At 73.1% G+C, this 57,671-nt stretch carries 50 protein-coding genes, 1 pseudogene and 1 riboswitch (1 of these 52 running past the window's edge); of the genes and pseudogenes, 31 read left to right on the top strand and 20 right to left on the bottom strand.

Features of this window, described 5'->3' with window-relative positions; all coding sequences use genetic code 11:
• Both ACZ4SF_RS36435 and ACZ4SF_RS36430 read left to right on the top strand, forming a co-directional pair.
• Positions 1–417: the end of a S8 family peptidase gene (locus ACZ4SF_RS36435; protein ID WP_468393057.1), read on the top strand. Its footprint begins 1,110 nt before the window's first position; only the last 417 of its 1,527 coding nucleotides appear in the window; its start codon lies beyond the left edge, outside the window; it ends in the stop codon at positions 415–417.
• A gap of 55 nt (positions 418–472) precedes the next feature.
• The gene (locus ACZ4SF_RS36430; RefSeq protein ID WP_468393055.1) at positions 473–1,942 is read left to right on the top strand and encodes a CoA transferase; all 1,470 of its coding nucleotides are present in this window, start codon (positions 473–475) and stop codon (positions 1,940–1,942) included.
• A 207-nt stretch (positions 1,943–2,149) separates the two neighbouring features.
• Here ACZ4SF_RS36430 and ACZ4SF_RS36425 read toward each other — a convergent pair whose 3' ends face one another.
• The 6 genes from ACZ4SF_RS36425 to ACZ4SF_RS36400 all read right to left on the bottom strand — a co-directional run bounded on the left by ACZ4SF_RS36425 (position 2,150) and on the right by ACZ4SF_RS36400 (position 8,435).
• Complete coding sequence (locus ACZ4SF_RS36425) at positions 2,150–3,205, bottom strand: zinc-dependent alcohol dehydrogenase family protein (protein WP_468393053.1); 1,056 nt, start codon at positions 3,203–3,205, stop codon at positions 2,150–2,152.
• 134 nt (positions 3,206–3,339) lie between these two features.
• Positions 3,340–4,047 (bottom strand): VIT1/CCC1 transporter family protein, encoded by a 708-nt coding sequence (locus ACZ4SF_RS36420; protein ID WP_468393051.1) that lies wholly within the window; start codon positions 4,045–4,047, stop codon positions 3,340–3,342.
• Positions 4,048–4,123: 76 nt separating this feature from the next.
• Positions 4,124–5,350: an amidohydrolase family protein gene (locus tag ACZ4SF_RS36415; RefSeq protein ID WP_468393049.1), complete on the bottom strand. Its 1,227-nt coding sequence runs from the start codon at positions 5,348–5,350 to the stop codon at positions 4,124–4,126.
• Positions 5,347–6,657, bottom strand: coding sequence for an amidohydrolase family protein (locus tag ACZ4SF_RS36410; RefSeq protein WP_468393047.1), 1,311 nt, complete (start codon positions 6,655–6,657; stop codon positions 5,347–5,349). The genes ACZ4SF_RS36415 and ACZ4SF_RS36410 overlap by 4 nt, the downstream gene beginning before the upstream one ends.
• Before the next feature lie 13 nt (positions 6,658–6,670).
• A complete protein-coding gene (locus ACZ4SF_RS36405) occupies positions 6,671–7,555 on the bottom strand; it encodes an SDR family NAD(P)-dependent oxidoreductase (protein ID WP_468393126.1) in 885 nt (294 codons plus the stop codon).
• Between the two features lie 82 nt (positions 7,556–7,637).
• Complete coding sequence (locus ACZ4SF_RS36400; RefSeq protein WP_468393124.1) at positions 7,638–8,435, bottom strand: acetoacetate decarboxylase family protein; 798 nt, start codon at positions 8,433–8,435, stop codon at positions 7,638–7,640.
• A 101-nt stretch (positions 8,436–8,536) separates the two neighbouring features.
• Between ACZ4SF_RS36400 and ACZ4SF_RS36395 the strand changes: the two genes are divergently transcribed.
• From ACZ4SF_RS36395 to ACZ4SF_RS36365, 7 genes are all read left to right on the top strand, one after another.
• Entirely contained in the window at positions 8,537–9,181 is a 645-nt protein-coding gene (locus ACZ4SF_RS36395; protein ID WP_468393122.1) for a TetR/AcrR family transcriptional regulator, read from the top strand.
• A gap of 195 nt (positions 9,182–9,376) precedes the next feature.
• Positions 9,377–11,983 carry an MXAN_6230/SCO0854 family RING domain-containing protein gene (locus ACZ4SF_RS36390; protein ID WP_468393045.1) on the top strand — a complete coding sequence of 869 codons (2,607 nt, stop codon included), beginning with the start codon at positions 9,377–9,379 and terminating at the stop codon, positions 11,981–11,983.
• Between the two features lie 164 nt (positions 11,984–12,147).
• A complete protein-coding gene (locus ACZ4SF_RS36385; protein ID WP_468393043.1) occupies positions 12,148–13,131 on the top strand; it encodes a DEDDh family exonuclease in 984 nt (327 codons plus the stop codon).
• A gap of 227 nt (positions 13,132–13,358) precedes the next feature.
• Positions 13,359–13,592, top strand: coding sequence for a hypothetical protein (locus ACZ4SF_RS36380; protein ID WP_468393041.1), 234 nt, complete (start codon positions 13,359–13,361; stop codon positions 13,590–13,592).
• Between the two features lie 49 nt (positions 13,593–13,641).
• Positions 13,642–14,436 (top strand): SURF1 family cytochrome oxidase biogenesis protein, encoded by a 795-nt coding sequence (locus ACZ4SF_RS36375; protein ID WP_468393039.1) that lies wholly within the window; start codon positions 13,642–13,644, stop codon positions 14,434–14,436.
• Between the two features lie 260 nt (positions 14,437–14,696).
• Entirely contained in the window at positions 14,697–16,481 is a 1,785-nt protein-coding gene (locus ACZ4SF_RS36370; RefSeq protein WP_468393037.1) for a glycoside hydrolase family 15 protein, read from the top strand.
• Positions 16,482–16,486: 5 nt separating this feature from the next.
• Positions 16,487–17,242, top strand: coding sequence for an SDR family oxidoreductase (locus tag ACZ4SF_RS36365; protein ID WP_468393035.1), 756 nt, complete (start codon positions 16,487–16,489; stop codon positions 17,240–17,242).
• 238 nt (positions 17,243–17,480) lie between these two features.
• Here ACZ4SF_RS36365 and ACZ4SF_RS36360 read toward each other — a convergent pair whose 3' ends face one another.
• The 4 genes from ACZ4SF_RS36360 to ACZ4SF_RS36345 form a co-directional block, all read right to left on the bottom strand.
• Positions 17,481–18,284: an enoyl-CoA hydratase/isomerase family protein gene (locus tag ACZ4SF_RS36360; RefSeq protein ID WP_468393033.1), complete on the bottom strand. Its 804-nt coding sequence runs from the start codon at positions 18,282–18,284 to the stop codon at positions 17,481–17,483.
• Positions 18,285–18,401: 117 nt separating this feature from the next.
• Complete coding sequence (locus tag ACZ4SF_RS36355; RefSeq protein WP_004002281.1) at positions 18,402–18,623, bottom strand: helix-turn-helix domain-containing protein; 222 nt, start codon at positions 18,621–18,623, stop codon at positions 18,402–18,404.
• Between the two features lie 335 nt (positions 18,624–18,958).
• Positions 18,959–20,557, bottom strand: coding sequence for a ribosomal protection-like ABC-F family protein (gene abc-f / locus ACZ4SF_RS36350; protein ID WP_468393031.1), 1,599 nt, complete (start codon positions 20,555–20,557; stop codon positions 18,959–18,961).
• A 116-nt stretch (positions 20,558–20,673) separates the two neighbouring features.
• A complete protein-coding gene (locus ACZ4SF_RS36345; RefSeq protein WP_468393029.1) occupies positions 20,674–21,432 on the bottom strand; it encodes a PQQ-binding-like beta-propeller repeat protein in 759 nt (252 codons plus the stop codon).
• A gap of 370 nt (positions 21,433–21,802) precedes the next feature.
• Between ACZ4SF_RS36345 and ACZ4SF_RS36340 the strand changes: the two genes are divergently transcribed.
• The gene (locus ACZ4SF_RS36340; RefSeq protein WP_468393028.1) at positions 21,803–22,216 is read left to right on the top strand and encodes a VOC family protein; all 414 of its coding nucleotides are present in this window, start codon (positions 21,803–21,805) and stop codon (positions 22,214–22,216) included.
• A 58-nt stretch (positions 22,217–22,274) separates the two neighbouring features.
• On the opposite strand, the gene ACZ4SF_RS36335 is transcribed toward ACZ4SF_RS36340, so the two are convergent.
• The 3 genes from ACZ4SF_RS36335 to ACZ4SF_RS36325 all read right to left on the bottom strand — a co-directional run bounded on the left by ACZ4SF_RS36335 (position 22,275) and on the right by ACZ4SF_RS36325 (position 26,148).
• On the bottom strand, positions 22,275–23,693 hold the full coding sequence (locus ACZ4SF_RS36335) for a hypothetical protein (RefSeq protein WP_468393026.1): 1,419 nt from the start codon (positions 23,691–23,693) through the stop codon (positions 22,275–22,277).
• Between the two features lie 171 nt (positions 23,694–23,864).
• Entirely contained in the window at positions 23,865–24,992 is a 1,128-nt protein-coding gene (locus ACZ4SF_RS36330; protein ID WP_468393024.1) for an alpha/beta hydrolase, read from the bottom strand.
• Positions 24,993–25,470: 478 nt separating this feature from the next.
• On the bottom strand, positions 25,471–26,148 hold the full coding sequence (locus tag ACZ4SF_RS36325; protein ID WP_468393022.1) for a class II aldolase/adducin family protein: 678 nt from the start codon (positions 26,146–26,148) through the stop codon (positions 25,471–25,473).
• Positions 26,149–26,733: 585 nt separating this feature from the next.
• Between ACZ4SF_RS36325 and ACZ4SF_RS36320 the strand changes: the two are divergent.
• The 3 genes and pseudogenes from ACZ4SF_RS36320 to ACZ4SF_RS36310 all read left to right on the top strand — a co-directional run bounded on the left by ACZ4SF_RS36320 (position 26,734) and on the right by ACZ4SF_RS36310 (position 29,029).
• Positions 26,734–27,403, top strand: a pseudogene (locus ACZ4SF_RS36320) (lysozyme).
• 128 nt (positions 27,404–27,531) lie between these two features.
• Positions 27,532–28,776 (top strand): inorganic phosphate transporter, encoded by a 1,245-nt coding sequence (locus ACZ4SF_RS36315; RefSeq protein ID WP_468393020.1) that lies wholly within the window; start codon positions 27,532–27,534, stop codon positions 28,774–28,776.
• Between the two features lie 25 nt (positions 28,777–28,801).
• A complete protein-coding gene (locus ACZ4SF_RS36310; RefSeq protein WP_468393018.1) occupies positions 28,802–29,029 on the top strand; it encodes a hypothetical protein in 228 nt (75 codons plus the stop codon).
• A 261-nt stretch (positions 29,030–29,290) separates the two neighbouring features.
• On the opposite strand, the gene ACZ4SF_RS36305 is transcribed toward ACZ4SF_RS36310, so the two are convergent.
• On the bottom strand, positions 29,291–29,656 hold the full coding sequence (locus tag ACZ4SF_RS36305) for a CU044_2847 family protein (protein WP_468393016.1): 366 nt from the start codon (positions 29,654–29,656) through the stop codon (positions 29,291–29,293).
• Between the two features lie 229 nt (positions 29,657–29,885).
• Positions 29,886–30,004, top strand: a riboswitch (cobalamin riboswitch).
• Between the two features lie 101 nt (positions 30,005–30,105).
• Between ACZ4SF_RS36305 and ACZ4SF_RS36300 the strand changes: the two genes are divergently transcribed.
• From ACZ4SF_RS36300 to cobI, 7 genes are read left to right on the top strand one after another with little or no spacing between them, the layout of a single operon-like run.
• On the top strand, positions 30,106–31,050 hold the full coding sequence (locus ACZ4SF_RS36300) for a cobalamin biosynthesis protein (RefSeq protein WP_468393014.1): 945 nt from the start codon (positions 30,106–30,108) through the stop codon (positions 31,048–31,050).
• On the top strand, positions 31,047–32,579 hold the full coding sequence (locus ACZ4SF_RS36295; protein ID WP_468393012.1) for a cobyric acid synthase: 1,533 nt from the start codon (positions 31,047–31,049) through the stop codon (positions 32,577–32,579). The genes ACZ4SF_RS36300 and ACZ4SF_RS36295 overlap by 4 nt, the downstream gene beginning before the upstream one ends.
• Complete coding sequence (gene cobN / locus ACZ4SF_RS36290) at positions 32,576–36,226, top strand: cobaltochelatase subunit CobN (RefSeq protein ID WP_468393011.1); 3,651 nt, start codon at positions 32,576–32,578, stop codon at positions 36,224–36,226. The genes ACZ4SF_RS36295 and cobN overlap by 4 nt, the downstream gene beginning before the upstream one ends.
• A complete protein-coding gene (locus ACZ4SF_RS36285; protein WP_468393009.1) occupies positions 36,223–38,235 on the top strand; it encodes a putative cobaltochelatase in 2,013 nt (670 codons plus the stop codon). The genes cobN and ACZ4SF_RS36285 overlap by 4 nt, the downstream gene beginning before the upstream one ends.
• Positions 38,235–38,834, top strand: coding sequence for a cob(I)yrinic acid a,c-diamide adenosyltransferase (gene cobO / locus ACZ4SF_RS36280; RefSeq protein ID WP_468393007.1), 600 nt, complete (start codon positions 38,235–38,237; stop codon positions 38,832–38,834). The genes ACZ4SF_RS36285 and cobO overlap by 1 nt, the downstream gene beginning before the upstream one ends.
• Complete coding sequence (locus ACZ4SF_RS36275; protein ID WP_468393005.1) at positions 38,828–40,249, top strand: cobyrinate a,c-diamide synthase; 1,422 nt, start codon at positions 38,828–38,830, stop codon at positions 40,247–40,249. The genes cobO and ACZ4SF_RS36275 overlap by 7 nt, the downstream gene beginning before the upstream one ends.
• The gene (gene cobI / locus ACZ4SF_RS36270; protein ID WP_468393003.1) at positions 40,246–40,977 is read left to right on the top strand and encodes a precorrin-2 C(20)-methyltransferase; all 732 of its coding nucleotides are present in this window, start codon (positions 40,246–40,248) and stop codon (positions 40,975–40,977) included. The genes ACZ4SF_RS36275 and cobI overlap by 4 nt, the downstream gene beginning before the upstream one ends.
• Positions 40,978–40,991: 14 nt before the next feature.
• Here the strand turns inward: cobI and ACZ4SF_RS36265 are convergent, their stop codons facing one another.
• Positions 40,992–41,723: a ZIP family metal transporter gene (locus tag ACZ4SF_RS36265; RefSeq protein WP_468393001.1), complete on the bottom strand. Its 732-nt coding sequence runs from the start codon at positions 41,721–41,723 to the stop codon at positions 40,992–40,994.
• 83 nt (positions 41,724–41,806) lie between these two features.
• Here ACZ4SF_RS36265 and cobM point away from each other — a divergent pair, with 83 nt between their 5' ends.
• The 6 genes from cobM to cobC are packed head-to-tail and all read left to right on the top strand — an operon-like array spanning position 41,807 to position 47,755.
• The gene (cobM, locus tag ACZ4SF_RS36260; RefSeq protein WP_468392999.1) at positions 41,807–42,625 is read left to right on the top strand and encodes a precorrin-4 C(11)-methyltransferase; all 819 of its coding nucleotides are present in this window, start codon (positions 41,807–41,809) and stop codon (positions 42,623–42,625) included.
• Positions 42,622–43,857: a precorrin-6y C5,15-methyltransferase (decarboxylating) subunit CbiE gene (cbiE, locus tag ACZ4SF_RS36255; RefSeq protein WP_468392997.1), complete on the top strand. Its 1,236-nt coding sequence runs from the start codon at positions 42,622–42,624 to the stop codon at positions 43,855–43,857. The genes cobM and cbiE overlap by 4 nt, the downstream gene beginning before the upstream one ends.
• Positions 43,854–45,563, top strand: coding sequence for a precorrin-3B C(17)-methyltransferase (gene cobJ / locus ACZ4SF_RS36250; protein WP_468392995.1), 1,710 nt, complete (start codon positions 43,854–43,856; stop codon positions 45,561–45,563). Before cbiE ends, cobJ begins: the two co-directional genes overlap by 4 nt.
• Complete coding sequence (locus tag ACZ4SF_RS36245; RefSeq protein WP_468392993.1) at positions 45,560–45,730, top strand: hypothetical protein; 171 nt, start codon at positions 45,560–45,562, stop codon at positions 45,728–45,730. The genes cobJ and ACZ4SF_RS36245 overlap by 4 nt, the downstream gene beginning before the upstream one ends.
• Positions 45,727–46,671 carry a sirohydrochlorin chelatase gene (locus tag ACZ4SF_RS36240; RefSeq protein WP_468392991.1) on the top strand — a complete coding sequence of 315 codons (945 nt, stop codon included), beginning with the start codon at positions 45,727–45,729 and terminating at the stop codon, positions 46,669–46,671. The genes ACZ4SF_RS36245 and ACZ4SF_RS36240 overlap by 4 nt, the downstream gene beginning before the upstream one ends.
• Positions 46,661–47,755: an Rv2231c family pyridoxal phosphate-dependent protein CobC gene (gene cobC, locus ACZ4SF_RS36235; RefSeq protein ID WP_468392989.1), complete on the top strand. Its 1,095-nt coding sequence runs from the start codon at positions 46,661–46,663 to the stop codon at positions 47,753–47,755. The genes ACZ4SF_RS36240 and cobC overlap by 11 nt, the downstream gene beginning before the upstream one ends.
• Before the next feature lie 317 nt (positions 47,756–48,072).
• Here cobC and ACZ4SF_RS36230 read toward each other — a convergent pair whose 3' ends face one another.
• The 5 genes from ACZ4SF_RS36230 to ACZ4SF_RS36210 all read right to left on the bottom strand — a co-directional run bounded on the left by ACZ4SF_RS36230 (position 48,073) and on the right by ACZ4SF_RS36210 (position 52,695).
• Complete coding sequence (locus ACZ4SF_RS36230; protein ID WP_468392987.1) at positions 48,073–48,981, bottom strand: SCO1860 family LAETG-anchored protein; 909 nt, start codon at positions 48,979–48,981, stop codon at positions 48,073–48,075.
• Between the two features lie 134 nt (positions 48,982–49,115).
• Positions 49,116–50,207, bottom strand: a complete 1,092-nt coding sequence (locus ACZ4SF_RS36225) for an amidohydrolase family protein (protein ID WP_468392985.1) — start codon at positions 50,205–50,207, stop codon at positions 49,116–49,118.
• An 18-nt stretch (positions 50,208–50,225) separates the two neighbouring features.
• The gene (locus ACZ4SF_RS36220; protein WP_468392983.1) at positions 50,226–51,020 is read right to left on the bottom strand and encodes an amino acid ABC transporter ATP-binding protein; all 795 of its coding nucleotides are present in this window, start codon (positions 51,018–51,020) and stop codon (positions 50,226–50,228) included.
• Positions 51,017–51,850, bottom strand: coding sequence for an amino acid ABC transporter permease (locus ACZ4SF_RS36215; RefSeq protein ID WP_468392981.1), 834 nt, complete (start codon positions 51,848–51,850; stop codon positions 51,017–51,019). The genes ACZ4SF_RS36220 and ACZ4SF_RS36215 overlap by 4 nt, the downstream gene beginning before the upstream one ends.
• Positions 51,847–52,695, bottom strand: a complete 849-nt coding sequence (locus ACZ4SF_RS36210; protein WP_468392979.1) for a transporter substrate-binding domain-containing protein — start codon at positions 52,693–52,695, stop codon at positions 51,847–51,849. Before ACZ4SF_RS36210 ends, ACZ4SF_RS36215 begins: the two co-directional genes overlap by 4 nt.
• 138 nt (positions 52,696–52,833) lie before the next feature.
• On the opposite strand from ACZ4SF_RS36210, the gene ACZ4SF_RS36205 reads away from it, so the two are divergent.
• From ACZ4SF_RS36205 to thpD, 5 genes are all read left to right on the top strand, one after another.
• Positions 52,834–53,934, top strand: coding sequence for a pyridoxal-phosphate-dependent aminotransferase family protein (locus tag ACZ4SF_RS36205; protein WP_468392978.1), 1,101 nt, complete (start codon positions 52,834–52,836; stop codon positions 53,932–53,934).
• 483 nt (positions 53,935–54,417) lie between these two features.
• Entirely contained in the window at positions 54,418–54,936 is a 519-nt protein-coding gene (ectA, locus tag ACZ4SF_RS36200; protein ID WP_468392976.1) for a diaminobutyrate acetyltransferase, read from the top strand.
• A gap of 13 nt (positions 54,937–54,949) precedes the next feature.
• A complete protein-coding gene (gene ectB / locus ACZ4SF_RS36195; protein ID WP_468392974.1) occupies positions 54,950–56,221 on the top strand; it encodes a diaminobutyrate--2-oxoglutarate transaminase in 1,272 nt (423 codons plus the stop codon).
• Positions 56,222–56,244: 23 nt separating this feature from the next.
• Positions 56,245–56,649, top strand: a complete 405-nt coding sequence (locus tag ACZ4SF_RS36190; RefSeq protein ID WP_468392972.1) for an ectoine synthase — start codon at positions 56,245–56,247, stop codon at positions 56,647–56,649.
• Between the two features lie 6 nt (positions 56,650–56,655).
• Positions 56,656–57,543 (top strand): ectoine hydroxylase, encoded by an 888-nt coding sequence (thpD, locus tag ACZ4SF_RS36185; RefSeq protein WP_468392970.1) that lies wholly within the window; start codon positions 56,656–56,658, stop codon positions 57,541–57,543.
• Positions 57,544–57,671: the final 128 nt, after the last annotated feature.

Genomic DNA, 57,671 nt, shown 5'->3' with positions numbered 1-57,671 from the left:
GTGACCGTGAGCGCGGTGGGCGTGAAGGGTGCCAAGTCGTACTACTCCAGCTACGGCCAGGGCGTGGTCGACGTGGCCGGACCGGGCGGCGACAAGTTCCAGATCCCGGACACGCCGTCGAAGAACGGCCGCATCCTGTCCACGCTGCCGAACAACCAGTACGGCTTCCTGCAGGGCACCTCGATGGCGTCCCCGCACGTCGCCGCGGTGGCCGCGCTGCTCAAGTCCTCCCATCCGCACGCCACTCCGGCACAGCTGCGGGCGCTGCTGAAGGCCCAGGCGGACAACCCGGGCTGCCCGAGCGGGCCGTACGACGGTGACGGCGACGGGGTCGTGGACGCGACCTGCGTCGGCGGCAAGCGCGTGAACGGCTTCTACGGCTTCGGGATCGTCAACGCCTTGCGCGCGGTCGAGTAGGCGATCAGAGCTTCACTATGCAGTGTTGATTGAATCAATACTGCATAGTGAAGTCATGACTGCAATCAACGATGCGTGGCAGGCGGTCGGTGGGGCGCCCGGTCTTCCGTCGCGGGTCTCGGCCGTCGTACGCCGGGACACGCTCGACGCACGGCTGCCGGTGCGGGAGCTGGCACGCGCGTGTGTCGGAGCCTGCGCGCTGGCCGCCGCCGAGCTGGGGGCACGGCGTGCCGGGCTCTCCGCGGTGCCGGAGGTCACGGTGGACGACGGTGCGGTGGCCGCCGCCTTCCACAGTGAGCGGCTGGTGCAGATCGGCGGGCGGGCGCCGGTGAACTTCGCGCCGCTGTCCCGGTTCTGGCGCACGGCGGACGGCTGGGTGCGCACCCACGCCAACTATCCGCACCACCGGGCCCGGTTGCTCGGCGCGCTGGGCCTGCCACCGGACGCCTCGGTGGCGGAGGTCGCCGGCCAACTCGCCGAGCGCTCCGCCGTGGAGGCCGAGGAAGCCGTCCACGGCGCCGGCGGCCTCGCCGTGGCCCTGCGCACCCCGGAGGAGTGGCGGGCGCATCCACAGGCCGCCGAGGTGGCCGCACGGCCTCTGGTCGAACGCGAGCGGCTGGACACGGCTCCCGCACGCGTGCTGCCACCACTGGCTCCGGTCCCCGCGCGCGTGCCGTCACCGCCGGTCCCGGCCGCCGCGCACCTCCTGCCACCGCCGGTCCCCGCCGCCGCTCCCCTGCTGCCCGCCGCCGGGCTGCGCGTGCTGGACCTGACCCGGGTCCTGGCGGGCCCGGTCGCCACCCGCACCCTCGCCCTGCTGGGCGCGGACGTGCTGCGCGTGGACTCCCCCGTGCTGCCGGAACTCCCGGACCAGCATGCCGACACGGGCTTCGGCAAACGGTCCGCCACGCTCGACCTGGCCACCGGCCGGGACACCTTCGAGGAACTGCTGAGCACGGCCGACGTCGTGGTGACCGGGTACCGTCCGGGTGCCCTGGACCGGTTCGGGCTCTCCCCGCAGGCCCTGGCCGAGCGGCGCCCCGGCCTGGTCGTGGCGCAGGTGTCGGCGTGGGGTGCGTACGGGCCGTGGGGCGCGCGGCGCGGCTTCGACAGCCTGGTGCAGGTGGCGACCGGCATCGCGGTCACCGAGGGCTCGGCGTCGGAGCCCGGCGCGCTGCCCGCGCAGGCCCTGGACCACGGCACCGGCTATCTGCTGGCGGCGGCCGTGCTGCGGGCGCTGACCGAGCAGTCGTACGAGGGCGGGAGCCGGCTGGTCCGGCTGACACTGGCCCGTACCGCGCTGTGGCTGACGACGGGCATCCGGCCGGACCCGGCCGGGGGCACCCCGGAGCCGGTCCGGGCCGAGGCCGCGCCGGACCCGGGTCGGGACGCCTGGCTGACCGAGACCGACAGCCGGCTCGGCCGGCTGCGGCACGCCCGCCCGGCCGTGACGTTCACCGGCGGCCCCGCGGCCTGGGCGCGGCCACCGGTGCCATGGGGCTCGGACCCGGCCGCGTGGCGGTGACGGCCGATGCCGACGCGCAGAATCCGCCGTTGACCACCGCGATGGCCCGTGGTCCATGATGATCGTCCATGGACCGGCGACCTGCATCCGCTGACGGTCCGATCCAGCCGTCAACGTCCGTGCGTCAGCCGTCAACGTCCGAGGTCCAGCAGACGTCCGGGGTCAGTCGTCGACGGCCGGCCGCGGGTGACCGTCGGCGGCGTTGATTCAGGACTTGCCGCCGTTGGTGACCAGGACCTTGAGTGCCGTGCGCTCGTCCATCGCCTTGTAGCCGGCGGGCACGCCCTCGATGTCGACGGTCATGTCGAACACCGGCGACGGGTCGATAGAGCCGTCGAGGACGTCGGGCAGCAGGTCCGGGATGTAGGCGCGGACCGGGGCGACACCGCCGCGCAGGGCGATGTTGCGGTCGAACATGACGCCGAGGTCCAGGCCGGTGCCGCTGCCGTGGGGCACGCCCACGAAGCCGATCGCGCCGCCGTCGCGGGTGATCTCGACGGCCGTGCGCATGGACTGCTCGGTGCCGACCGCCTCCACGACGGCGTGTGCGCCCTGGCCGCGGGTCAGCTCGCGGACGGCCTCGACGGCCGCTTCCCCGCGCTCGGCGACCACGTCGGTGGCGCCGAACCGGCGCGCGATGTCGGTCCGTACCGTGTGCCGGCCCAGCGTGATGATCCGCTCGGCACCCAGCCGCTTGGCGGCCAGGACGGCGCACAGGCCGACCGCGCCGTCACCGACGACCGCGACCGTGGCGCCCGGCCGGGCGCCCGCGCCGAGGGCGGCGTGGTGGCCGGTGCCGAGGACGTCGGAGAGGGTCAGCAGGGCGGACAGCAGGTGGTCGTCGGAAGCGGCCTCCTTGGGCAGCTGGACGAGGGTGCCGTCGGCGAACGGCACGCGGACGGCCTCGCCCTGGCCGCCGTCGTAGCCGACGGTGCCCCAGAAGCCGCCGTGCTCGCAGGACGTGGTCAGGCCCTCGCGGCAGTAGTCGCAGACGCCGTCGGACCACATGAAGGGCGCGACCACCAGGTCCCCGCGCCTGACGGTGCTCACCTCGGAGCCGGTCTCCTCGACGACCCCGAGGAACTCGTGCCCGATCCGCTGCCCCGGCTGCCGGGCGGCCTCGCCGCGGTAGGCCCACAGGTCGCTGCCGCAGATGCAGGCGCGCAGCACGCGCACCACGGCGTCGGTGGGCAGCTGCACCACGGGCTCGGGCACGTCCTCCACGCGCATGTCGTACGGGGCGTGGATGGTGGTGGCGCGCATGGCGAAGATCCTTCTCGTGCGGGGGCGTACCGTGCGCTCAGGGGTGGCGAGCGCACTTCACCGTACGTCGCCGCCCGCGCGGGCCGCTCGGCGAGGGTGCCCTGGACCGGCGGGGTACGGCTCGGCGGCCCGGTTCACACCCCCGCCGCCCCCAGCAGCGTGCCCGCCGCGTACGTGACGGCCATCGCGAGTGCGCCGCCCACGACGTTCCGCACCACCGCGCGCCGGGGGTGGGCCGCGCCGAGCCGCGCGCTGCTCCAGCCGGTGAGCACCAGTGCGCCCAGCACGGACGCAACGGTGACCGGTAGCCGCCAGTGCGCCGGGGGCAGCACGATGGCCAGCAGGGGCAGGAGCGCGCCCACCGTGAAGGACAGGAAGCTCGCCCAGGCCGCGTTCCACGGGTTGGTCAGCTCGTCCGGGTCGATGCCCAGCTCCACGCGCGCGTGGGCCCGCAGCGCGTCCCGTGCGGTGAGCTGTGCGGCGGCCTCCCGGGCCACCTCGCGGGACAGTCCGCGCTGCGCCAGCAGATCGGTCAGTTCCTGCAGTTCGGCCTCCGGCTGCTCGCGCAGCTCCCGTCTCTCCACGGCCAGCGCGGCCATCTCGGAGTCGCGCTGGGTGGAGACGGAGACGTACTCGCCGGCCGCCATGGACATCGAGCCGGCGAGCAGGCCGGCCAGCCCGGCGGTGAGCAGCGCGGGCCGGCTCTGGGTCGCGCCGGCCACGCCGACGACCAGTCCCGCGGTGGAGACGATGCCGTCGTTGGCGCCCAGTACGGCTGCCCGCAGCCAGTTCAGCCGCGAGCCGAGCGCGCCGTGGGCCTCGTCGTGGGTGGGTTCCGTCACAGCGGCGAGGATCCCACCCCTGGGGTCACGGCCGCCGCACCGACGCTCCTGCTGCGCCGCGGGGCCCAGCCCGGTGTCACCACACCCGTACCGACGCCCCCCGCGCGAAGACCGGACTGGTCGCGTCGGCCGGTGGTTCCTCCAGGGGCTCGGCGATCTCGGCCACCGTGGGTCCGACCTTCGCCGCGATGGGGTCGAGGAGGCCGAGGTCGAAGCCGTAGACGCGGGCCGCGTTGCCGCCGAGCATGGCTGCCAGTTCCGCGCGCGGGACGCCTGCGCAGGCGAAGCGGAGGGCCTCGCGGGTGTAGGGGTGGGTGCCCTCGTCGTGCGGGTAGTCGCTGCCCCACATGATCTTGTCGATGCCGATGCGGTCGCGCAGCGGCACCTCGTGCGGGCGCATGAAGCTGGCGCCCACGTAGCAGTTGTCCCGCCAGACTTGGGAGGGCGCCTCACCCATGCCCTCGGCGAGGCCGGCGCCGAACTTGGCCTCGGCGGTGTCCTTTCGTGCGGCCGCGGCGACCAGGCGGCCGTGGTAGTAGTCCAGCATGTCGAGGACCCCGGGGATCCAGCCGGAGCCCTGCTCGGTCAGGACGAGTCTCAGACCGGGGTGGCGGCGGAAGGCGCCGCCGAAGACCAGGTGCCACAGGGCGCGGTGGGAGAACCAGGTCGTCTCGACCATGAAGACCGCGCGGGCGGCGGGTTCCTCGCCGAGCGGCGGGGACGCGGAGCCGGCGTGGTGGTTGACGGGGAGGCCGAGTTCGGCGCAGGCGGCCCAGATCGGGTCGTAGGTCCGTGAGTACAGCTCGGGCAGGCCCGAGCCCGGCGGGGTGCCGGGCAGCATCAGGCCGCCCTTGAGGCCCGCGGAAGCGGCCCGGCGGATCTCCTTGACGGCCTCCTGGACGTCGCCCAGCAGGATCTGGAAGACGCCCGCCCGGCGGCCCGGGGCGGCGGCGCAGAAGTCCGCGAGCCAGCGGTTGTGGGCGCGCAGGCCGGCCCAGCGCCGCTGGAAGTCCTCGACGCCGGGCGGCGGGGCCATGAGGGAGCCGGAGGGGAAGAACGGCGGAATGGTGTTCGGGAAGATCACCTCGGCGACGATGCCGTCCGCCTCCATGTCCGCGAGGCGCCGCTCGGAGTTCCAGTTCCGGTCGGCGGAGTCGGCGAGCAGGTCCTCGTAGGGGTTGACGTAGGTGGCCGCCCAGACGTCGAAGTCGTCGTGGTAGCGCTTCTCCAGGTACGGCTTGTAGTCCAGCAGGTCGGCTCCGGCGTGGCAGTCGGCCGAGATCACCGTGTAGCGGTCCGTCACCGGTTCACCTCCGGGAGGGGGAAGTCGCGGTCGGGTCCGAGGAGCGGGAAGTCGTTCTCCGTCAGCCAGTGCCGGCCGGTCTCGCGGGAGCATGCCCAGGAGGCCTCCACGGCCGCCTGGTCGGCCGGCTGGCCGAGGTCGGCGGGGGTGGGGCCGATACGGCGGGCGAGCGGTGCGAGCCTGCCGGTGTCGAAGCCGAAGACCTCGGCCGCGGCGAGGCCGAGCATACGGCGGGTCTCGGTGACGGGGATGTCGTGGAAAGTACGGCGCAGCCACGCGCGCGTGTCGGGCCAGGTGCCCTCGGGGTGCGGGAAGTCGCTGCCCCAGAGGATGTTGTCGACGCCGATCTCGTAGCGCTGGGCGAGTTCACGCCGCTTGGTGTTGGTGGCGCAGACGAACACCTGCCGGTCCAGGTACTCGTGCGGCGGGCGGGTGAGTTCCGCGAACGGGGAGAGCTTCTTGCCGCCGTGCGCGCCGAGGTAGAGGCGGTCCATGAACCAGAGCAGGTTCGGCAGCCACCAGCAGCCCGACTCGGCGATGCCGAAGCGCAGCCCGGGGTGGCGTTCGAAGACGCCGGACCAGAGCAGGAACCACAGCGGCCGGGCCGGCCACCAGGTGACCTCGGAGACGTAGATGCCGAGGTGGTCGCCGTACTCGTGGCGCGGGGCGGCGCCGGAGTGGGTGAGCACCGGCATCGCGCACTCGGCCGCCGCCGCCCAGACGGGGTCGTAGCGGCGGTCGTGGTACGGCTCCTTGCCGGCCCACATCGACGGGATCATCAGGGCGCCGAGGCCGGAGTCCTTCGCCCGGTGGATCTCGGCGACGACCCGGTCGACGGGTGCCGTGACGGGCAGCAGGGCGACTCCGCAGTGCCGTTCGGGGTGCTCGGAGACGAACTCCGCCAGCCAGCGGTTGTGCGCCTGCGCGCCCGCCAAGCCCAGCTCGGGGTCCTGGTCGCCGGAGAGGCCGAGGCCCACCCCGAAGGGAGCGGCGGTACGGCTGTCGACGGCGTCGGCGTCCGGGAAGACGACCTCGGCGGCCACGCCGTCGCCGTCCAGTTCCTTCAGCCGCTGCGCGGTGTCCCAGCCGCCGCGCAGGCCCTCCTCGTGGTCGTGGAACCACCGGTCGGCGAACGCCTCGTTGCGGACGCCGAGCCGGGTCATCTCCTCGCGGCGCCGGTCGCGGCCCGCGAGGAACTCGTCGAAGTCCCGGTGGAAGCGGGTCTCCAGATAGGGCCGGTACTGCTCGGTGGGCAGTCCGGCATGGCAGTCGGAGGAGATGATCAGGTACGGGTCCTGGCCGGCCACGACAGCCTCCCGGTCAATCGAGGATGAAGCTTTCGAGATACGTCGGGTTCGTGCGGTCCAGCATCGAGCCGGCCCGCGCGCGGATCCGGTCGTCGCCGTGCTCGCTCGCCGGCAGCAGCCAGAAGCGGTCGGCGCGGATGCCCTCCACGACCAGCTCGGCGACCTCCTCGACGGGCGTGAAGCGGACCTCCTGGCCGGCCTCGCGCATCGCCGTCTCCCACTGGCCGAGGCTGCGGTACGGCGTCTTCCGGGGCCGCTGCTTGGCGTAGCGGGCGGGGCGGTTGCGGTGCGACTCCCACAGGCCGGTGCGCAGCATGTGCGGGCCGGGAAAGAGCACCGAGGCGCCCACGCACGCGTGCTCCGCCTTGAGATGGGCGTACAGGGACTCGGTCATCGTGACCACGGCGGCCTTGGTGACGGCGTAGACGGAGGCCGTCGGGAGCGGGGCGACACCGCCGTCGGTGGAGGATGTATTGACCACGTGACCGGGTTGACCCGAATGGAGCATCCTGGGCAGGAAGGCCTGGATGCCGTGGAAGACGCCCCACACATTGACGGCGAAGGCCCACTTCCAGTCGTTCGGGTCGTGCTCCCACATACGGCCCTCGGCGCCGGAACCGACGCCCGCGTTGTTGCACAGCACGTGCACGGCGCCGAAGGTGCCGTACGCCGTCTCGGCCAGCTCCAGGACCTGTTCGCGCACGCCGACGTCAACCACGCGCGCGTGCACGTGGGCGCCCGTCGCGCGCAGGTCCGCCGCGGCCTTGTCCAGCGCCGCCTCCTCGACGTCGGCGAGGACCACCTTCAGCCCCTCGGCCGCGAACCGCCGGGCCATCGCGAGCCCGATCCCGCTCGCCGCCCCGGTGACGACGGCGACCTGTCCTGCCCGCAGTTCCACGGTCATTCCCCTCCCCGCGCCGTCAGGGCCGGCCCGGCTTCCGGCCGGGGGGCCGGGCATCGCCTTCCGCGCAGGTGCCGCATCACGCGCTCCCCTCGGGCGGCGCGTCGAGGACCTGAAGGGGGTCGTCGTAGCGCTGGTGGAGGTAGGGCAGCAGGGCCTGTGGGTCGACGCGTTCGACGACCCGGCCGCGCTGGTCGCTGGTCTTCTCGCCGATGGTGATCTCCACGAGCCGCCGCACCGGGAGGTCGGCGACCGGGTCGTACATCGACTCCCGCAGGACGACGTCGCCGCTGACCCGTTCCAGCCGGCGCACCTTCTCGTGCCGTACGCAGTGCACCAGAACGGGGTCCGCGTCGAAGCCGGAGCCGTCGGCCGCCGGGAGGAACTTGAAGTAGAAGTCGGTCTTGCGCGAGGGCTCCGGGAGGGGCAGGTCGCCGCTCACCGCCCCGCGCACCTCCACGAAGGCAATGCCGTGACGGGCCATCGACGCGCGGACGACGAGGCCGTCGCGTTCGACCGTGACCTCGCCGAGCTTCTTGGGTTCCCCGAAGACCTCACGGCCGCCGGTGAGGGCGCGCTCGTGGGTCATCGGCATCACCAGCGGGTACCAGCCGTCGACCTCACCGTGGGCGGCGGAGACGGCGAAGGAGCCGGCGCCGAGCGGGTACCCGGGCAGCTCGACCTTGCTGACGTTCACCCGCACCAGGGGCCGTGCGGAGGGCTTGAGCGGGGGTGGCAGGACCGCCGCGACCGCGTCCGGGTCGGTTTCCCAGACGGCCACCACACCGGTGGACCAGATGTCGGGGAGCCGCGCGCTCGCGGTGCGCGTGGCGGCGATCTCCCGCTCGGTCCGTGCGCCGTACCGTACGCGTGCCATGCCCGTACCGCCCTTCTTCTGACGGACCGTCATCTGTAACACAGTTACAGCAGACCGGGTCCGGGGTAAATACACGTGCACCGGCGGGAGTTGGAGTGATCATGCCGAGCGGGGCGAGGAGCGTGCTGACCCGGGAGGCGGTCCTGGAGGCCGCCGCCGGGCTGGTGCGGCAGCACGGCCCGGACGCGCTGACCATGCGCAGGCTCGCCGCCGAGCTGGGCACCGCCGTGACCTCGATCTACTGGCACGTCGGGGGCCGCGAGGCGCTGCTCGACGCGCTGGTGGAACGGACGGTGGCCGACCTCGGCGAGATCCGCCCGGCCGGGCGCACGCCGGAGCAGCGCGTGCTGTCCGTCGCGTGCGCTCTGCGGCGCCAGTTGCGCGACCATCCGCATCTGGTGGCACTGGTGCACGAACGGGGCCTGACCGAGCGGATGTTCCTGCCCGCCCAGCAGGTCCTGGTGCGCGAGGCGCACGCGGCGGGGCTGCGCGGGGCCCGGGCCGCCGAGTTCGTCCGGGCCGTGCAGTTCCAGGTGGTCGGGCATGTGCTGGTGGAACGCCACCGTGAGCGGGCTCCGGTGCAGGACCCGGGCGAGGAGGAGCTGTGGCGCGGCGGGAACGCGGGGAGCGCCCAGATCGCCGGGGACGATGCCGCGCTGGCCCGGGCGCTGGCCCGGCCGGCGGACACGGAGCGGCTGTTCGTGACGGCCGTACGAGCGCTGGTGCGGTCGTTGCTGGCGCCGTGACGCCGCACCGCACGGACACCGGAGCCCGGGGCCGCCGCGGAAAATCAGTCGCGTCCGAACTGCCGTACCCCTACTGTTCCTGACCGCGGGGGCGGCTCCGCCGGCGTGCTTCCTTCTCTTCCCAACCCTAGGAATCCATAGCGCGCCCACTCTCCGCCCCCGCCTCACCACTTTTTCCGCTCCGGGGGATTCCGCTTGTCCGCACTGACGTCCGTGCTGCTCCGCCGTCTCCGTACCGTCCACGTCGACCAGGCCGGACCACGCCCGGGCGACCCGTCGACGGCGGAGGGACTCGTCGCCCTGGAGGGCGAACTGCTCGACCGGGGCTTCGCACCGACGGCACAGCTGCGCGCGACGCTGGCCTGGCTCGGCCCCGCCGGGCTGGCGGACGCGGGCCGGCAGCTGATCCGGCAGCTGGACGCCGAACTCGGTGCGGACCGCACCCACATGCCGCTGTTCCGCACCTTCCCGGTCTCCGTGCCCGACGACACGTTCGGGCTGTACGTCGACCGGGTCTTCGCCCTGCTGCTGCAGTGGCCCGCCCAGCCCTGTGTGCTGTGCGGCACGGTGGGCGGCGTGCGCCCGGTGGCGCCGTGCGCGCACCTGGTGTGCCGTGCCTGCTGGGACGGCGCCGACTACACCGGCTGTCCGCTCTGCAACCGCCGGATCGACCCCGCCGACCCGTTCCTGGTGCCGGGTGCGCCGCGCCGCCCGCGGGACGTGCCGGCCGGTCCGCTGAAGCTGCTCGCGCTCGGCACGGACGTCCGCACGGACACGGTCCTGGTCCTGCGCACGCTGCTGGCCCGGCGCACTCCGCTGCCCGCGCAGGACCGTGCCGACCTGCAGGTGCTGCTGGCGCACGCCCCCTCGGACCTCGGCTGGTTCCCGGCGGACGTCCCGGTACGCGAGACGAAGGCGCTCGTGCTCGGCACCCTGCTGCGCGACCGGCACACGCGCGTGGCGGCCACCGATCTGCTCGGCACCCACCTCACCACCGCTACGGACGTGCTGCGGCTGCTGTGCGTGTGGTCCGGCGGCACGGCCGACCTCATGGCGCCGCCGAGACTGCGCTCGCTGCCCCGCGCCCTGCGCGGAAGGCTGCTCGGACTGCTCGACTCCTTCGCGGTGCCCTCGCTGGTCGAGGACGTCCTGCGGCACCCGGCCGGGTGGAAGCGGGCCGCCGAGACCCTGCACCCGTTCGAGCGGCACGGCCGCCACCCGCGCGCCGCGCTCGCCTTCGCCGTACTGCGCGGCACGCCCGTCGTGCCCGGCACCGCCCTGGGCGGGGCGCTGCTGCGGACGGCAGCCGCCCACCCGGAGGCCGTGCGGGTCGCGGGCGACCGGATCCGGGCCGCCACCTGGGGCGCGCGCGTGGAGCAGGCACTGGCCGGACGGGACACCCGTGCCGCGCTGCTCCTCCTCGGGCAGCGTCCGGGTGAGCTGCTGCGCCGGCTGGACCATCTGCTGCGGCTGCACGAACTTTGCGCGCTGCCCGAGGAGTTCGCCGAGGTGCTGCAGCGCGCCCTGCCCAAGGCCGGCCCCGGTCCGCTGCTGGCCGCGCTGGGCCGGATGCGGATCCGGCATCTGCCCGGCGAGCGCCGGGTGTTCTTCCCGCGCGGGCAGGTCACGCACGCGTTCACGACGGACGACACGCGCGTGCCGCTCGCCGCGGCGGTCACCACGCGCGTGTGCGCGCTGCTGGAGGCCGAGGCGCTGCGCCGTCTGGCCGGCGCGTCCCGGTTCGGCCTGGCCGTGCTCGACTCGGCGCTCGCCGGGCTCGCGGTGCCGTCCGTCGAGCGCGCCGCCGCCAAGGCCCTGGTGTCGCTGCCGCGCGGCAGCACCCAGCCGCTGCCCGAGGGCGAAGTGCTGCGGCTCTTCCTGCACTGGACGGAGCCGCCGGGGATCCGCGTGGACCTGGACCTGTCGGTGGCCCTCTACGACGAGCACTGGGAGTTCGCCGGGCTGTGCGACTACACGAACCTCGTGTACGGCGACCGCCTGGCCGTCCACTCCGGCGATCTGATCTCGGCCCCGGCACCGGACGGCGCGACCGAGTACGTCGACCTGGACCTGACCGCGCTCGGCGAGCGGAACGTGCGGTACGCGGTGCCGGTCGTCTTCAGCTTCAACAACATCCCGTTCGAGGAACTGCTCGACGCCTTCTCCGGGTTCATGGCGCTGCCGTCGGCGGCCGGGGAGGCGCGCGGCGCCGGATACCACCCGCGCGCGGTGCGGCAGCGCTACGACCTGGAGGGCGACTCGCGCATCCACGTGCCGATGCTGGTCGACCTGCGCCGCCGCACGTTCCTGTGGACGGATCTGCATCTGCCGTCGGACGACGGCTACCACGACGTGGACCGGCACCGGGCCGCCCTGGGCCGGATCGCCGAGGACCTGTTCCAGTACTTCGCCCACGGCCGTACGACACTGTGGGACCTGGCGGTGTGGCATGCGGCCGCGCGGAGCGACGAGGCGCTGGTCGTCCGGCGTGCGCCCGCTGCGCACGCCACGGACGAGCTGTGGCACTACCGGCGCCGGGACGGGGAGGCGGACACCGCGTTCGCCGCCCGGATCCGGGCCCTTGGGGAACCGGACTGGTGGGAGCCCGCGCGGGACGCGGCGGACGCCGACGCCCGTGCGGGTGAAGCGGCCGCGAAGAAGCACGTGTTGCTGGCCCTGGTGCACGGCGGGGTGGCACCGCAGAGTGCGACGGGCGCGGTGTACCGGCTGCTGCCCGGGCCGGCCGACGGCTGCGGGCTGGCACCGCTGACGGCCGGGGACCTGGTGGCGGCGCTGGGGTGACGCCGTGACGGCCGGTCCGGACCGGGCCGAGGACATTCGTACCTCAGTGGGCGCGCGCGTGTGTGCGATGTACGAGCGGGAGGGCGGCTCCGGGACGCACGCGGGACGCACGGCCGACACCTGAGGGACGGCGCTGTCAGTCGCGGCCCGTATCCTCAATGACCATGCTCGAAGACCGTGCGACCGCAGTGTCCTCCCCCACCCAGTGGCCGGCCGCGTATCCGAAGGGATACGCGGTCGTTGACGTGGAGACCACCGGCCTGGCCCGGGACGACCGCATCATCTCCGCCGCCGTCTACCGGCTGGACGAGCGCGGCGAGGTCGAGGACCACTGGTACACGCTGGTCAACCCGGAGCGCGATCCGGGCCCCGTGTGGATACACGGCCTCACGAGCGAGATGCTCCATGGCGCGCCGCTGTTCGGAGACGTCGCCGAGGAGTTCGCCGCCCGCCTGGACGGCCGGGTGCTCGTGGCGCACAACGCCGTCTTCGACTGGCAGATGATCGCGCGCGAGTACGCGCGCGTGCAGCGCGAGGCGCCGGTGCGTCAGCGGCTGTGCACCATCGCGCTGTCGAAGGAGCTGGGGCTGCCGCTGCCGAACCACAAGCTGGAGTCGCTGGCGGCGCACTTCGGCGTCGTCCAGCAGCGGGCGCACCACGCCCTGGACGACGCGCGGGTGCTGGCGGAGGCGTTCCGACCCAGTCTCAGGGCCGCGGCGGCGGGTGGCGTACGGCTGCCGCTGCTGGAATGCCGGCCGCTGACGGAGTGGTCGGACCGGCCCGTGCCCCGTCAGTCCTCGGGCGGTTACGGCGGCTATCGGGCCAACAGTTGGCGGCCTTCCCGCAAAAGGCCTGCATGCCCCTATCCCAACCCGGGTCGCTACGAAGACGGCAAACCTCTCAAACAGGGCATGCGGGTGGCGTTCTCGGGTGACACCTCGACCGAGCGCGAGCTGCTGGAGGACCGCGCCGTCGAGGCCGGGCTGCACGTCGCCACCAGCATCTCCCGGCTGACCAGCCTGCTGGTGACCAACGACCCGGACTCGGGCACCTCGAAGACGGTCAAGGCCCGGCAGTTCGGCACGCCGATCGTCGACGAGGCCGCGTTCGGACAGCTGCTCAGGGATGTCGAGCCGGCCGACGAGTGAGCCGTTCCCACCGAGCGGTTCCCGCCGACGAGTGAGCGGCTCCCGCCGAGCCGTCCCACCGGCGGGTGAGCCGTCCCACCGGCGGGTGAGCCGTCCGGCCGACGAGTGAGCCGTCCCCGCGACCAGTCGGTGCCCACCCGTCGGACGATCGTACAAATGGGTGATTGCCGCACGACTCACCCGGACCGCGCTCGCCCGGAGTTCGGCGACGGCCCACCCTGTGGCGCATGGCGACATGTGAAGTCTGCGGCAATGACTACGGAATGACCTTCGAGGTGCACGCTCAGGGCGCGGTGCACGTCTTCGACTGCTTCTCGTGTGCGATCCACCGCATGGCCCCGCTCTGCGAGCACTGCCGGGTGCAGATCATCGGCCAGGGCGTGGAGGTGGAGGGCCACTGGTACTGCGGCGCGCACTGCGCCCGCGAGGAGGGGAGGGCAGGCATCGTCGACCGGGTGTGACCCGGTACCCGCCTGAATGCACCCCACGGCCCGGAGGTACCGTCGTGGGGTGCACCGCTACCGCTTCCTGTTGTCCCGCCAGTGGGTGATCCTCACCCTCGTCGCGATCGCGCTGATCCCGACGATGATCAGGCTGGGATTCTGGCAGCAGCACCGGTACGAGGAGCGCACCGCCCGCAACGACCTGGTCTCCGCCGCGCTGCGCGCCGAGCCGGTTCCCGTCGAGCGGCTCACCTCCCCCGGGCACGGTGTGACCCGCGCCGAGAAGTACCGCACGGTCACGGCGACCGGCACCTTCGACACCGCCAAGGAGGTCGTGGTCCGCCGCCGGACCAGCTCCGACGGCGAGGTCGGCTTCCACGTCCTGACCCCGTTCGTCCTCACCGACGGCAAGGTGCTGCTCGTCGACCGGGGCTGGATCCCCGCGAACGGCGTCCAGACCGCCTTCCCGAAGGTCCCCGCGCCGCCGGCCGGCCGGACCACGGTCACCGGGCGGCTGATGGCCGACGAGACGACCGCCGCGAGCGGCATCAAGAACGTCAAGGGCCTCCCCGACCGGCAGATCATGCTGATCAACAGCGGGGAGGAGGCGCGGCGGCTCCGAGCGCAGGTGCTCGGCGGCTACATCCAGCAGACGGCGCCCGAACCGAAGGGCGGCTCCCCGGAGCAGATCTCCGACCCGGGCAGCGAGGACGCCCCGCTGAACTACGCGTACATGATCCAGTGGTGGCTGTTCGCCGCGGCCGTTCCGGTCGGCTGGTGGTTCCTGGTCCGGCGGGAGATCCGCGACCAGGAGGAGGCGGCGGAACGGCAGCCGGAGGAGCACGAACCGGCAACGGTCTGAGCGCACCCAGCCACCGCAAGCCGACCACCCTCCGAGCGCACCCCCGGCACCGCGAACCGGCCACACTCCGAGCGCACTCCGGTCCCGCACAGCCGGCCGCCCTCCGAGCGCACCCCAGCCACCGCGAACCGGCCACACTGCGAAGGCCACCCAACCGCAGCGAACCGGCCGCACTCTGCCCGCCCGGGCGGCCGTCTGGTACGTCACTCCCCCGGCGCACCACCTGATTGGCCCCCTGATCCGCCGGGAAACCGGATCCCGTGAACGCGCGCATCGAGGACTACGCCCTCATCGGGGACCTGCAGAGCGCGGCCCTGGTCGGGAAGGACGGTTCGATCGACTGGCTGTGCCTGCCCCGCTTCGACTCCGGCGCCTGCTTCGCCCGGCTGCTGGGCGACGAGGACCACGGCCACTGGCAGATCGCGCCCGCGGGAGCGGGCACCTGCACCCGCCGCGCCTACCGGCCCGACACCCTGGTTCTGGACACGGAGTGGGAGACCGCCGAAGGCACGGTGCGCGTCACCGACCTGATGCCGCAGCGCGAGCGCGCCCCCGACGTCGTACGGATCGTGGAGGGTGTGAGCGGCCGGGTCCCCGTCCACAGCTCGCTGCGCCTCCGCTTCGACTACGGCTCGATCATGCCGTGGGTACGCCGCTCGGACGGCCACCGTGTGGCCGTCGCCGGCCCGGACGCCGCCTGGCTGCGCAGCGAGCCGGCCGTGCACACGTGGGGCGAGGACTACGCCACCCGCTCGGAGTTCACCGTCGCCGAGGGCGAGCGGGTCGCGTTCGTGCTGACCTGGCATCCTTCGCACGAGGAACGCCCCCCGCTGATCGACCCGTACGAGGCGCTGGAGAGCAGCGTCACCGACTGGCGGCGCTGGGCCCGCCGGTGCCGGTACGACGGCCCGTACCGGGACGCGGTCGTCAGGTCCCTCCTCACCCTCAAGGCCCTCACCTACGCCCCGACCGGCGGGATCGTCGCCGCGGCGACCACCTCGTTGCCCGAGAAGCCGGGCGGCGTGCGCAACTGGGACTACCGGTACTGCTGGCTGCGGGACTCCACCCTCACCCTCAGCGCCCTGATCGGCGCGGGCTACCACGACGAGGCCGAGGCATGGCGGAACTGGCTGCTGCGCGCGGTCGCCGGCGACCCGGCCGACCTGCAGATCATGTACGGCGTCGCGGGCGAGCACCGGCTGCCGGAGACCGAACTGCCGTGGCTGCCCGGCTTCGTCGGCTCCTCCCCCGTCCGCACCGGCAACGGCGCCGTCGACCAGCTCCAGCTGGACGTGTACGGCGAGGTGATGGACTCGCTGTCGCTGGCCCGCGCCTCGGGCCTGCCCACGCGTCCGCACATGTGGGCCATCCAGCGTTCGTTGATGGAGTTCCTGAGGTCGGCATGGCGGCAGCCGGACGAGGGCCTGTGGGAGGTGCGCGGCGGCCGGCGCCAGTTCGTGCACTCCAAGGTGATGGTCTGGGTGGCCGCCGACCGGGCCGTGCGGACCCTGGAGCAGAACGGCGAGCTGCGCGGCGACCTGGCCGGCTGGCGCCGGCTGCGCGACGAGGTCCACAAGGAGGTGTGCGAGCAGGGTTACGACCGCGAGCGCAACACCTTCACCCAGTACTACGGCTCCCGTGAACTCGACGCGGCGCTGCTGCTCATCCCCCGCGTCGGCTTTCTCCCGCCGGACGACCCGCGGGTCGTCGGCACGGTGGACGCGATCCGTGACGCCCTCGGGCACGGCGGCTTCCTGCGCCGCTACGACACCGAGGACTCGGTGGTCGACGGGCTGCCGAGCGGCGAGGGCGTCTTCCTCGCCTGCTCGTTCTGGCTGGCCGACGCACTGCACATGACGGGCCGGACGAAGGAGGCGCGGGAGCTGTTCGACCGGCTGGTGGGCCTGTGCAACGACGTGGGCCTGCTGGCCGAGGAGTACGACCCGGTGGGCGGCTGCCAGTTGGGCAACTACCCCCAGGCCTTCAGCCACATCGGTCTGGTCAACACCGCCCTCACCCTGTTCGGGGACCAGGAGGCAGGATAGGAACCATGGATCTTGGACTGAAGGACCGGGTGTACGTCGTCACCGGAGCCACCCGCGGACTCGGCAACGCCGCCGCGCGGGAACTCGTCAGCGACGGCGCGAAGGTGGTCATCACCGGGCGGGACGAGAAGCGGGTCGCCGACGCCGCCGCCGAACTGGGCCCGAACGCGGTGGGCGTGGTCATGGACAACGCCGACGCGGAGGCTCCCGATCGGCTGATCGCCGCCGCCCGGGAGCACTTCGGCGGCTTCCACGGGGTGCTGGTGAGCGTCGGGGGGCCGCCGCCGGGGTTCGTCGCCGACAACACCGACGAGCAGTGGCGGGACGCGTTCGAGTCGGTCTTCCTCGGCGCGGTACGGCTCGCTCGCGCGGCGGCGGCCGAGCTGGAGCCTGGCGGCGTCATCGGGTTCGTGCTGTCCGGGTCGGTGCACGAGCCGATTCCGGGGCTGACCGTGTCCAACGGGCTGCGGCCCGGGCTGGCCGGGTTCGCCAAGTCGATCGCCGACGAACTGGGGTCGCGCGGGATCCGTGTGGTGGGCCTGCTGCCGGCGCGGATCGACACGGACCGCGTGCGCGAGCTGGACGGGTTGTCCGCCGACCCCGAGGCCACCCGGGCCGCGAACGAGTCGCGGATTCCGCTGCGGCGGTACGGCACGCCGCAGGAGTTCGGGAGGGTCTCGGCGTTCCTGCTGTCGCCGGCTGCGTCCTACCTGACCGGGATCATGGTGCCGGTCGACGGCGGTATGCGGCACGGCTTCTGAGTGCGGGCGGTGAGGGAGCGGGGCGATCGCCCTGCTCCCTCACCGTCATGTGAACCTTTCACCGAGGAGTACGCGGGCGAGGCGGCGCCGCCTCGCCGTCACATCTGTGCGGAACCGGCGACGGGCGCGGACCACCGGAGCGTGGACGTGACCCGGCAGGTCCGTGCGGCCGCGCGGAAGGCACGGAGGGACCGGCCGTCGGTGGCGGTGTCGGTCACCTCGGTGGGCTGGGCGCGGCTCATTCGCCGAGCCCGGCCAGATCCCGCAGCCGCCGAGCCTGCGCGGCCCGCTCCGCGGCGCGCTGCTCGTCGTACGTACGGTCGACGGCGCCACGGAGCAGTGCCTTGGTCTCCACCACCGCGTCCCGCGGCGCGGACAGCAGCGCGGCCGCCAAGTCCCGCACGGCCCCGTCCAGTTCGGCGGCGGGCACCGCGAGGTTGGCCAGCCCGCTCGCCACGGCCTCCGCAGCGCCGACGAACCGTCCGGTCGCGCAGATCTCGAGCGCGCGGGCGTACCCGACCAGGCCGACCAGCGGGTGCGTGCCGGTCAGGTCGGGGACGAGACCGAGGCTGGTCTCGCGCATGGCGAACTGCACGTCGTCGGCGACGACCCGGAGGTCGCAGCCGAGCGCGAGCTGGAAGCCGGCACCGATCGCATGCCCCTGGACGGCGGCGATGGACACGATGTCGTTCCGCCGCCACCAGGTGAAGGCCTCCTGGAATTCGGCGATGGTCGCGTCGAGCCCGGCGTCGTCACGACGCGCGAGTTCGATGAAGCTCGGCTCGCCCGGGATCCCCTCCGGGTTGAACATCTGACGGTCCAGCCCGGCGGAGAAGGACTTGCCCTCACCGTGCAGCACGACGACACGGACGGAGCCCGGCAACAGCCGCCCGGCCTCGGCGAGCGCCCGCCACATGGCGGGGCTCTGTGCGTTGCGCTTGGCCGGGTTGGTCAGCGTCACCGTGGCGATCGCGTCGTCAACGGTGAGCCGTACGCCGTCCTTGTCGAGTGCAGGAGCGAGGTCCTGGTCGGGCGTGGCCATGGGGCGCCTCCGATGGGTGCGGTCAGCAGAGCTGAGCTAAGTGACTGCACAGTAACCACCCGGCCGGTCAGCTTGCCGACCGGGTGGCCACCATCGAAGCCGATGGGCCGCCCGGCGTCAGGACGATGCGGCCTTCTTGCCCCTGGTCGCTCCGCCACGCCCACGGAGCGTGACGCCCGACTCGCTGAGCATCCGGTGTACGAAGCCATACGAGCGGCCGGTCTCCTCGGCCAGCGCCCGGATGCTCGCACCGGAGTCGTACTTCTTCTTCAGGTCTGCCGCGAGCTTGTCGCGCGCGGCGCCGGTCACCCGGCTGCCCTTCTTCAGAGTCTCGGCCACCCGTGCCTCCTCATGGGAAGTGCGCTCTGGTCTCCTCATGATCACCCCTCTTGGGCGTGATGGCCACCCATTCGGCAAGGTCCGTGAGACATCGTTGTGACGACAGGAGTCGATCCCCACAAGCGGAATGCTGGATTCCAGCGGGTGGTGCCCATGGGGCCGAACGGGTGGATTCACGAAGTGCCAGGTCAGGGACGCACAGCGGCCGGTCCCTTGGCTGCCGCGGGATCGGCCGGAAAATCCGTGTAGGACACACCCCGATACGAGGAGATCTCACACAGATGATGGATCACGGATCGGCCGAATGATCCATACGCAGTGGATCACCCTTCCGGTCACGCCAGGGCGACGAGATCCGCGTAGTCGGAGCCCCACAGGTCCTCGACGCCGTCCGGCAGCAGGATGATCCGCTCCGGCTGGAGCGCCTCGACGGCGCCCTCGTCGTGGGTGACGAGGACGACCGCGCCCTTGTAGGTGCGCAGGGCGCCGAGGATCTCCTCGCGGCTGGCCGGGTCCAGGTTGTTGGTCGGCTCGTCCAGGAGCAGCACGTTCGCGGAGGAGACGACGAGGGTGGCGAGGGCCAGCCGCGTCTTCTCACCACCGGAGAGGACACCGGCGGGCTTGTCGACGTCGTCGCCGGAGAACAGGAACGAGCCGAGCACCTTGCGGACCTCGACCAGGTCCATGTCGGGGGCGGCCGAGCGCATGTTCTCCAGGACGGTGCGGTCGGGGTCCAGGGTCTCGTGCTCCTGGGCGTAGTAGCCGAGCTTGAGACCGTGACCGGGGACGACCTGACCGGTGTCCGGCTTCTCCACTCCGCCGAGCAGGCGCAGCAGGGTCGTCTTGCCGGCGCCGTTGAGGCCGAGGATGACGACCCGGGAGCCCTTGTCGATGGCCAGGTCGACGTCGGTGAAGATCTCCAGCGAGCCGTACGACTTCGACAGGCCCTCGGCCATCAACGGGGTCTTGCCGCAGGACGCCGGCTCCGGGAAGCGCAGCTTGGCGACCTTGTCGGACATCCGGACGTCCTCGAGGCCGGAGAGCAGCTTCTCGGCCCTGCGGGCCATGTTCTGCGCGGCGACCGTCTTGGTGGCCTTGGCACGCATCTTGTCGGCCTGCGCGTTGAGCGCGGCGGCCTTCTTCTCGGCGTTGGCGCGCTCGCGCTTGCGGCGCTTCTCGTCGGCCTCGCGCTGCTGCTGGTACAGCTTCCAGCCCATGTTGTAGATGTCGATGGTGGACCGGTTGGCGTCCAGGTAGAACACCTTGTTGACCACGGTCTCCACCAGGTCGACATCGTGGGAGATCACGATGAAGCCGCCGCGGTAGGTCTTCAGGTAGTCCCGCAGCCAGATGATCGAGTCCGCGTCGAGGTGGTTGGTCGGCTCGTCCAGGAGCAGGGTGTCCGCGTCCGAGAACAGGATGCGGGCCAGCTCGATACGGCGGCGCTGACCACCGGAGAGGGTGTGCAGCGGCTGGCCCAGCACCCGGTCGGGCAGGTTCAGGGCGGCGGCGATGGTGGCGGCCTCGGCCTCGGCGGCGTACCCGCCCTTGGTGAGGAACTCCGTCTCCTGGCGCTCGTACTGCTTCAGGGCCTTCTCGCGGGTGGAGCCCTTGCCGTTGGCGATCCGCTCCTCGTTCTCGCGCATCTTGCGGATCAGCACGTCGAGGCCGCGCGCGGACAGGATGCGGTCGCGGGCGAGGATGTCCAGGTCGCCGGTGCGGGGGTCCTGTGGGAGGTAGCCGACCTCGCCGGAGCGGGCGATCTGGCCCCCGGCCGGGATGCCCTCGCCGGCCAGGCACTTGGTGAGGGTGGTCTTGCCGGCTCCGTTGCGGCCGACGAGGCCGATGCGGTCGCCCTTGGCGACACGGAAGGTGGCGTTCTCGATGAGGACGCGCGCACCGGCGCGCAGCTCGATACCGGAGGCGGAGATCACGGACAGACTCCAGGGCGATGGGGTGGGCGGTGGGCGGCTGAGGACGTTCCCGCCGTCTAATGCGCGAGGAGAATGGCCATGCGGCCAATTCTAACGGGGCCGGGCAAGCGGTTTTTCTACGTCCGTGCGTTCGGACCGAGCCGCGGGAGATCGTTGCCGAGCGGGGTGCGGTCGGGGGTGATCCGGCCCAGGTCGTCCAGGGCCACGAGCTGGCCGGTCCAGGCGTCGTGCGCGCACGGCTGGGCGAGGAGCAGGGCCGCGCCCCGCCGTACGGCGCCCTCGGGCCGGAACGTGCAGCCCTGCCGGGCGGGCAGCACCCAGCGCAGGTCGCCGTCGGCGGTCCGGTACGCGGTGACGCGGTGCGGGGTGACGACCGCGATGATGCCCCGGCCCAGGTGGCGCAGCACGCCGGTGCCGCCGTGGGCAGGCAGCCACTCCGCGGCGTCGGGCAGGGCCCGGTGCCAGCGCACCCTGCGCCCGTCGGTGTCGGTGAGCAGCCCGTCGTCCCACAGCGCGATCACCTCCCCGCGCGCGGGGAGCACGGCGACCGGCCGGTGCCCCACGCGGGCGTAGCGCCACCGCGGCGCACCGGTACGGGTGTCGTAGCCGACCACGACGGCGCCTCGCGCCCGTGGCGCCCAGGCTCCGTCGTGCCCGCCGTGCAGGAGCCGGTCGCCGTAGGGGACGGGCCGCATGTGATGCGCCACACCGAGCAGGGCGACGGCGAGGACGGCCGCGAGGAGGCCGACGACGGCGCGGTGGACGGGTGCGAGGAGGGAACGGCGGGCGCAACGGTGCGGGGCGGGCTCGGGGGCGGCCGGGCCGGTCTCCGGGGCGCTGCCCCGCGGGTGGGCGCCGTGTGGTGGAACTGCCACCTCGCCCCCTTTGCGGCCACCGTCCCGGATCAGGCGCCGAGCGTAGTCACCATCGGCAGGGCCGGCGGGACGGCTTGGCGGGTGCGGGCCGGAAGTCCCCCGTTCGGGGGCGCGGACGGCGAGGGGGGCAGGGGCGCGGGGGGCGAGGGGGGCAGGGGCGCGGGGGGCGAGGGGGGCAGGGAGCGGGCGGCGAAGGGGGCAGGGGTGCGGGCGAGGCGGGCAGGGGTGCCGGCGGCGAGGCGGACGGGGCGGGCAGGGCCGGTCTCGGGCGACACCTTCCGCGAGGGCGTTGTCAGTGCTGCCTGCAAGACTCGGAAGCACGGCAGAACCGACGCACGCAGCACGACCGGTGCACGAAGGAGTGATCGGCATGGCAGGCACGGGCGGCGCACGGCCCAGCATCTACCCCTCGCTGCTGTACACGGACGCGAAGGCGGCGATCCGGCAGCTCACGGAGGCCCTCGGCTTCACCGAACTGTCGGTGTACGAGACGGAGGACGGCAAGGTGATGCACGCCGAGCTGGTCCAGGGCAACGGCGCCGTCATGATCGGCTCCAAGGGTCGCGGCGGTCGCTTCGACGCGGCGCTGAAGGACGGCGGACCCGCCGGGGTCTACGTCGTGGTGGACGACGTGGACGCCCACCACCAGCGGGCCGTGGAGCACGGCGTGGAGATCCTGATGCCCCCGACGGACCAGGACTACGGCTCGCGGGACTACATGGCCCGGGACGCCGAGGGGAACATCTGGAGCTTCGGCACGTACGCCCCGGAGGTCGGCGTCTGAGCCACTGGCTCCCCGCGCCTCCCCCGGTGGGCGCCGGTCATTGCCCGGTGGGCGCCGGTCATCCCCCGGTGTGCACCTGGAACGCGGCTCGGCGCACGGCCTTGGCCAGCGCCGGGTCGGGGTGGGCGGCGGCCAGCGCGACCAGGACCTGCACGGTGCGCGGGTGGCCGACGGCGCGGACCTCGTCGAGCAGCTGGGGGACGGTGGGCTGCACCGCGGCTTCCAGATGCCGGACCAGCATCGGCGCCTCCCCGTGGTCGGCGACCGCAGCGGCGGTGTCCACCCACAGCCAGGTGGCCTCGTCGCGGGTGAGGACCTCGTGGGCGTCCTCCGGGTCGACGCCGTCGTGCTCTGCGAGCCACAGCAGGGCGTACGGCCGCAGGGCCGGCTCGTCCACGACACCGCGGACCTCGGGCTCGGCGGGGGCGCCGACGACCCGCAGCGCCTCGAAAGCCAGGCCGCGCAGCAGGGCGTCGTCGCCGCGGGCGGCGCCGATCAGCTCGGTGACGGCGCTGCCGACGGGGCGGGCGGCGAGCCAGGCGCGGTACTCGGCGCGGGCCGCGTTGGGGCGGAGCTGGGCGCAGCCGCGGAGCATGTCCTCGGCGGACTGCTCGATGTTGCCTGCGGGGCTCTGCGCGGCCACGCAGATCTGCTCCAGCTTGACCCACACCGCCCAGCTGCCGAGCGGGGTGAGGGTGGCCTGGCCGGCGCCGTAGGTGAGGGCGCCGACGGAGGCGAGTGCCTGCAACGACCAGTCCAGAAGGGGCGCGAGCGGGGCGTCCGAGGCCGGTGCCGGGTCCTGCGGGCCCGGGGATCCGGCGGGCCTGCCGGTGCCGGGCTCGTAGGAGACCTCGCAGCGTTCGGTGCGCAGTTCGGTGACCCGCTGCTGGAGCAGGTCGAGCAGCTGCTCGACCGGCACCGGTCCGGCGGACAGCTGGAGGAAGGAGAGCACCTGGGGCATGGCCGAGACGACTTCGGCGACGGCGGCCGGCTCGTGCCCGTCGGGCTCGGGGCAGGCGAGCGACCAGGCGTCGAAGAGGGCGACCCAGCCGCGCAGGACGGCGCTGTCGTCGCGGTTCCAGGCGCGCAGGCGCCAGCCGGGGCGCGCGCTGTCGCCGTGCACCTCGACCAGGCCGGCGAGGCGGGCGGTGTCCCAGTCGGCGCGGACCTGAGCGGCACTCAGGCCGAGGTCGGCGGCGGCGCGTTCGGCGGTGGCGTCGGAGAGGGTGGCCTTGCCGTCGGCGGTGGCGGCGTCACGGCCGGGAGCGAGGGCGGCGTCGGCCCAGCGGGCGACCCGGGCCGCGCCGGCCAGGCCGATGCGGGCCATTCCGGCCAGCTCGGCGGGGGCGGGCGTGCCCTCCGGCGGCCGGGGTGAGGGGCGGCGCGGGCGCCGCTGGTTCACAGCTCTGGGGGCGGCGGCCAGGGGTCGCGGTCGGACGAGTCGGAGCCTGGAGTCGCGCGGGATACGGGACGTCACGGGTGCAGTCTTCCGGTTGACGGTGCGAAAACCCAAACGGAATGTCACGGCGGGCGACGGAGGTGGCCAACGCACGGGCTCCGGGGTGCCCGGAGAGACATGTTCGAGCCAGTCGTACGGCCTGGAACGGAATGTTTCGCGCCGGTGCCGGCGGGCCTCGGCGCCGAGGCGTCACATCAGTGGGGTCAGGAACCGCCGCAGGCGCTCCTCGTACTCCTCGGGGTCCGCGTTCCACATCGCCGCGTGCGGGGCGTGCGGCACGGTGTGCAGGGCGACGATGTCGGCGCGGTGCCGGGCCAGCCGGCGGGAGTACTCCCAGGGGGCGACCTGGTCGTCCGGACCGTGGACGATCAGGGTGGGGACGCGCAGCCGGGCGGGGTCGGCGGTCTCGGCGACCCGGTCGGCGTGCAGCCCGGCGCGGCCCTGCGCGGCCCGCACCGCGAGCGGCAGCAGCGGCTGCGGGGTGCGACGGGCCCTGGCCAGGGCGCGCAGTGTGGCTTCCCAGCTGAGCACCGGCGAGTCGAGGACGAGGCCGGCGATGCGGTCCCGCACCGGGGAGTGCTCGGCGGCGCGCAGGGCCATGGTGGCGCCCGTGGACCAGCCGAGGAGGACGACGCGGCGGGCGCCGTAGCGGACGGCGTAGCGGATCGCCGCCTCGACGTCACGCCACTCGGTCTCGCCGAGGTGGTTGAGGCCGTCCGGCGGGCGCGGGGCGCCGAGGTCGCCGCGGTAGGCGAGGGCGAGGACCGGCAGGCGGCGGCCGTGCAGGAAGCCCATGACGTTCAGGGTGTGTTCCCGGGTGGTGCCGAGTCCGTGCACGGCGATCACCCAGGTGTCCCGGTGGCCGGGTACGAACCAGGCGGGCAGGGCGCCGAGTTCGCCGGGCACGTCCACGTCGGCGTGGTCCAGGCCGAGGGCGGTGCCCGGGTTGCCGACGTAGAGGTTGGGGGTGAGCCACACCGCGTCGCCTGCGGTGAGGGTGCCGTGGGTGACGCGTTCGAGGCGTCGTACGACGGTGTCGGCGGTGTGCTCGGCCGCCTCCACGACGGGGCCGACGACCGCGTGGGAGCCGTCTCCGGCGAGGCCGTAGGTGCCGGGGCGCAGGGCGGCCAGGTCGCGGGTGAGCGCGATCCGGCCGGCGGCCGTGCCGTGCACGGTGAGCCGGGGTTCGGTCGGCAGCGGGCGGCCCGCGGGCGCCTTCAGCGCGGCGTCGCTGGCCATCCGGCCGGCGGCCACGGAAGCCGTACCGGCGGCCAGGACGGCGGCAAGGGCGGCGACGGTCGCCTTGGCGGTACGCACGGCTCCAGTGTCGTGCGGGTCCTGGCCACCGGCCAGCGGAAGGGCGGGGCGGGGCGCCGGCCCCGGCGGCGCGGGCGGCTTCGGCACCGCCGGCCAGCCACGTCGTGGCCGAGCACCGCCGCGGCGGACGACGGTGACCGATGCCACGAGGAAACGGCGGGCCGCTGCGAGCGGGGGCACCAGGGCGCCGCGGGCCGATGCGAGCGGAGTCGCCGAGGAACGGCGGGGCGGTGTGAGCGCGGTCGTCGAAGAACGGCGGGCCGCCGCGAGCGGGGCCGCCAGGGAACCGCGGGCCGCCGCGAGCGGAGTCGCGAAGAAATGGCGAGCCGATGCGAGCGGGGACACGAGGAAACGGCGGGCCGCTGCGAGCGGTGACGTCAGGGAGCGGTGGGGTGGTGTGGGCGGGGGCGTCGGGGGGCGGGGGGTCGATGTGAGGGTGAGGATGAGGGAACGGAACGCAGTGCTGCCGTGCACGGGGTCACCTCCGTTGGCCGTACCCCTTCAAGCGTTCCCCGGCCTCGGCGAGTTGTGCCTCCGTCAGCAGGGACGGCGTCAGGCCCGGAACCGAGGACGCCGTCAGCCACAGGCGGCACATCCACTCCAGTTGGGCGGTGCGGTCGTAGGCCTGGTCGAGGGTGACGCCGTAGGTGATCGTGCCGTGGTTCTGCAACAGGCAACCGGAACGGCCGGCGAGGGCGCGCAGCATGTTCTCGGCCAGTTCGCCGGTGCCGTAGGTGGCGTAGGGGGCGACCCGGACGGGGCCGCCGAGGGCGCCGGTCATGTAGTGGACGGCGGGGAGTTCGGGCACGAGCGTGGAGACCGCGGTCGCGTGCACGGCGTGGGTGTGGACGACGGCGCGGGCGTCGGTCGTGCGGTAGACGGCCAGGTGCATCGGCAGCTCGCTGGTCGGCACGAGCGTGCCGAGCACCTGGCGGCCGGTGAGGTCCACCCCCGTGATGTCGCCGGGGGTGAGCCGGTCGTAGGGGACGCCGGACGGGGTGACGAGCACGAGGTCCCCGACGCGTGCCGAGACGTTGCCCGAGGTGCCGACCACAAGACCGTCGGCGACGGTCCGACGTGCCGTCGCGACCACCTCCGCCCAGAGGCGCGCCGCGTCCTGGTGCGTGTCTTCGGCGTTCCGCCGTGGTTCAGCCATGCGGCGATCCTGCCAGCCGGCCCGGCGGAAAGCGGGCGGCCGGGTCGCTTCCGCCCGGAAGCCGTACCTCCGCGGGGTACCTCCGCACGGGCGGATCTCGCCGCGAAACGCCCGGAAACGGCGAGGAACCGGTCATCAGCGAGTCTTCAATGATCTCTCTTGCCCACTGGACGATCGCTGCCGCCCGTGCGGGCCGTGTCGTCGTCCGCCACCCCGGGAGACCCATGGTCCGCAAGCGCAGCCTCGCCCGTCGCCGCGCCGGTGTCCTCGCGGCAGCCACGGCCGCCCTCGCCCTGGCGGGCACCGCACCGGCGACGGCCGGACAGTCACAGCCACAGCCGGCCGAGCGCCCACGACTGGCCGGAGCGCGGTCGGCGGGCACTTCGCAGCCGGCCGGCACCTCACAGTCGGCGGGCAGCTCGGCCGCCGCCTCACAACGGGCCGGACGGGCCGGATCATCGCAACCCCGCCGGGCCAGTGCGGCCGGCCGCATCGCGGGAGGCGGCCGCATCGTCGGAGGCGGCCGGGTCGTCGGAGGCGGCCGGGTCGCCGGAGGCGGCCGGGTCGCCGGAGGCGGCCGGGTCGCTGACGCCTCTTCGGGGCCTGCCCAGGGGGCACGACGTGTCGTCCCACCAGGAGGACGTCGACTGGCCGGCCACCCGGACGACGGGTGCACGGTTCGTCTACATCAAGGCGACCGAGTCCACGGACTACCGCAACCCCTACTTCGACGAGCAGTACGCCGCCGCGCGCAGGGCCGGCCTGATCCGGGGCGCGTACCACTTCGCCCTGCCGGACCAGTCCACCGCCGCCCGCCAGGCCGCGTTCTTCCTGCGGCACGGCGGTGACTGGCGGGCGGACGGCCGGACCCTGCCGCCCGCCCTCGACATCGAGTACAACCCGTACAGCGAGAAGCACGAGTGCTACGGGCTGAACAAGACGCAGATGGTCGGCTGGATCCGGTCGTTCAGCGACGAGATCCAGCGGGCGACCGGCCGCCGGCCTGTGATCTACACCACCTACCCAGTGGTGGAAGCAGTGCACCGGCGACAGCCGCGCCTTCTCCTCGTCCCACGCCCTGTGGATCGCCCGCCACGGCGCCTCGGGGCCGGGGACACTGCCTGGCGGCTGGCGGTACTGGACGTTCTGGCAGTACCGCACCGTGGGCGCGCTGCCGGGTGACCAGAATCTCTTCAACGGCTCCACGGGCCGGCTGCGGATCTTCGCGGGCGGCCACTGGCCAAGGGACGTCTAGGCCGCCGAGGGGAAGCGGAAGGTCAAACCTTGGTCAGGGACACCCTGGCGCCCGCCTCAGTTCATCTTCCGTTCACTCAGGTTCCCTACGTTCGTCCAGCCAATGACCTCGAACGATTGCCTGGGTAAATGGAAAGCTTCTCGCTGATCCTCGCGATAGTGGTGGTAACCGCTCTCGCGTTCGATTTCACGAACGGTTTCCACGACACCGCGAATGCGATGGCGACCACCATCTCCACAGGCGCCCTGAAGCCCAAGATCGCGGTGGCCATGTCCGCCGTCCTCAATCTTGTGGGCGCCTTCCTCTCCGTGGAGGTCGCGAACACGATCTCCAAGGGTCTCGTCGACGAGACCGGCATCCGTCCCGAGGTCATCTTCGCCGCCCTGGTCGGCGCGATCCTCTGGAACCTGCTGACCTGGCTGGTCGGCCTCCCCTCCAGTTCCTCGCACGCCCTGATGGGCGGCCTGGTCGGTGCCACCGTCGCCTCCGCCGGCTTCGGCGCCGTCCACGGTGACGTCCTCGTCACCAAGGTGCTGCTCCCCGCGGTCGCCGCGCCGATCGTGGCGGGCCTCGCCTCGCTCCTGGCCACCCGGTTCTCGTACGGCATCGGCGGCACCGCCGACGGTGAGGCCACCCGCAAGGGCTACCGCGCCGGCCAGATCGCCTCCGCCGGCCTGGTCTCCCTGGCCCACGGCACCAACGACGCCCAGAAGACGATGGGCATCATCACCCTGGCGCTGATCGCGGGCGGTGCCATCGCCCCCGGCTCCAACCCTCCCACCTGGGTGATCCTCTCCGCGGGCCTGGCCATCGCGCTCGGCACCTACATCGGCGGCTGGCGCATCATCCGCACCATGGGCAAGGGCCTGACCGACCTCGAGCCGCGCCAGGGCTTCGCCGCCCAGACCAGCGCCGCCACCGCCATCCTGGCCTCCTCCCACCTCGGCTTCTCCCTCTCCACCACGCACGTCGTCTCCGGCTCCGTGATGGGCGCGGGTCTCGGCCGCAAGGGCGGTGTGGTCCGCTGGTCCACTGCGACCCGGATGTTCGCCGCCTGGGCGCTCACCCTCCCGGCCGCCGCGCTGGTCGGCGCGGGCGCCGAGTCCGTCACCGACCTGGGTGACTGGGGCACCGCCGTGGTCGCCGTCTTCCTGGTCGGCTCCAGCGCCGCGATCTGGAAGATCTCCCGCCGCGAGGTCGTGGACCACACCAACGTGATCGAGGAGACCGACGAGCCGGCCGGCGTGGTCACCACCGCCATCGCCGCCGTCACCCCGCCGCCCACGGGCGCGGTCGCCGAGGGCCTGACGGCCACGATCCCCGCCCCGGCCGCCGAGCCGGCCCCCGCCACCCCTCCGGCCGCCACGGTCTGACCCGGTTACTGAAGGAAGCATCTCCATGAAGATCGACTGGGCGGCTCTCGGCTCCGTCTTCGGCGTCAGCCTCGCGTTCACGGTGGGCCTGGTGGCCCTGTTCACCCTCGGCATCAACGGCCTGTCGCGCCGTGAGAAGGCCGCGGCCCAGGGCGGGTCCGCCGCGATGGCCGTGACCGGTGCGTACGTCTGCTTCGCCGCTTGCGCGGCGGCGGTGGCGTACGGGATCTACCTGATCGTCGCCAAGCCCTGACGGCTCCCTCGTCGCCGAGCCCTGACGGCCTGATCGTCACCACGCCCTGACGGGCCCACATCGCCAGGTCAGCCCTGCCGGCCCGCCGCTTCAGCGGGACCGGCAGGGCTGACCTGTGTCCGCGGCCGTCGCAGCCGGTGCGTCGCCGTCCGGCGTGCTCGCCACGACCGTGCGCGCAGGTGCCCGGCGTGCGCTCGGCGACGGGGAAGCCCGCGCCGACGGCCGCTCCTGAAGCGGGCGAGGCCGCGCGGGAGTTCGTCGTCAGGGACGGCCTTCGCCATCACGTTGTCCGGGGATCTCGGACAGATCCGCGTTCGACCATTGCATGGACACGGTGAAGTGCGCCTCGGTGGAGCCGCGGGCCACGACCACCCCGGCCTCGGCGCTCACGGTGATGCCGAACTCGACGGTGACGGACTCGGGCGCTCTGGACAGCGCGCGGGCCTCGGCCACCAGCGCGCCCAGCGCGGGGCGTACCCGGACCAGGGCCTGCTGGAGGGTCTCCGCCGCCGCTCCGGCCGCCGTGCCGCCCCGCGAGACCCGCTGCAGCCCGGCCGGACCCTCGCCGGCCACCTCCAGCAACACGATCTGGCCGTCGTCCAGGAGCATCTCGCCCACATACGCCACCGTGCGCCCCTTCCCGCGTCCGTCGCGCCCTGTATGAGGCGTACGCGCTATTGCAGGTGGTGACCGCCCCTGCAGACAAGCGGGATCGGCGAAGGCCGCCCGTGCGAGGGGAATTCACCGCGATCGGGCCGTCCGGTGCCGTCCGGCGTGCTACCGATGTGGGCCTCAGCACAGTCCGGCATCGCAGGTCAAAGGCAAGTTGACGGCCGTTCGGAGGGCGTGGTGGACTGCCCAGGCCATGTACGGCGGCAGGAGAGGAAGCCGGTGCGAATCCGGCGCGGTCCCGCCACTGTCACCGGGGAAGAACCCCCGGGAGCCAGGAACTCTCGCCGCCGGATCTCGTCGTACCAGGGCGCGGACACCCTGAGTGAGGACACGTATCGCCATGCTCGGCTGCCGATCGAGGACCAGTACCCGGCCCGCCTGCGTTCCCACGGCCGGCTGAGCCGATGGGTGCCGATCGCACGTACGCGTACGGCGCCGCCGCCGGCCTCCTCGGTGACCTGCTCCTCGGCGATCCCCGCCGGGGGCATCCCGTCGCCGCGTTCGGCCGGGCGGCCGGGGCCGTGGAACGCACTCTGTGGCGCGACCACCGCGGCTGGGGCGCCGTGCACACCGCCGTGTGCGCCGGTGGCGCCGTCGCTCTCGGTGCACTGGCCGCGCGCGCCGTACGCCCCTCCCGGACCGCTTCGGCCGCGCTGACCGCCGCCGCCACCTGGGCCGTCGTCGGCGGGACGTCGCTCGCCCGGGAGGCCCGCGCCATCGGGCTCGCCCTGGAGGCCGGGGACGTCGAGGCCGCCCGGGCCCGGCTGCCGCATCTGTGCGGCCGGGACCCCCAGGCGCTGGACGCCGACGGCATCGCCCGGGCAGTGGTCGAGTCGGTCGCCGAGAACACGTCCGACGCCGTGGTGGGCGCCCTGGTGTGGGGTGCGGTGGCCGGAGTTCCCGGTCTCGTCGGGTTCCGGGCGGTCAACACCCTCGATGCGATGGTGGGTCACAAGTCGCCCCGCTTCCGGCGCTACGGCTGGGCCTCCGCCCGCCTCGACGACCTCGCCGGCTGGCCGGGGGCCCGGCTGACCGCGGTCCTCGCCGCCGCGGCCGGACCCGATCCGCTCGGCGCCCTGCGCGCCTGGAAGGCCGACGCGCACCGGCACCCCAGCCCCAACGCCGGGCCCGTGGAAGCCTCGTTCGCGGGCGCCCTCGGCGTGCGGCTCGGCGGGACGCTCTCCTACGGCGGCCGCATCGAACACCGGCCCGTGCTCAACGGCGGTGCCGGACGGCCGGTCCGGGTCACCGACATCCATCGTGCCGTGCGGCTCTCGCGCCGTGTCGGCCTGCTCGCGCTCGGCACCACGATCGCCGGGCGCGGCCTGTTGAAGGGACGTGGGAAGTGAGCGGGGGTCTCCTCGTCGCCGGCACCACCTCCGACGCTGGCAAGAGCGTCGTGACGGCCGGCATCTGCCGCTGGCTCGTCCGCCAGGGCGTGAAGGTCGCGCCGTTCAAGGCGCAGAACATGTCCTTGAACTCGTTCGTCACCCGGGAGGGCGCGGAGATCGGGCGGGCGCAGGCCATGCAGGCCCAGGCGTGCCGCATCGAGCCGACCGCGCTGATGAACCCGGTGCTGCTCAAGCCGGGCGGTGAGCAGAGCAGCCAGGTGGTGCTGCTCGGGAAGCCGGTCGGTGAGCTGAGCGCGCGCGGGTACCACGGCGGGCGCCAGCAGCAGCTTCTCGGCACGGTCCTGGACTGCCTGGCCGAGTTGCGGGGCACGTATGACGCGGTGATCTGTGAGGGGGCGGGAAGCCCGGCCGAGATCAACCTGCGGCGCACCGACATCGTCAACATGGGCATCGCCCGCAATGCGCGACTGCCCGTGCTCGTCGTCGGCGACATCGACCGCGGGGGCGTCTTCGCCTCCTTCTTCGGCACGGTGGCCCTGCTCTCGCCGGAGGACCAGGAGCTGGTCGCGGGATTCCTGGTGAACAAGTTCCGGGGCGATGTCAGCCTGCTGGAGCCCGGGTTGGACATGCTCCGGGACCTCACCGGGCGGGGGACGTACGGCGTCCTGCCCTTCCGGCACGGGCTCGGCATCGACGAGGAGGACGGGCTGCGCGTATCACTGCGCGGTACGGTCCGCGAGTCCGCCGTGGCTCCCCCGGTCGGCGAGGACGTGCTGCGGGTCGCCGTGTGCGCGATCCCGCTCATGTCCAACTTCACCGACGTGGACGCGCTGGCCGCCGAACCGGGCGTCGTGGTGCGGTTCGTGGACCGACCGGAGGAGCTGGCGGACGCCGACCTCGTGGTCCTGCCGGGCACGCGCGGGACCGTACGGGCACTGCAGTGGCTGCGGGAACGCGGTCTGGCGGACGCGCTGGTACGACGGGCCGCCGAGGGGCGCCCGGTCCTCGGCATCTGCGGCGGCTTCCAGATCCTCGGCGAGCACATCGAGGACGAGGTCGAGTCCCGCGCCGGGGCCGTCGCCGGACTCGGCGTGCTGCCCGTCCGGGTGCGCTTCGCCCGCGAGAAGACCCTCACCCGGCCCAGCGGGCAAGCCCTCGGCGAGCAGGTGGCCGGGTACGAGATCCATCACGGGGTGGCCACGGTCGACGGGGGCGACGCGTTCATCCGTGATGACGACGGACGCAGCCTGGACGGCTGCCGGACCGGCCAGACCTGGGGCACGCACTGGCACGGTTCGCTGGAGTCGGACGGCTTCCGGCGGGCCTTCCTGCGCGAGGTGGCCGCCGCCGCGGGCCGCCGCTTCGTGCCCGCGCCGGACACCTCTTTCGCCGCGCTGCGCGAGGAGCAGCTCGACCGGCTCGGCGACCTGATCGAACAGCACGCGGACACGGACGCGCTCTGGCGGCTCATCGAGTCGGGCGCGCCGCAAGGACTGCCTTTCATTCCACCGGGAGCGCCCGCATGAGCACAGTGTTGTTGTTGTCGACCGCCGACACGGATCTGCTGGCGGCCCGGGCCTCCGGCGCCGGCTACCGCATCGGCAACCCCACGCGGGTGGACGTCGCCGAGGAACTGCCGGGCCTGATCGAGGGCGCGGACATCGCCGTCGTACGGCTCCTGGGCGGCAAGCGCGCCTGGGAGGACGGGCTGGCGGCGCTGAGGGCGTCCGGCGTCCCGACGGTGCTGCTGGGCGGCGAGGCGGTGCCGGACGCCGAGCTGATGGCCGAGTCGTCCGTGCCGGCCGGTGTGGTCGCGGAGGCGCTGAAGTACCTGGTCGAGGGCGGTCCCGAGAACCTGCTGGAGCTGTCCCGGTTCCTGTCGGACACCGTGCTGCTGACCGGTGAGGGCTTCGAAGCTCCCCGGAAGACCCCGGAGTTCGGTGTGCACGGCTCGTACCCGGTCCAGGAGGGCCGGCCGACCGTGGGCGTGCTCTTCTACCGGGCCCACGAGCTGAGCGGGAACACCGCCTTCGTGGACACCCTGTGCGAGGCGATCGAGGCCCAGGGCGCCAACGCCCTGCCCGTGTACTGCGGTTCGCTGCGCGGCGCGGACGCCGGGCTGTACGAACTGCTGGGGCGGGCCGACGCGCTGGTCGCCACCGTGCTCGCGGCCGGCGGCACGCACGCGTCGCAGGCCTCGGCGGGCGGCGACGAGGAATCCTGGGACATCGGTGCGCTCGCCGACCTGAACGTGCCCGTCCTGCAGGGGCTCTGCCTCACCTCCTCGCGGGCCGCCTGGGACGAGTCGGACGCGGCGCTGTCCCCCATGGACGCGGCGATGCAGGTCGCGATCCCGGAGTTCGACGGCCGGCTCATCACCGTGCCGTTCTCCTTCAAGGAGCAGGGCGCCGACGACGTACCGGTGTACGTCGCCGACCCCGGGCGGGCGGCGCGCGTCGCCGGGATCGCCGTCCGGCACGCCCGGCTGAGGCACAAGCCGAACGCCGAGAAGAAGATCGCGCTCGTCTTCACCGCGTACCCGACCAAGCACTCCCGCGTCGGCAACGCGGTGGGCCTGGACACGCCGGCGTCGGCGGTACGGGTGCTGGACGCGCTCCGGGACGCCGGGTACGGACTCAGCGCGTATCCGTCCGGCGGCGACGAGTTGATCCACCGGCTGATCGAGGCCGGCGGCCACGACGTGGAGTGGCTGACCGAGGACCAGCTGGCCGCCGCTCCCGCGCGGGTGCCGCTGGCCGACTACCGGGCGTGGTTCGAGAAGCTCGACCCGGAGCTGCGGGAGGCGATGACCGAGGCGTGGGGCGAGCCGCCGGGCAGCCTCTACGTGGACGGCGACGACATCGTGCTGGCGTCGCTGCAGTTCGGGAACGTCGTGGTCATGATCCAGCCGCCGCGCGGCTTCGGCGAGAACCCGATCGCGATCTACCACGACCCCGACATGCCGCCCTCCCACCACTACATGGCGGCCTACCGCTGGCTGGACAACAGCTTCGGCGCGGACGCGGTCGTGCACATGGGCAAGCACGGCACGATGGAGTGGCTGCCGGGCAAGGGCCTGGGCCTGAGCGCCGGCTGCGCCCCGGACGCCGTCCTCGGCGACCTCCCCCTCGTCTATCCGTTCATCGTCAACGACCCCGGCGAGGGCACCCAGGCCAAGCGGCGCGGACACGCCACGGTGGTCGACCACCTGGTCCCGCCGATGGCGCGCGCGGACACCTACGGCGACCTCGCCAAGCTGGAGCAGCTGCTGGACGAGTACGCGCTCGTCTCCGACCTCGACCCGGCGAAGGCCCCGGCCGTGCGCGCCCAGATCTGGACGCTGGTCAAGGCGGCCGAGCTGCACCACGACCTGCACGTGGACGAGCAGCCGGACGACGAGGCGTTCGACGAGTTCGTCATGCACATCGACGGCTACCTGTGCGAGATCAAGGACGTGCAGATCCGCGACGGCCTGCACATCCTGGGCGGCGGCCCGGTCGCCGAACCGCGCGTGAACCTCGTCCTCGCGGTGCTGCGCGCCTCGCAGGTGTGGGGCGGCCAGGCGAACGCGCTGCCCGGTCTGCGGGCCTCGCTGGCGGCCCACTTCGGGCTGGCCGAGAAGGAGCTGCTGGCCGAGCCGGGCGCCCCGGTGAAGGTGCCGGTGGAACTGACGGATCTGGTCGACGGCCCGTCCCGTACCGCCGCCGACGCGATCGACCTGCTGGAGCAGCTGTGCCGGCGGACCGCGGAGGCCATGGAGGCGCGGGCGTGGGACCGCGCGGTCGTCCCCGCGGTGCTGCGGGGTGTGCTGGGCACCGAACTCCCCGAGGCGGTCGCCGTGCTGGAGTTCGCGTGCGACGAGGTCGTACCGCGGCTGGCGCGGACCACCGACGAGATCGGGCACATCCTGCGGGCGCTGGACGGCGGTTACGTCCCGGCGGGCCCGTCGGGCTCCCCCACCCGCGGTCTGGTGAACGTGCTGCCGACCGGCCGGAACTTCTACTCCGTCGACCCCAAGGCCATCCCGTCGCGGCTGAGCTGGGAGGTCGGCCAGTCCCTCGCGGACTCGCTGGTCGCCCGCTATCTCCAGGACACCGGCGCGTACCCGCAGTCGGTGGGTCTCACGGTGTGGGGCACGTCCGCGATGCGCACCCAGGGCGACGACATCGCCGAGATCCTGGCGCTGCTGGGCTGCCGCCCGGTGTGGGACGAGGCCTCGCGCCGGGTGACCGGCTTCGCGGTGATCCCCCTGGCGGAGCTGGGCCGGCCTCGCATCGACGTCACGGTCCGCATCTCCGGCTTCTTCCGGGACGCGTTCCCGCACGTGGTCGGGCTGATCGACGACGCGGTACGGGCGGTGGCGGAGCTGGACGAGCCCGCCGACCGGAACTTCGTCAAGGCGCACGCGGACGAGGACACCGCCGGACACGGCGACCGGCGCCGCGCCACGGCCCGCATCTTCGGCTCCAAGCCGGGCGCGTACGGCGCCGGTCTGCTGCCGCTGATCGACGCCCGCAACTGGCGCTCCGACGCCGATCTCGCCGAGGTGTACGCGGTGTGGGGCGGTTACGCCTACGGGCGCGGGCTCGACGGGCGGGCGGCGCGCGGGGACATGGAGACGGCGTTCAAGCGGATCGCGGTCGCCGCGAAGAACGTCGACACGCGTGAGCACGACCTGGTCGACGCCGACGACTACTTCCAGTACCACGGCGGCATGGTCGCCATGGTCCGGCACCTGACCGGCGCCAACCCCGAGGCGTACGTCGGCGACAGCGCCGTACCGGACCAGGTGAAGACCCGCACGCTCGGCGAGGAGACCCACCGCGTCTTCCGGGCGCGCGTGGTCAACCCGCGCTGGATGGCGGCCATGCGCCGGCACGGTTACAAGGGCGCCTTCGAGATGGCGGCGACCGTGGACTACCTCTTCGGGTACGACGCCACGGCCGGTGTGGTCGACGACTGGATGTACGAGAAGCTGAGCGCGGAGTACGTCTTCGACCCGGAGAACCGGGACTTCATGAAGAAGTCCAACCCGTGGGCGTTGCGCGGTATCACCGAGCGGCTGCTGGAGGCGGCGGACCGCGGTCTGTGGGCGGAGCCGGACGCGGACACGCTGGAGCGGCTGCGCGCCACCTACCTGGATCTGGAAGGCGACTTGGAGGGCGACCAGTGACCACCCCGTTCCCGTTCACGGCCGTCGTCGGTCAGGACGACCTGCGGCTCGCACTGCTGCTGAACGCCGTGTCGCCGGCGGTCGGCGGTGTGCTGGTGCGCGGTGAGAAGGGCACCGCCAAGTCCACTGCGGTACGGGCCCTTTCGGCGCTGCTGCCGGAGGTGGCCGTGGTGCCCGGGTGCCGGTTCTCGTGTGATCCGGCCTCCCCCGACCCGTCCTGCCCGGACGGGCCGCACGAGGCCGGCAGCGGCACCGGGCGCCCCGCGCGGATGGTCGAGCTGCCCGTCGGCGCCTCCGAGGACCGTCTGGTCGGCGCGCTCGACATCGAGCGGGCGCTCGCCGAGGGCGTGAAGGCCTTCGAGCCCGGCCTGCTGGCCGACGCGCACCGCGGGATCCTGTACGTCGACGAGGTCAACCTCCTCCACGACCACCTGGTCGACCTGCTGCTCGACGCGGCGGCCATGGGCGCCTCGTACGTGGAACGCGAGGGCGTCTCCGTGCGGCACGCCTCGAAGTTCCTGCTCGTCGGCACCATGAACCCCGAAGAGGGCGAGCTGCGGCCCCAGTTGCTGGACCGCTTCGGGCTCACCGTGGAGGTCGCGGCCTCGCGGGAGCCGGACCAGCGGGTGGAGGTCGTCCGGCGCCGGCTGGCGTACGACGACGATCCCGCCGCTTTCGCCGCCCGCTGGGCCGGCGAGGAGGCCGCCGTACGGCAGCGGATCGTGGCGGCGCGGGAGTTGCTGCCGCAGGTGCGGCTGGGCGACGGCGCGCTGCGGCAGATCGCGGCGACCTGTGCGGCCTTCGAGGTGGACGGCATGCGCGCCGACATCGTGATGGCGCGGACCGCCACCGCGCTGGCCGCGTGGGCCGGACGGACCGATGTGCTCGCGGAGGACGTGCGGCAGGCGGCGCTGCTGGCGCTGCCGCACCGGCGCCGGCGCAACCCGTTCGACGCGCCGGGCCTGGACGAGGACAAGCTGGACGAGACGCTGGAGCAGTACTCCGGGGACGACGGCGACACCGACGACGACCCGGATCCGGACGGGCCCGGTGGCGGCGGTGGGCAGCCGGCACCCGACAGCGGTCCGCAGGGCGACGGCGCAAGCGCCGCGCAGCCCGAGGCCGGCGAGGGCGGTCAGCCGCAGGCGTCCGGCTCGCAGGAGCAGTCGGCCGTACGGGCTGCGGAGCCCTTCCGGGCCAAGGTGCTGAGCGTGCCCGGGATCGGCGAGGGTGCCGCCGGGCGGCGCTCGCGGGCACGGACCGAGCACGGCCGCACCACCGGGGCCCGCCGGCCCCGGGGGACGCTGAGCAAGCTGCATCTCGCCGCGACCGTGCAGGCCGCTGCCCCGCATCAGCGGGCGCGCGGCAGGTCCGGGCCGGGGCTGGTGATCCGCCGGGACGATCTGCGGCAGGCGACCCGCGAGGGGCGTGAGGGCAACCTCGTACTGTTCGTGGTGGACGCCTCCGGGTCGATGGCGGCGCGGCAGCGGATGAGCGCCGTGAAGGGCGCCGTCCTGTCGCTGCTCCTGGACGCCTACCAGCGGCGGGACAAGGTGGGTCTGGTGACCTTCCGGGGCTCCGCCGCGGACGTGGCGCTGCCGCCGACGTCCTCCGTCGACGCCGCGGCCGCGCGGCTGGAGTCGCTGCCGACGGGCGGCCGTACGCCGCTCGCGGCCGGGCTGCTGAAGGCGCACGAGGTGCTGCGTGTGGAGCGGCTGCGGGATCCGGCGCGGCGGGCGCTGGTCGTGGTGGTGACCGACGGGCGCGCCACCGGTGGCCCGGAGCCGGTCGCGCTCGCGGGGCGGGCGGCGCGGCTGTTCGCGGCCGAGCAGACCGCCTCGGTGGTCGTGGACTGCGAGTCGGGTCCGGTGCGGCTGGATCTCGCCGGTCAGCTCGCCGGTGAGCTGGGCGGTACGGCCGTGACGCTGGACGAGCTGCGGGCCGACTCGATCGCCGGGCTGGTCAGGGATGTGCAGGGGACGCAGAGGACACCGAGGAGGGCCGCGTAATGCCGCAGGGACAGCCGAGTGTCGTACCGGACGACGGACTGACGACCCGTCAGCGCCGCAACCGTCCGCTGGTCGTCGTGCACACGGGCGTCGGCAAGGGCAAGTCCACCGCCGCGTTCGGGCTCGCGCTGCGCGCCTGGAACCAGGGTTGGCCCATCGGGGTGTTCCAGTTCGTCAAGTCGGCGAAGTGGAAGGTCGGCGAGGAGAACGCGCTGCGCGTCCTCGGCGCCTCCGGTGAGGGCGGGAGCGTCGACTGGCACAAGATGGGCGAGGGCTGGTCCTGGGTCCAGCGCGATGCCCAGATGGACAACGAGGAGAAGGCCCGGGAGGGCTGGGAGCAGGTCAAACGGGACCTGGCCGCCGAGACGTACCGGCTGTACGTGCTGGACGAGTTCGCGTACCCGATGCACTGGGGCTGGGTGGACACGGACGAGGTCGTGGAGGTGCTGCGGAACCGGCCCGGTACCCAGCACGTGGTGATCACCGGTCGCAACGCGCCGGAGAAGCTGGTGGAGTTCGCGGACCTCGTGACCGACATGTCCAAGGTCAAGCACCCGATGGACGCGGGGCAGAAGGGCCAGAAGGGCATCGAGTGGTGACATCCGTTCCCCGGCTGGTCATCGCCGCGCCGTCGTCCGGCAGCGGCAAGACCACCGTCGCCACGGGGCTGATGGCCGCGTTCGCCGCGCGGGGGCTCGCCGTGTCCCCGCACAAGGTCGGGCCCGACTACATCGACCCCGGGTATCACGCGCTCGCGACCGGGCGGGTGGGACGCAACCTGGACGCGTACCTGTGCGGGCCGGAGCTGGTCGCTCCGCTGTTCCTGCACGGGGCGCGCGGGTGTGACCTCGCCGTCGTCGAGGGCGTGATGGGACTGTACGACGGCGCCGCGGGCCAGGGGGAACTGGCGTCCACGGCGCATGTCGCCAAGCTGCTGCGGGCGCCGGTGGTGCTCGTCGTGGACGCGTCCTCGCAGTCGCGGTCGGTGGCGGCGCTGGTGCACGGGTTCGCCTCCTGGGACCCGGAGGTGCGGGTCGGGGGCGTGATCCTGAACAAGGTGGCGTCCGACCGGCACGAGGAGTTGCTGCGGGACGCACTGGACTCCTCCGGGGTGCCGGTGCTGGGCGCCGTGCGGCGGGCTCAGCCGGTGGGCACGCCTTCTCGGCACCTTGGGCTGGTGCCGGTCGCCGAGCGGCGTGCGGCTGCGGTCGACGCGGTCGCGGCAATGGCTGCACAGGTCGCGGCCGGATGTGACCTGGGCGCGCTGGAGGCACTTGCCCGGGGGGCCGGTGACCTCCCAGGGGGCTCCGCCCCCTGGACCCCCGTTGGCCCACCCGCCCACCCGACTCGGCCGGCCGAGAAGTGGCCCGAGCCGTCGGCTCCGTCGGCCGAGAAGTGGGACGGGGGGCGGGCGCCCGTCGTCGCCGTTGCCGGTGGCCCCGCGTTCACCTTCTCCTACGCCGAGCACACCGAGCTGCTCGCCGCCGCCGGCGCCGAGGTCGTCACCTTCGATCCGCTGCGGGACGAAGAACTGCCCGAAGGCACCGCAGGTCTGGTGATCGGCGGCGGCTTCCCCGAGGTGTACGCCGCCGAGCTGTCCGCCAACGAGCCGTTGCGCAAGACAGTCGCCGAGCTGGCACTCAGCGGGGCCCCGGTGGCCGCCGAGTGCGCCGGACTGCTCTACCTCTGCCGTGAGCTGGACGGGCAGCCCATGTGCGGCGTGCTCGATGCCGGCGCGCGGATGAGTGAGCGGCTGACTCTCGGCTACCGGGACGCCGTGGCCGTCGGCGACAGTGTGCTGGCGGCGGCCGGAACACGGATGCGGGGCCACGAGTTCCACCGCACCGTCGTCGAGCCGGGCGCCGGTGCCGCTCCCGCCTGGGGTGTGCGGACCCCGGTCCGGCGGGTCGAAGGTTTCGTACAGCAGGGCGTGCACGCGAGTTATCTGCACACGCACTGGGCGTCCCAGCCCGGTGTCGCCCATCGGTTCGTGGAGAGGTGCCGGACGTCATGAGCAGCAGGCTGGTCGGAGTCGGGGTGGGTCCCGGTGATCCGGAGCTGGTGACCGTCAAGGGGGTCAACGCGCTGCGGGCCGCCGACGTCGTCGTCGTACCCGTGATGGACACCGGGGAACAGGGACGGGCCGAGGCCACCGTGTTGCACTACGTGCCCGCGGAGAAGGTCGTCCGGGTGGTGTTCGCGCTGAACGAGCGGACCGACCGGGCGCGCCGGGAGGCGGCCTGGGATGCGGCCGGTGCGAAGGTGGCCGAACTGCTCGGGCGGCACCGGTCCGTCGCGTTCGCCACCATCGGCGACCCCAACGTGTACTCGACGTTCACGTATCTCGCGCAGACCGTCACGGAGCTGGTGCCGGGTGTCGTCGTGGAGACCGTGCCCGGGATCACCGCCATGCAGGATCTCGCGGCGCGGTCCGGGGCCGTGCTGACGGAGGGCACCGAGCCGCTCACCCTCGTACCGGTCACCGCCGGGTCCGCCGTGCTGAAGGAGGCACTGGCCGGGCCGGGCACGGTCGTGGCGTACAAGTTCGGGCGGCAGGCCGGCGAGGTCGCCGAGGCGCTGGCGGAGACCGGGCGGCTCGGGGACGCCGTGTGGGGATCGGCGCTGGGGCTGCCGGAGGAGTCGGTGCGGCAGGCCGCCGAGCTGGACGGGACACCGCTGCCGTATCTGTCGACGCTGATCGCGCCCCCGCGGCGGGACGGCGGCCGGGGCGGGAAGCTGTGAGACCGTTCGCGCGGTCAGCCGGAGATGCCGACCACCAGCCAGATGAACGCGGCCCCGGCCACCGTGCACAGCAGCGTCGAGCGGGCCGGGTGCTCGTGGTGGGCCTCGGGCAGGATCTCGGCGGCGGCGAGATAGAGCAGCACGCCGCCGAAGAGGCCGAGATAGCCGCCGAGCACCGGTTCGGGGATGCGGAAGAAGGCCGTGGACAGCGCGCCGAGCAGGGGTGCGCAGGCGTCGGCGACCAGCATGCCGATGGCGCGGCGGCGGGCGTTGCCGTACAGGCTGGTGATGGTGAAGGTGTTGAAGCCGTCGGCGAAGTCGTGGGCGATCACGGCGAGCGCGACCGCGGTGGCCATGCCGCCGCCGACCTGGAAGGCCGCGCCGATCGCCACGCCGTCCATGGCGCTGTGGCCCACCATCGCGGCGACCGCCGCCAGGCCCACCTCGGGCGCCCGGTGGTCGGGGCCCTCGGCGCCGCCGTGCGCGGCCTGGCGCGCGGCCAGCGTGCGTTCCACCAGGTGGGCCAGCAGGAACCCGGCCACGAACAGCAGCAGCGCGGCGGGTACGCCGTAGATCTCCTGGCCGGCCGCGCGCAGCGCCTCCGGCAGCAGGTCCAGGCCGACCACGCCCAGCATCAGCCCGCCGGCCAGGCCCAGGACCAGATGGCGGCGGTCGGTCACGCGCTGTGCCGTCCAGCCGCCGGCCAGCGTCATCAGGAACGCGCCGAGCGCGACGAAGACCGCCATAGGCCCTTGCTATCCGATGGACCGGCGTGCGCGCACGTCCGACAGCCGTTCACGTACTGACTTGTAGGAGAGGACCGATTCCCATGGCCGATGCCCCCACCGGCAAGGTGACCTTCGTCGGTGCCGGCCCCGGCGCCGCCGATCTGCTGACGTTCCGTGCCGCCCGGGCCATCGCCGAGGCCGACGTGGTGATCTGGGCCGCGAGCCTGGTCCAGGCGGAGGTCCTCGAGCACGCCCGTGCGGACGCCGAGATCCTGGACTCGGCGGCCATGTCGCTGGAGGACGTCGTCGCCGTGTACCGACGTGCGTTCGAGGAAGGGCTGAAGGTCGCCCGGATCCACTCCGGTGACCCGGCCCTGTGGGGCGGCACCCAGGAGCAGCTGGACCGCTGCCACGAGATCGGCATCGCGACCGAGGTCGTGCCTGGCGTGTCCTCCTTCTCGGCGGTGGCCGCGCTGGCGGAGCGCGAGCTGACGATCCCTGAGGTCGCGCAGTCCGTGGTGCTGACCCGGCTGGGCGGGGGCAAGACGCCGATGCCGCCCGGCGAGGAGGTCCGCGAGTTCGCCCGGCACGGCACCACCATGGCGATCTTCCTGTCGGCGGCGCGCAGCGGGCAGCTGGTGCGGGAGCTGCTGGAGGGCGGCTATCCCACGAGCACGCCGGTGGTGGTCGCGTACCAGGTGACCTGGCCGGAGGAGCTGGTCGTGAAGTGCACGATCGGCACGCTGGAGGAGACGGTCAAGGAGCACAAGCTCTGGAAGCACACCCTGTTCCTGGTCGGCCCGGCCCTGGACGCGCACGGCACCCGCTCGCACCTGTACCACCCGGGGCACTTCCACGGGTACCGCAAGGCCGACCCGGAGGCCCGCCGGGCCCTGCGGGAACAGAGGGCGAAGAGTTGATCACGGTCGTCGGTACGGGCACCGGGGCCCCGGTTCCCGCGGACGTCCTCGCCGGGGCCGCGCTGGTCGTCGGCGGGCGGCGCCATCTGGACGCCGTGGAGCTGCCGGACGGGGCTGAGCAGGTGGTGCTCGGGCCGCTCGCGCCCGCCCTGGAGACGATCGCGGAGTACGTCGGCAAGGATCTGCCGGTCGTCGTGCTGGCCTCCGGGGACCCCGGGTTCTTCGGGATCGTACGGGCGCTGGCCGAGCGGTTCGAGGCCGGGCTGCTGGACGTGCGGCCGGGGGTGTCGTCCGTGGCCACCGCGTTCGCGCGGATCGGGCTGCCCTGGGACGACGCGGTCGTGGTCAGCGCGCACGGCCGGGACCTGCGTACGGCGGTGCACGTGTGCCGGGCGCGGCCGAAGGTGGCCGTGCTGACGGGCCCGGGCGCCGGACCGGCCGAGCTGGGCGCCGCGCTGCCCGGTGACCGGGTGCTGGTCGTGGCGAGCGCACTCGGGGATCCGGTGCGGGAGCGCGTGGAGCGGGTGACGGCCGCCGAGGCGGCGGTCCGGGACTGGGGTACGGCGGTGAGCGTGGTGCTGTGCCTGGACGAGGCGCGGGCGCTCGGTGCGGTGCGTACGGTGGCCGCGGTGCCGGAGCAGCCCGCTCGATGGGCCCTGGACGAGGACGAGTTCACGCACCGGGACTCGATGATCACCAAGTTCGAGGTGCGGGCGCTGGCCCTGGCCCGGCTCGGGCCGCGCCTCGGTGACCTGGTGTGGGACGTAGGCGCCGGGTCGGGTTCGGTCGCGGTGGAGTGCGCGCGGCTGGGTGCGGCCGTGGTCGCCGTCGAGAAGACCGCGGACGGGGTGGAGCGGGTCCGTGCCAACGCCCTCGCCCACGGCGTCGGCGTGGAGGTCGTGCACGGCTCGGCGCCGGAGGCGCTGTCCGGGCTGGCCGGCGATCCCGACGCGGTGTTCGTCGGGGGCGGGGGCCGGGAGCTGCCCGCGGTGGTGACCGCCTGTGCGCGGCGGGCGCGGCGGACGGTGGTCGTCGCGCTGGCCGCCCTGGACCGGGTGCCGGCGACGCGCGAGGCGCTCACGGCCTCCGGGTTCGTCTGCGACGGGGTGCTGCTGCAGTCGTCGCGCCTCGCGCCGCTGCCGGGGGACGTGACCCGGCTCGCGGCCACCAATCCTGTGTTCGTGCTCTGGGGCGTCAGGGCCCCGGTGTCCAGTGAAGGAGTTGCCCAGTGATCGGCCTCATTTCCGCCACCGCGGCGGGAGCGGCGGCGCGGGACCGGCTGGCCGCGGCCTGGCCGGAGCGTACGCGCGTGTACGAGGGTCCCGTCGGGGAGGCCGTACGGGCCGCGTTCGCGGAGTGCGAGCAGTTGGTGTGCTTCCTGGCGACGGGGGCGGTGGTACGGCTGCTCGCGCCGCTGCTCGGTGACAAGGCGGCCGACCCGGGGGTGGTGTGCGTGGACGAGGGCGGCCGGTTCGCGGTGTCCCTGGTCGGCGGGCACGGCGGCGGTGCCAACGAACTCGCCCGTGCGGTAGGTGAGTTGCTGGGCGCGGAGCCGGTGGTGACGACCGCGACGGATGCGGTCGGGCTGCCCGGTCTGGACACGCTCGGGCTGCCGTACGAGGGTGCGGTCGCCGCGGTCTCGCGGGCCCTGCTGGACGGTGCGCCGGTCGCGCTGGCGGCAGACGTGGCGTGGCCGCTGCCGGCGCTGCCGCTGTCGGCCGACCGGGGCGAGGGGGCGTACACCGTCCGGCTCACCGACCGGGCCGTCGAACCCGGCGAGCGGGAGGTGCTGCTGCGTCCGCCGTCGCTGGTGGTCGGGGTCGGCGCCTCGAAGGGCGCGCCGGTGGCCGAGGTGTTCGGCCTGATCGAGGAGGCGCTGGCGCAGGCGGGGCTCTCGCCGAAGTCCGTGGCCGAACTGGCCACCGTGGACGCGAAGGCGCAGGAGCCCGGCATCGTGGCCGCCGCCGAGCGGCTCGGGGTGCCCCTGGTGACGTACTCCGCCGGGGAACTGGCGGGCGTGGCGGTGCCGAACCCGTCCGACGCGCCGCTCACGGCCGTCGGCACGCCGTCGGTCGCCGAGGCCGCCGCCCTGGTGCGCGGGGGCGAACTCCTCGTGCCGAAGCGGAAGTCGGAGCGTGCCGACGGGCAGCCGGCGATGGCGACCTGTGCCGTCGTACGGCGCCCGGGACGCGGGCGGCTCGCGGTGGTCGGGCTCGGGCCGGGCGCCCGGGACCTGCTCACCCCGCGCGCGGCGGCCGAACTGCGGCGGGCGTCGGTGCTGGTCGGGCTCGACCAGTACGTGGACCAGATCCGCGACCTGCTGCGGCCCGGCACCCGCGTGCTGGAGTCGGGGCTCGGCGCGGAGGAGGAGCGCGCCCGTACGGCGGTCGCGGAGGCCCGCAAGGGGCACGCGGTGGCGCTGATCGGCAGCGGGGACGCGGGCGTGTACGCCATGGCCTCCCCGGCGCTCGCCGAGGCCTCCGACGACATCGACGTGGTCGGGGTGCCCGGGGTGACGGCCGCGCTGGCCGCCGGGGCGATCCTGGGCGCGCCGCTGGGCCACGACCACGTGTCCATCAGCCTGTCCGACCTGCACACGCCGTGGGAGGTCATCGAGCGCCGGGTGCGGGCGGCGGCCGAGGCGGACATCGTCGTCACCTTCTACAACCCGCGTTCCCGGGGCCGGGACTGGCAGCTGCCCAAGGCCCTGGCGATCCTCGCCGGGCACCGGGAGCCGGCGACGCCGGTGGGGGTCGTCCGCAACGCGTCCCGGCCGGACGAGTCCAGCCGGGTCACCACGCTCGGCGCACTGGACCCGGCGACGGTCGACATGATGACGGTCGTGACCGTGGGCAACACGGCGACCCGGGAGATCGCGGGCCGCATGGTGACCCCGCGCGGTTACCGCTGGCAGGCGGGGCAGGAGGCCGCCGGGTGAAGCGCGTGGTCCGATCCGTCGAGCAGGAGTCCTTCCGGCGGCTGCGCGCCCGCCCGGACTCCTCGCACCTCCCGCCGCCGACCCGGGCGGTGGTGGACGGCGGCTCGGCCGCCGCCGCGCCCAACATCTCGCAGTATCACCCCGTTTCATCTGAGGAGACCTCGTGACCACCCCGCCCGCCCTGCTCATCGCCGGACACGGCACCCGTGACGACGCCGGAGCCGAGGCGTTCCGCGACTTCGTCCGGGAGCTGGGGCGCCGTCACCCCGAGCTGCCTGTCGCCGGCGGCTTCATCGAACTGTCGCCGCCGCCGCTGGGCGAGGCCGTCACCGAGCTGGTCGAGCAGGGCGTACGCCGGTTCGCCGCGGTGCCGCTGATGCTGGTGTCCGCCGGGCACGCCAAGGGTGACATCCCGGCCGCGCTGGCCCGCGAGAAGGAGCGGCACCCGGGCATCTCGTACACCTACGGCCGCCCGCTGGGCCCGCATCCGGCGCTGCTGGACGTGCTGGAGCGGCGGCTGGACGAGGCGCTCGGCGGTACGGCCCGGACGCCCGAGGACCGGGCCGACGTGACGGTGCTGCTGGTGGGCCGCGGTTCGACGGACCCCGACGCCAACGCCGAGGTGTTCAAGGCGGCGCGGCTGCTCTGGGAGGGCCGTGGATACGCCGGTGTGGAGACGGCGTTCGTGTCGCTGGCGGCGCCGGACGTGCCGAGCGGCCTGGACCGGTGCGTGGCGCTGGGCGCGCGGAAGATCGTCGTACTCCCGTACTTCCTGTTCACCGGGATCCTGCCGGACCGGGTGCGGCAGCAGACCGAGGGGTGGGCCGCCGCGCATCCGGGGACCGAGGTGCGGTCGGCCGACGTCATCGGGCCCGAGCCGGAGCTGCTGGACCTGGTGATGGAGCGGTACCAGGAGGCCGTCAAGGGCGATCTGCGCATGAACTGCGACTCGTGCGTGTACCGGATCGCGCTGCCGGGCTTCGAGGACAAGGTCGGGCTGCCGCAGCAGCCGCACTTCCACCCGGACGACGACGGCCACCACCACGAGCACGGCCACGGACACGGGCATCACCATCACGGGGGGCACTCACACAGCCATGCGCACTGAGGGCACCGGCGGGGCCGGACACGATCTGCGGCATCACGGGGACGCCGAAGTGCGGGACGACGGGGCCGCGTTGGGCGACCTCGCCGTCAACGTCCGCGCGGACACGCCGCCGCGGTGGCTGCGGGAGGAGATCACCGGCTCACTGTCGTCCCTGGCGGCCTACCCGGACGGGCGGGCCGCGCGGGCGGCGGTGGCGGCGCGGCACGGGCTGCCGGTGGAGCGGGTGCTGCTGACGGCGGGGGCCGCGGAAGCCTTCGTGCTGCTCGCCCGCGCGCTCGAGGTGCGTCAGCCCGTCGTGGTGCACCCGCAGTTCACGGAGCCGGAGGCCGCGCTGCGGGACGCCGGGCACACCGTGCACCGGGTGCTGCTGCGGGAGGAGGACGGGTTCCGGCTGGACCCGGCGGCCGTGCCGCAGGACGCCGACCTCGTCGTGATCGGCAATCCCACCAATCCGACGTCCGTGCTGCATCCGGCGGAGACGATCGTGCGGCTCGCCCGTCCGGGGCGGATCCTGGTGGTCGACGAGGCGTTCATGGACGCGGTGCCCGGTGAGCGCGAGGCGCTGGCCGGGCGGACCGACGTTCCGGGGCTCGTCGTGCTGCGCAGCCTCACCAAGACCTGGGGGCTGGCCGGGCTGCGCATCGGGTACGTGCTGGCTCCCGCGGAGATCGTCGGCGAGCTGGAGCGGGCCCAGCCGTTGTGGCCCGTGTCGACACCGGCGTTGGCTGCCGCGCAGGCGTGTGTGGCGCCGAGGGCGCTGGCCGAGGCGGGGCATGCGGCGCATCGCATCGCCGGGGACCGGGCGCATCTGGTGGCCGGGCTGGCTTCCTTCGCCGGCCTCGGGGTGCGGGTGGTGGAGCCGGCGCAGGGGCCGTTCGTGCTGGTGCGCATCCCGGACGCGGCCGGGGTACGGCGACGGTTGCGGGACCTCGGCTGGGCGGTGCGGCGTGGGGACACGTTTCCGGGGCTCGGGGTGGACTGGGTACGGGTGGCCGTACGCGACCGTGCGACGGTGAACGCCTTCCTGAAGGCCCTGTCGGCCGCCCTGGCTCCGCCCGGCCGTCCACCCGGTTCACGCGGCTGAGCACCCGGGGTTCTCGCCCTGCTACGAGATCGCCCTCGGTCTCGGTCGTTCCCGGAGGCGTTCGAGGGCCGTCTCCGTCTCCTCGTCGGCCGGCAGGTACACCACGAGTTGCTGGGCGTCCGCCGGGATGTCCAGCATCTCGCTCGACGCCGAGCCCCCGGGGTACGCCGAGGCCCCTGGACCAGCTGTCCTGGTGGGCCGCCACGCTCCGGGCGGGCCGGGAGGCCGCTCCCTACCCGGGGTGAGCGCCGAGCGGGGAGCGGCCGGCCGAGTGGTCGGCGAGTGACGGCCCGGGAGCGGCCCTGGGGTGGGCGCCGTCAGTTCTTGCGGCGGCGGGCCACCGTCACCGCTCCCCCGCCGAACAGCAGCAGCGCCAGCGCGCCGCCCGCGATGTACGGGGTCGCCGAGCTGCCGCCGGTCTCCGCGAGGTCGGCCTGGTCGGGGGCGCCCTGCGGGCGGACGTCGGCGGCCGGGTCGTGGCTCGGCACAGGCTTCTTGGTGGGCGGGGCCATCGGGGACTCGCAGGTGGCCCTGGCCAGGGTGACCGTGCCCTCGACGTCGGCCACGTTGAGCTTCAACGGGTTGACGGTCACCTTGAGTTCGAGGGCGGTCGCGGCGGCCGTACGGGTCGTGGTCCGGTGCTGGGAGAGGTCGAGACGGACCTCTCCGACGCCGGGCACCTTCACCTCGGTCGGGCCGCCGGCGGTCAGGGTGACGCGCTTGCCGAGGACACGGACCGTGCCGAGGACGTTCGCGGAGGCGGCCGGTGCCTTGCCGGCCTCGCACGTGGCCTTGGCGGTGATCGTGTCGGCCTCGATCAGGGACAGCAGAGGCAGGCCGGGGAGGTGCAGCTTGGCGTGGGCGACCCGGACCGAGCCCTCGGCGCGCTTGGCCGTGACCGTGGCCCGGGCCTCGGCGACGTCCGCGGCGAGCACGGTGAACGGCTTGCCGCCGTTCACGCCGTCCAGCCGGGCGGTCAGGGCGGTGCGGTCGGCGCTCTGCGGTGCCCGGACCTCGTTGAGGGAGACCGCGAGCGGGACGTGCGCGGTCTTGTCGAGCAGGGACACGTCGAGCCCGGTGCGCAGGACGACGGCGGAGGCGCGAGCGTGGTCACCGGTGGCGTGCGCGGCGCTCGCGCCCAGGACGGCGGGCGCCCCGGTGAGGGCGGTGACCGTCGCGAGCGCCGTCAGCCGGCGTGCGGGCATGCGGAAGTTGTTGCTGTTCAAGGCGGTGGGACCCCCAGACGGGACATGCTTGGGACTCGTCAACCTTGTACGCACTGTGGGTGAACGGTCAGCTATCCAGGGTTACTTCACTCATACGTGGATATCTCGCTCGCCGTTTCGAATCACGGGCACATCTACTCGACGACCTGCCCGCGCAGCACCACCCGTCGCGGCGCTGCCAGCACCCGTACGTCGGCCCGGGGATCGGCCTCGTACACCACGAGGTCCGCCGGGGCGCCCTCCTCCAGGCCGGGCCGGCCGAGCCACTTGCGGGCCGACCAGCTGGTGGCGGCGAGGGCGTCGACCGGCGGGAGGCCGGCGGTGACCAGTTCGGCCACCTCCTCCGCGACCAGGCCGTGGGCGAGTGAGCCGCCGGCGTCCGTGCCGACGAAGACCGGGATGCCGGCGTCGTAGGCGCCGCGCACGGTGTCGTAGCGCCGCTCGTGCAGCCGGCGCATGTGGGAGGACCAGCGCGGGAACTTCTTGTCGCCGCCGTCGGCGAGCCTGGGGAAGGTGGCGATGTTGACGAGGGTGGGGACGATCGCGACGCCCCGCTGCGCGAACAGCGGGATCAGGTCCTCGGTGAGGCCCGTCGCGTGCTCGATGCAGTCGATGCCCGCCTCGACCAGGTCACGCAGGGAACTCTCGGCGAAGCAGTGGGCGGTGACGCGGGCGCCGAGCCGGTGTGCCTCGGCGATGGCGGCCTCGACGGCCTCGCGGGGCCAGCAGGGAGAGAGGTCGCCGAGGTCCCGGTCGATCCAGTCGCCGACCAGCTTGACCCAGCCGTCGCCGCGCCGGGCCTCCTGGGCGACGTAGGCGACGAGGTCGTCCGGCTCGATCTCCCACGCGTAGTTGCGGATGTAGCGCCGGGTGCGGGCGATGTGCCGGCCCGCGCGGATGATCCTCGGGAGGTCGTCGCGGTCGTCGATCCAGCGGGTGTCGGAGGGCGAGCCCGCGTCCCGGATCAGCAGGGTGCCGGTCTCCCGGTCGGTGAGTGCCTGCTTCTCGGCGGCGGCCGCGTCGACCGGGCCGTGGGCGCCGAGACCCACATGACAGTGCGCGTCGACCAGGCCCGGCAGCGCCCAGCCCTCGACGGTCCGGACGTCCCGGGCCCCGGCGGGGCGGTCGTAGGAGATCCGGCCCCCGACGACCCACAGCTCGTCGCGGACGTCTTCCGGCCCCACCAGGACCCGGCCCTTCACGTGCAGCACGGCGCCATCGCTCATGCACCGCACCTTAACGACCTACGGCTCGGACTTCCCCACCTGGTCGGAGATCTCCTCCTCCACCTCGGCCATCGCCGGGTCGAGCAGACGGGAGAGGAAGTGCCGGGTGCGCTCGTGCCGCGGGGCGCCGATGACCTGCTCGGGGCTGCCGTCCTCGACGATCACTCCGCCGTCCATGAAGACGACCCGGTCGGCGACCTCGCGGGCGAAGGTCATCTCGTGCGTGACGACCATCATCGTCATGCCCTCCCGCGCGAGCCTGCGCATCACCGCGAGGACGTCCCCGACGAGTTCGGGGTCGAGCGCGGAGGTCGGCTCGTCGAAGAGCATCACCTCCGGGCCCATGGCGAGCGCGCGGGCGATGGCCACGCGCTGCTGCTGGCCGCCGGAGAGGGAGGACGGGTAGGCGTCCGCCTTCTCGGACAGGCCGACCCGGGCCAGGTTCTCGGCGGCGATCTTCGCGGCCGTCCCCTTGTCCCGCCCGAGGACCCGGCGCTGCGGCAGCGTGAGGTTCTCGGTGACGTTCAGGTGCGGGAAGAGGTTGAACTGCTGGAAGACCATGCCGATACGGCGGCGTACGGCGTCGATGTCGACGTCGGGGTCGGTCACCTCGGTGCCGCCGACGAAGACCTGGCCCTTGGTGGGCTCCTCCAGCAGGTTCACGCAGCGCAGCAGCGTCGACTTGCCGGAGCCGGAGGGCCCGATGACGCAGACGACCTCGCCCTGGCCGATCTCCAGGTCGATGCCGCGCAGCACCTCGTTGTCGCCGAAGGACTTGTGCAGCCCCCGGACTTCGATCTCCGGGCGGCTCACCGGATCGCCTCCTGGGCCTTGGATTCCATACGGCGGACGACGAAGCTGAGCGGGATGGTGACCAGCAGGTAGCACAGGCCCGCGACCAGGATCGGCGTGGAGTTGGCGGTCGTACTGGCCAGATCGCGGCCGAACTTGGACAGTTCCCGCTCCTCCAGGGTGACGCCGAGGAACAGCACCAGCGAGGAGTCCTTGAAGAGCAGGACGAGTTCGTTGGTGAGCGGCGGGAGGATGATCCGGAAGGCCTGCGGGATGATGATCGAGATCATGGCCTTCGCCGGCGAGAAGCCGAGCGAGCGGGCCGCCTCCATCTGCCCCTTGGGCACGGCCTGGATGCCGGCGCGGATGGTCTCCGCCATGTAGGCGGCCGAGACCAGGCCGAGCGCGAGGGCGACCTTGCCGTAGGTCCCGCCGGGGATCTCCGTGCCGGGGAACGCGAGCGGCACGGCCACGCCGACGAAAATGAAGATCAGCAGGGCGGGCAGGCCGCGGAAGATCTCGATGTAGACGCCGGCCAGCCAGCGGTAGGGACCCACGGAGGACAGCCGCATGAGTGCGATGACCATGCCGAGGACGAGTCCGACGACGAAGCCGGACACCGTGTAGAGCACGGTGTTCTTCAGCGCCAGCGTGATGACGTCCGGGAACATCTGCTTCGCGATGCCGGCCTGGGCGAACTGGTTCTGCAGCCGGCCCCAGTCCGCCGTGACCGCGAAGGCGATCACGGCGGCGACGAAGACGGCGTACTGCGCGGCCCGCGACAGGCTGCGCTTCTGCCGCCGGGTCAGTCCCTTTTTCTTCGGCTGGAGAGTTACGTCCGTATCGGTCATGAGGCGGCGGGAGAGGCGACGGACGCCTCGTACGGGCCGATCCACTGCTCGTAGATCTTCTTGTAGGTGCCGTCGGCCTTGGCGGTCTTGAGCGCCTTGTTGATGGCGTCGAGCAGCGCCTTGTTGCCCTTCTTCACGGTGAAGCCGTACTGCTCACCGGTCTTGAGGTTGTCGACGACCTTGAACTTGTCCGCGTTGGCCTTGTCCTTCAGCCAGCCCTGGACGACCGGGTAGTCGATGACGACGGCCTGGACCTGGCCGGTGCGCAGGCCGTTGAGGACGGCGTCGGAGGACTCGAAGGAGACCGGGTCGTAGCCCTTGGACTTGACGTAGTCCTCGCCGGTGGTCTGCGCCTGGGCGCCGAGCTTCTTGCCCTTGGCCTTGACGTCGGCCAGCGAGTCGACACCGCTGTTCCTGTCGACGAGGACGGCCTGGGTGGCCTCGAAGTACGGGTCGGAGAAGTCGACGTTCTTCTTGCGCTCGTCGGTGATCGTCATGCCGGCGGCGGCCAGGTCGCACTCGCCGGAGTTCAGGAAGGCGCCGGTCTTGAAGTTCTCGAAGGGCGTGTCGCGGATCTCCTGCTTGACGCCGAGGTCCTTGGCGACGAGGTCGATCAGGGACACGTCGAAGCCCTGCACCTTGCCGTCGATGTCCGACTGGAACGGCGGGTAGGGCAGGTGGGTGCAGGTGGTCAGCTGCCCGGCCTTGGCGAGGTGGACCCCCTTGACGGTGGTCTTGCCGCTCCCGGAGTCGCTGGAGGAGCAGCCGGCCGCGACGAGCACGAGTGCGGCGGTCGCGGTGGTGGCGGCCAGAAGGCGGGTCCGGCGCCCGACGAGCGTTTTCATGGGGAGATCTCCTGTGGGGGTACTGAGGGTTCCGATTATAAGGAAAGGTTTGAGTCTCTCAAATCAAACTGATGGCTATGGGACCGTTCGACCTAAGATCGGAGGAGTCGACCCCCCGAGAGCGAAGAGAGCACCGCCGTGACCCACCCCTTCCTCGACCTGCCCCCGCTGAGTGCCGAGCGCTTCGCCGCCATCGAGGACGGGGTGGCCCGGCTGCTGGGCACCCGGCAGGACGTCCTGATCACCCAGGGCGAGGCGCTGCTGCCGCTGGAGGGCGCGATCCGCGCGGCGGCCGGTCCGGGCACGGTGGCCCTGAACGTGATCACGGGCCCGTACGGGCAGACCTTCGGCAACTGGCTGCGCGACTCCGGCGCGACGGTGCACGACCTGTCCGTCCCCTTCCACACGGCCGTGACCGCGGAGCAGATCGGGGAGGCGTTCGCCGCGCACCCGGAGATCGACTTCGTGTCGCTGGTGCACGCGGAGGCGGCGACCGGCAACACCAACCCGGTGGCGGAGATCGGCGAGGTGGTGCGGGAGCACGGCGCCCTCTTCTATCTGGACGCGGTGGCCTCCGTGGGTGCCGAGCCGGTGCTGCCGGACGCGTGGGGCGTGGATCTGTGCGTGATCGGGGCGCAGAAGGCGATGGGCGGCCCGGCAGGGGTGTCGGCGATCTCGGTGAGCGAGCGGGCATGGGCCCGGATGACCGCCAACCCGAACGCCCCGCGCCGCTCCTACCTCTCCCTGCTGGACTGGAAGGAGCGCTGGATCGACGCCGGCCGCCGGGCGCTGCCGCATGCTCCGGCCCAGCTGGAGATGCTGGCGCTGCAGGCGTGCCTGGAGCGGATCGAGTCGGCCGGCCTGGACACGGTGATGGCGCGCCACCGGGGTGCCGCGCTGGCCACGCGCGCCGGTGCCGTGGCACTGGGCGGGGGGCTGGAGCCGTACGTGTACGAGGAGAAGGACGCGGCCCCGGTCGCCACGACCCTGCGCGTGCCGTCCGGGGTGGTGGCATCGGAGCTGGTGGCACGGGCCCTGGAGAGCGACCCGGCGCTGCCGCTGGCCGCGGGCGGCGGTGCGCTGGCCAAGGAGATGATCCGGGTCAACCACTACGGTCCGGACGCGACGCCGGGGGCGGTGCAGGGGTCTCTGGCGGCGCTGGGGGCGGCACTCGCCGAGCAGGGGCTGACCGTCGACCCCGTGAGCGCACGACAGGCCGTGGAGCGGGCCTGGCAGTAGTCCACGGCGCGGGCGGCCCGGCTGGCACCGCGACGGCCCGTGCCCACGGCGCGGGCCGTCGCCGTGTGGAGTGCGCCCTTCCGTCCGGGGCGGGGGCCGGTGGCGGGCGCCGAGGCCGGTCCGCGCCGGGTATCCCTTCGTCTCATCGAGGAACACGCCCGGCACGACGGGCACGACGGGCATCCCGGCATTTCGCGTGAACGAATCGACGGGACCACCGGATACTGAATTCAATTTACTTTCACAATTCCCGCCAATTCCGCGGACGATAGCTTCCCGTCTTCTTCTGCCCGCTTTTTGCAGGGCTAAACCGGGGAGTTTGCGGCTCGATTTCCGGCGACTTGTACCCTGTGACACACTCCACAGAAACGAGAATATGCCCCGATTTGCCCCGGCATATTGCGGACATTTCACCGATCTGCCGGGAGGTCGGGAGATCACCTGCCGTGCATTTTCGAATTCGCCTCGCTAAATTCGTGCCGCATGACTGCCGCACCAGCAGACCTGCTCATCGAACGACCCAAGACGACGGACGGGGCCGCACTCTGGCGCCTCGCCAAGGACTCGAAAACACTCGACCTGAACTCTTCGTACAGCTATCTGCTGTGGTGCCGGGACTTCGCCGCCACCTCCGCGGTGGCGCGCGGTGCGGACGGGGAGCCGGTCGGATTCGTCACCGGGTACGTGCGCCCGGACGAGCCCCGCACCCTGCTCGTCTGGCAGGTGGCCGTGGACTCCGCCCACCGGGGCCACGGCATCGCCGCCGCGCTGCTGGACGGCCTGACCGCACGGCTCGCCGCCGAGCGCGGCATCACGGAGGTGGAGACCACCATCACCCCCGGCAACACCGCCTCCGAGCGCCTGTTCACCTCGTTCGCCGCCCGGCACGGCGCACAGGTCGAGCGTGAGGTGCTGTTCGGCGCCGACCTGTTCCCGGACGGCCCGCACGACCCCGAAGTCCTGTTCCGCATCGGCCCGCTGACCGACTCCACCCCCCACTGAGGAGCGAATCACCGTGACCATCACCCAGCCCGACCTCAGCGTCTTCGAGACCCTCGAGTCCGAGGTGCGCAGCTACTGCCGCGGCTGGCCCACCGTGTTCGACCGGGCGCAGGGCAGCCGGATGTACGACGAGGACGGCCATGCGTACCTCGACTTCTTCGCCGGTGCCGGATCACTCAACTACGGCCACAACAACCCCGTGCTGAAACGGGCGTTGATCGACTACCTGGAACGCGACGGCGTCACCCACGGCCTGGACATGTCGACCACGGCCAAGCGGTCGTTCCTGCAGACCTTCCAGGATCTGGTGCTGCGTCCGCGGGACCTGCCGTACAAGGTCATGTTCCCGGGTCCGACCGGCACCAACGCCGTCGAGTCCGCGCTGAAGCTGGCGCGGAAGGTGAAGGGCCGCGAGGCGATCGTCTCCTTCACGAACGCCTTCCACGGCATGTCCCTCGGTTCCCTCGCCGTGACCGGCAACGCCTTCAAACGGGCCGGCGCCGGCATCCCGCTGGTGCACGGCACGCCGATGCCGTTCGACAACTACTTCGACGGCACCGTCCCGGACTTCCTGTGGTTCGAGCGGCTGCTGGAGGACCAGGGCTCTGGCCTGAACAAGCCCGCCGCGGTGATCGTGGAGAGCGTCCAGGGCGAGGGCGGCATCAACGTCGCCCGGCCCGAATGGCTGCGCGCGCTGAAGGAGTTGTGCGAGCGGCAGGACATGCTGCTGATCGTCGACGACATCCAGATGGGCTGTGGCCGTACCGGCGCCTTCTTCTCCTTCGAGGAGGCGGGCATCACGCCGGACATCGTCACGGTGTCGAAGTCGATCAGCGGGTACGGGCTGCCGATGTCGCTGTGCCTGTTCAAGCCCGAGCTGGACGTGTGGGAGCCGGGCGAGCACAACGGCACCTTCCGCGGCAACAACCCCGCCTTCGTCACCGCGACCGCGGCCCTGGAGGCGTACTGGACCGACGGCTCGGCCATGGAGAAGCAGACCCGCGCCCGCGGTGAGCAGGTCGAGCAGGCGCTGATAGCCGTCACCGAGGAGAACCTCGCCGACGTGAAGGAGTACCGCGGCCGCGGTCTGGTGTGGGGCCTGGAGTTCCACGACAAGGACCGTGCCTCGCGGGTCGCCCGGCGCGCCTTCGAACTCGGGCTGCTCATCGAGACGTCCGGCCCCGAGGGCGAGGTCGTCAAGCTGCTGCCGGCCCTGACCATCACCCCCGACGAGCTGGACGAGGGTCTGCGCGTCCTCGCCCGCGCCGTCCGGGAAACCGTCTGATCAGCAAGGAGGAGACCAACACCGTGATCGTGCGATCGTTCAAGGACATCGAAGGCACCGACCGGCACGTCAGAGCGAAGTCCGGCACCTGGGAGAGCAAGCGGATCGTCCTCGCCAAGGAGCGGGTCGGCTTCTCCCTGCACGAGACCATCCTGTACGCCGGGACCGAGACGTCGATGTGGTACGCCAACCACGTCGAGGCCGTCGTCTGCACCCGGGGCGAGGCCGAACTCACCGACCACGAGGCCGGGAAGACGTACACGATCACCCCGGGCACCATGTACCTCCTCGACGGACACGAGCGGCACACGCTGCGGGTCAAGGAGGACTTCCACTGCCTCTGCGTGTTCAACCCGCCCGTCACCGGACGGGAGGACCACGACGAGAACGGCGTCTACCCGCTGCTCACCGAGCCCGAGGAGGTGTGACGTCCCATGACCACCGTCACCGATCTCTACCCCACCCGCGGCACCACCGAGGTGACCGTCCCCCGCCAGGACCCGGTCGTCTGGGGCTCCCCGGACACCCCGGGCCCGGTCTCGACGGCCGATCTCCACTCGTACGAGCGCGACGGCTTCCTCGCCGTCGACCAGCTGATCACCCCGGACGAGGTCGAGGTCTACCGCAGTGAGCTGGACCGGCTGGTCGCCGACCCGGCGATACGGCTCGACGAGCGCTCGATCGTCGAGCCCAAGTCGAAGGAGATCCGCTCGGTCTTCGAGGTGCACCGGATCAGCGAGGTGTTCGCGAACCTGGTGCGCGATCCGCGGGTGGTCGGCCGGGCCCGGCAGATCCTCGGTTCGGACGTGTACGTCCACCAGTCCCGGATCAACGTGAAGCCGGGCTTCGGGGCGAGCGGCTTCTACTGGCACTCGGACTTCGAGACCTGGCACGCCGAGGACGGCCTGCCGAACATGCGCACGGTGTCCGTCTCGATCGCGCTGACCGAGAACCACGACACCAACGGCGGCCTCATGATCATGCCGGGCTCGCACCGGACGTTCCTGGGCTGCGCCGGTGCCACGCCGAAGGACAACTACAAGAAGTCCCTGCAGATGCAGGACGCCGGCACCCCGTCCGACGAGGCGCTGACCGAGCTGGCGAGCCGGCACGGCATCAAGCTGTTCACCGGCAAGGCCGGCTCGGCGACCTGGTTCGACTGCAACTGCATGCACGGCTCGGGCGACAACATCACGCCGTTCCCGCGCAGCAACGTCTTCATCGTGTTCAACAGCGTGGAGAACACGGCCGTGGACCCGTTCGCGGCCCCGGTCCGCCGGCCGGAGTTCATCGGGGCACGGGACTTCACTCCCGTCAGGTGAACCGAACACCGGGCCGGCCCCGGGGGGGGGGGGGGGGGGGGGGGGGGGGGGGGGGGGGGGGGGGGGGGGGGGGGGGGGGGGGGGGGGGGGGGGGGGGGGGGGGGGGGGGGGTGGGGGGGGGGGGGTTT

The sequence above is a fragment of the Streptomyces sp. NPDC027663 genome, from assembly GCF_055566415.1.
The sequence above is the reverse complement of the archived record's forward strand: the minus strand, read 5'-3'. Positions and strand labels throughout refer to the sequence as shown.

Coding starts and splice junctions, on each gene's coding strand:
- ACZ4SF_RS36430 (WP_468393055.1), top strand. CDS start 473: ATGACTGCAATCAACGATGCGTGGCAGGCGGTCGGTGGGGCGCCCGGT.
- ACZ4SF_RS36425 (WP_468393053.1), bottom strand. CDS start 3,205: ATGCGCGCCACCACCATCCACGCCCCGTACGACATGCGCGTGGAGGAC.
- ACZ4SF_RS36400 (WP_468393124.1), bottom strand. CDS start 8,435: ATGGCACGCGTACGGTACGGCGCACGGACCGAGCGGGAGATCGCCGCC.
- ACZ4SF_RS36395 (WP_468393122.1), top strand. CDS start 8,537: ATGCCGAGCGGGGCGAGGAGCGTGCTGACCCGGGAGGCGGTCCTGGAG.
- ACZ4SF_RS36385 (WP_468393043.1), top strand. CDS start 12,148: ATGCTCGAAGACCGTGCGACCGCAGTGTCCTCCCCCACCCAGTGGCCG.
- ACZ4SF_RS36380 (WP_468393041.1), top strand. CDS start 13,359: ATGGCGACATGTGAAGTCTGCGGCAATGACTACGGAATGACCTTCGAG.
- ACZ4SF_RS36365 (WP_468393035.1), top strand. CDS start 16,487: ATGGATCTTGGACTGAAGGACCGGGTGTACGTCGTCACCGGAGCCACC.
- ACZ4SF_RS36360 (WP_468393033.1), bottom strand. CDS start 18,284: ATGGCCACGCCCGACCAGGACCTCGCTCCTGCACTCGACAAGGACGGC.
- ACZ4SF_RS36340 (WP_468393028.1), top strand. CDS start 21,803: ATGGCAGGCACGGGCGGCGCACGGCCCAGCATCTACCCCTCGCTGCTG.
- ACZ4SF_RS36325 (WP_468393022.1), bottom strand. CDS start 26,148: ATGGCTGAACCACGGCGGAACGCCGAAGACACGCACCAGGACGCGGCG.
- ACZ4SF_RS36315 (WP_468393020.1), top strand. CDS start 27,532: ATGGAAAGCTTCTCGCTGATCCTCGCGATAGTGGTGGTAACCGCTCTC.
- ACZ4SF_RS36310 (WP_468393018.1), top strand. CDS start 28,802: ATGAAGATCGACTGGGCGGCTCTCGGCTCCGTCTTCGGCGTCAGCCTC.
- ACZ4SF_RS36300 (WP_468393014.1), top strand. CDS start 30,106: ATGGGTGCCGATCGCACGTACGCGTACGGCGCCGCCGCCGGCCTCCTC.
- cobN (WP_468393011.1), top strand. CDS start 32,576: ATGAGCACAGTGTTGTTGTTGTCGACCGCCGACACGGATCTGCTGGCG.
- cobO (WP_468393007.1), top strand. CDS start 38,235: ATGCCGCAGGGACAGCCGAGTGTCGTACCGGACGACGGACTGACGACC.
- cobI (WP_468393003.1), top strand. CDS start 40,246: ATGAGCAGCAGGCTGGTCGGAGTCGGGGTGGGTCCCGGTGATCCGGAG.
- ACZ4SF_RS36265 (WP_468393001.1), bottom strand. CDS start 41,723: ATGGCGGTCTTCGTCGCGCTCGGCGCGTTCCTGATGACGCTGGCCGGC.
- cobM (WP_468392999.1), top strand. CDS start 41,807: ATGGCCGATGCCCCCACCGGCAAGGTGACCTTCGTCGGTGCCGGCCCC.
- cobC (WP_468392989.1), top strand. CDS start 46,661: ATGCGCACTGAGGGCACCGGCGGGGCCGGACACGATCTGCGGCATCAC.
- ACZ4SF_RS36225 (WP_468392985.1), bottom strand. CDS start 50,207: ATGAGCGATGGCGCCGTGCTGCACGTGAAGGGCCGGGTCCTGGTGGGG.
- ACZ4SF_RS36215 (WP_468392981.1), bottom strand. CDS start 51,850: ATGACCGATACGGACGTAACTCTCCAGCCGAAGAAAAAGGGACTGACC.
- ACZ4SF_RS36210 (WP_468392979.1), bottom strand. CDS start 52,695: ATGAAAACGCTCGTCGGGCGCCGGACCCGCCTTCTGGCCGCCACCACC.
- ectA (WP_468392976.1), top strand. CDS start 54,418: ATGACTGCCGCACCAGCAGACCTGCTCATCGAACGACCCAAGACGACG.
- thpD (WP_468392970.1), top strand. CDS start 56,656: ATGACCACCGTCACCGATCTCTACCCCACCCGCGGCACCACCGAGGTG.